Origin of the sequence: Halomonas sp. G15, from assembly GCF_021282295.1 — a bacterium.
Taxonomy (GTDB): domain Bacteria; phylum Pseudomonadota; class Gammaproteobacteria; order Pseudomonadales; family Halomonadaceae; genus Halomonas; species Halomonas alimentaria.
Map to the genome: position 1 here is coordinate 54179 of NZ_JAJSPA010000007.1, position 55145 is coordinate 109323.

A 55145-nucleotide genomic window follows, 5' to 3' on the forward strand; every position below is an offset into this window, starting at 1 on the left:
CCCGGGTTGCCGGTATCCACGGCGCAGAAGCGGCAGGCGCGGGTGCACACCGATCCCATCAGCATGATGGTGGCGGTACCGTTGCTCCAGCACTCGCCCATGTTGGGGCAGTGTGACTCGGCGCAGACCGTGCTCAGGCGATGCTCGCTGACGTTGCGCTTGACGGCCTCGAAGCGCTCGCCACCAGGGATCTGGGCGCGCAGCCATTTCGGCTTGCGGCCCGAGACGCCGCCGCCCTCGTCCTGCTGGGAACGCTGCTTGATACCGTCCTTGATGGCGGCGAAGCCGTGCTCCGTGCGAAACTTCTTGCCGCTGGCGATGGTGGTTTTCGGGGTGCTGTCGCTCATTGGGTGTGAGCCCCTCCGCTCGGCGTCGTTCGGGCCGGCATGGCCACACTGCCCGTTATGTAGGGCGTTGGCCTGGCCCGCCTTGGCGCTGTTGGGTTGCTGGTAACAGGCGCCAATCTACCATAGCTGCGCGCGCTCGGCATGGTATCGGAGGGCGCCTGGATCTGTGCCGGAGGCGTCCCGGGGGATCCGGGAAGCGAGATCGGACTCGTCGTGGCCAGCAAAGTGCGTTATATTGCAATGCAGCAAATGCCGGATTGACGACCCGAGTTCCCTTTCCCCTGATCGCCAACGCCAGGAGGTCACCATGATGACCCTTCCGATGCCGACACCCCCGGCCGATGCGCTTTCCCTTGTCGATCCCTTTGGCTTCGGGCGCGCCGCGGGCCGCTACTGGCTCGACGCCGTAGAGCGCAGCGTGCTCTATCTGGACGTGATGCGCCTGCGTGGCAACCAGTACCTGGAGCACATCGAGCAGACCAAGCCCAGTGTACTGGGATTCGACGCCGAAGTGCTGATGGACGGCCGTGATCTGCCGCGCCCGGTCAACTATGAGCTGCTGCGCATCGTGCCGCCGGCCGGCCAGCCTACCGATCTGCAGATGCGTCCCTTCGTCGTGGTCGACCCTCGGGCCGGCCACGGCCCGGGCATCGGCGGCTTCAAGCCCGACAGCGAGATCGGCGTGGCACTGCGTGCCGGACACCCCTGCTATTTCATCGGCTTTCTTCCCTACCCGGTGCCCGGCCAGCAGGTCGAGGACGTGGTCGAGGCCGAGGTGGCCTTCCTGCGTCATGTCAACGAGCGCCACACCGAGCTCTCCGAGAAGCCCATGGTGGTGGGCAATTGCCAGGCGGGCTGGCAGGTGATGATGGCTGCTTCCCTGGAGCCTGACCTGTTCGGGCCGATCCTGATCGCCGGTGCGCCGCTCTCCTACTGGGCGGGCGAGCGCGGCAACGCACCCATGCGCTACACCGGCGGGATGACCGGCGGCAGCTGGATGACCTCGCTGTTCAGCGACCTGGGTGACGGAACCTTCGACGGCGCCTGGCTGGTGCAGAACTTCGAGAACCTCAACCCGGCCAACACCTTCTGGACCAAGCAATATCGTCTCTACTCCAAGGTGGATACCGAGGCGGAGCGCTACCTCGAGTTCGAGCGCTGGTGGGGCGGCCATGTCGTGCTGGGTGGTGACGAGATCCAGTACATCGTCGACAACCTGTTCGTTGGCAACCGGCTATCCACCGCGCAGCTGGTGACCTCCGATGGGCGGCGCATCGACCTGCGTAACGTGCGCTCGCCGGTGGTGGTGTTCTGCTCCCAGGGCGACGACATTACTCCGCCCCCTCAGGCGCTGGGCTGGGTGCGCGACCTCTACGAAGGCAGTGACGACATCGTCGCCAACGAGCAGACCATCGTCTACTGCGTCCACGACACCACGGGCCACCTGGGCATCTTCGTCTCGGGCAGCGTGTCCCGCAAGGAGCACACCGAGTTCACCGCCAACATGGACTATATCGATGTGCTACCGCCCGGCCTCTACGAGACCACGATCTCGGAGGCCGAAGAGCATGACGACAGTGAGCTGATCGAGCGCGATTACCTGCTGGAGTTCACGCCGCGCAGCGTCGACGAACTCGACGAGGTAGTCCAGCACCGCGCTGACGACGATACCCGCTTCGCTACCGTGGCGCGTCTCTCCGAGATCAATCTGGGGCTCTATCGGCTCTTCGTGCAGCCCTGGGTGCGTGCCCTGGCCACCCCCGAGTCGGCCCACTGGATGCGCCGGATGCACCCCAATCGCCTGGGCTACCGGTTGCTCTCGGACCGCAACCCGCTGATGGCGTCGATCCCGGTGCTGGCCGAGCGCATCCGTGCCGATCGCCACCCGCTGGATGAGGACAACCTCTTCCGCGTGCTGGAGTCGATCGCCTCGGACCAGATCACCCGCAGCTTCAACGCCTGGCGCGATCTGCGTGACGGTGCCACGGAGCGTCTGTTCCTGGATGTCTACGGCCAGCCGTTGCTGCAGTCCCTGGTGGGGCTGGGTGGTGATGCCCACGTGCATCGTCGCCGTCCCGGTGCCGAACCCGAACATCGCCGCTTCATCGAGCGTCGCCGGGCCGAGCTTGGTGAGCGGGTCGCCGAGGGGGGCAGCCACGAGGCGGTCGTCCGGGCGCTGATCTTCGTTCTGGGTGGTGCCCCCTCCACCGACGAGCGCAACTTCAAGCGCCTGCGTGCCTTGCATGCCGAGCTAGAGCCGCAGCTCTCGCTGGCCGACTTCAAGTGCCTGATGCGCGAGCAGTTCTTTATCCTCAAGCTGGATCGCGAGGCGGCCGTCGAGGCACTGCCGGCGCTGCTCAAGGGGCAGACTGCCGAGCAGATTGCAGCACATCTTGAGCATATCGAGCATGTGCTGGCGGCCAGCGGCGAGCTCTCCGATAACTCCACCGAGCGTCTGGAGAGGGTGCGTGGGCTCTTCGAACGTGCCATCGACCATGCGCCGCGGATCGAGGCGGAGGCTCGCGCCGAGGCCGAGGAGTGGATCGGCAGCCAGGCCCAGGCGCAGCGCCAGGCCTACCACGAACTGGAGGGGCTGATGGAGGCCCGCGCGGCGTCTGGCGCCGATGTGAAGGCCGCGGCCGAGGATCGGCACCAGGAGACAGTCGAACCAGTGGCTGAGTCCGAGCCCACCAAGGCAGAGGCCGAGCCCTCCAAGGCAGAGCCCGAGCCCGCCAAGGCAGAGGCTGAGCCTGCCAAGGCAGAGGCCGAGCCCCAGGTTACTCAGGCGGCCAAGCCCAGGACCGCAAGGCGTCGCGGCACCGCCAACCGCCGCAAGCCGCGGGGCGGCAACAACTCGCGCTGATCGCTTACCCAGCGCTATCCGGCGCCCCCGTCGCTCCGTGCGGCGGGGGCGCTGTCGTATGTGATAGCCGCTTGCCCAGGCGGGATACGCGGTCTAGGGTCAGAAGGCCGGCCCGGGTACGCCACTGGCGTGACGCCTGGCGCTGGGGTAGGGTAAGCGCATTTTTCACCCGCCCGAGCAGGGCGGCAGGAATTCGCCAGGCACGGCACCGGGCTCGTGTCACCGACACTTAGTGGAGCACTATGGGCAAGTCACTGGTCATCGTCGAGTCGCCGGCCAAGGCGAAGACGATCAACAAGTATCTCGGCAGCGACTTCATCGTGAAGTCCAGCGTGGGTCATATCCGCGACCTGCCGACCAGCGGCTCGGGCAAGGCAGCCTCCGATCCCAAGGAGCGTGCCCGGCAGGCCGCGGCAACGCGCAAGATGTCGCCGGAAGAGAAAGCCGAGCATCGCCGGCAGAAGGCCCAGGATCAGCTGATCCGCCGCATGGGGATCGACCCCGAGCACGGCTGGAAGGCCAACTACGAGATCCTGCCCGGCAAGGAGAAGGTCGTTGCCGAGCTCAAGAAGCTCGCCGAGAAGGCCGATGCCGTCTATCTCGCCACCGACCTTGACCGCGAGGGGGAGGCCATCGCCTGGCACCTGCGCGAGACCATCGGTGGTGACGAGGCCCGCTACAAGCGCGTGGTGTTCAACGAGATCACCAAGAATGCCATCCAGGAGGCCTTCCAGGATCCCGGCAGCCTCAATATCCCGCGTGTCGAGGCCCAGCAGGCGAGGCGTTTCCTCGACCGGGTAGTGGGCTTCATGCTCTCGCCGCTGCTGTGGGCCAAGGTCGCCCGTGGGCTCTCGGCAGGGCGCGTGCAGTCGGTGGCGATGCGGCTGATCGTCGAGCGTGAGCGCGAGATCCGCGCCTTCGTCCCCGAGGAGTTCTGGGACGTCCACGCCGACCTGGTTGCCGACAGCGGCGAGCCGGTGCGCTTCGAATTGGTGCGCCACGACGGCAAGGCCTTCCGGCCCACCTCCGAGGCCGAGACCCTGGAGCGTATCGCCGCGCTGCGCAAGGCGAGCCTTGCGATCACCGCGCGGGAGGACAAGCCGACCCGCTCCAAGCCCAATGCCCCCTTCATCACCTCGACCCTGCAGCAGGCCGCCAGCGGCCGGCTGGGCTTCTCGGTGAAGAAGACCATGACCCTGGCCCAGCGCCTCTACGAGGCCGGCTATATCACCTACATGCGTACCGACTCCACCAACCTCTCGAAGGATGCGGTGGAGAGCGTGCGTGACTTCATCGGCGAAGAGTTCGGGGCGCGCTACCTGCCCGAATCGCCCCTGCGCTACTCCAGCAAGGAGGGCGCCCAGGAGGCCCACGAGGCGATCCGACCCTCCGACGTGGGCCGGCGAGCCACCGACCTGGCGGGCATGGAGCGTGACGCCGAGCGCCTCTATGAGTTGATCTGGCGTCAGTTCGTGGCCTGCCAGATGACCCCGGCCGAGTACCTCTCCACCGTCCTGACCGTCGAGGCCGATGGCTATGAGCTGCGTGCCAAGGGTCGGGTGTTGAAGTTCGACGGCTATACCCGGGTGATGAAGCCCATGGGCCGCAAGGACGAGGACCAGTCGTTGCCGGACCTCGCCGAGGGCACCGCCATGAGCCTGGAGGTGCTGGATCCCCGGCAGCACTTTACCAAGCCGCCGGCGCGCTACACCGAGGCGAGCCTGGTCAAGGAACTGGAGAAGCGCGGTATCGGCCGCCCCTCCACCTATGCGGCAATCATCTCCACCATCCAGGACCGCGGCTACGTCAAGCTGGAGAACCGCCGCTTCTATGCCGAAAAGCTCGGCGATATCGTCACCGAGCGCCTCAAGGAGTCCTTCCCCGACCTGATGGACTACTCCTTCACGGCGCGCATGGAGGACGGCCTCGACGAGGTGGCCGACGGCGAGCGCAACTGGCAGGCGCTGCTCGATGCCTTCTATGCCGAATTCAAGAAGGAGCTCGACGCGGCCCAGAGCGAGGAGGGCATGCGCCCCAACCAGCCGGTACCCACCGACATCGACTGTCCCACCTGCGGGCGCAAGATGCAGATCCGTACCGCCTCCACCGGGGTCTTCCTGGGCTGCTCCGGCTACAATCTGCCGCCCAAGGAGCGCTGCAAGACCACCATCGACCTGCTGCCCGGCGAAGAGGCCGTGGCCGCCGACGCCGACGAGGAGGCCGAGACCGATGCGCTGCGCGCCAAGCATCGCTGCCCGAAATGCGGCACCGCCATGGACAGCTACCTGATCGATGAGACGCGCAAGCTGCACATCTGCGGCAACAGCCCGGACTGCGATGGCTATGAGGTGGAACACGGCAAGTTCCGCATCAAGGGTTACGACGGTCCCACCATCGAGTGCGACAAGTGCGGTAGCGAGATGCAGCTCAAGAGCGGGCGCTTCGGCAAGTACTTCGGTTGCACCAACAGTGAGTGCAAGAACACCCGCAAGCTGCTGCGCAGTGGCGAGGTGGCGCCACCCAAGATGGATCCCATCGACATGCCGGAGCTGGCGTGCCAGAAGGTCGACGACCACTACGTGCTGCGTGACGGGGCCAGCGGCCTGTTCCTGGCGGCCAGCAAGTTCCCCAAGAACCGCGAGACCCGTCCGCCGCTGGTCAAGGAGCTCAAGGCCCACGCCGAGGAGCTGCCCGAGAAGTATCGCTACCTGCTCGACGCGCCCAGCGAGGACCCGGATGGGCGTCCCGCGCAGATCCGCTTCTCGCGCAAGGCCAAGGAGCAGTTCGTGATGAGCGACGAGAATGGCAAGGCCACCGGCTGGAAGGCCACCTATGATGGCAGCAGGTGGCAGGTGGAGGACAAGCGCAAGTGACGCCACGCTCCCGCACCAACCAGTTGTTCTACCAGGCCGAACTGCTGCTCGACATCTCACCGGGTGACGACGAGCACGCCGAGGCGCGGCGCATGGCGGCCGAGGAGGGCGCCTTGGCGCTCACCGAGCTGGCGCTCGAGTCGCTGTTGCGCGAGGTCACCGAGCATGCGCGCCTGCCCGGCCATGATTGGCGTGAGTTGCTGGGCCCTGAAGGGGCCGGCATCGCCGAACTGCACCGCCTGCGTGAGCTGGCTGCCCGGGAGGGCAGCTGGCTCCACTGGCTGATCGCCAGGCTCGAGGCGCTGCACGGCGACGATGGCGTCGCTCGACGGCGGGGTGGAGCCGCCGCCGGCCTGATCGCCGTGGGCGGCGGTGCCGAGCTGGGCAGTGAGCTTGGCGGCTGCCTGCGCCAGGCCAAAGCCGAGATCGCCGCCCTGCGCGAGACCAGTCAGGAGTGGTAGGCCACCTGCAGCGCCTTGCCATCTTCGTCGACGTCCAGAACGTCTACTACACCTCCCGCCAGGCCTTTGGCCGACATTTCGACTACCACGCCTTCTGGGCGCGCTTCGCGTCCGGCCGCGAAGTCGTGGTGGCCAATGCCTATGCCGTGGATCGCGGCGATCCTCGCCAGCGCCAATTCCAGGACATCCTGCGTGGCATCGGCTTCAGCGTGAAGCTCAAGCCCTTCATCCAGCGCCGCGATGGCTCCACCAAGGGCGACTGGGATGTCGGCATTACCCTGGACGCCATGGAGGCGGGTCCGCTGGTCGATCATGTGGTGCTGGTCTCCGGCGATGGTGATTTCGATCTGCTGGTGACCCGCCTGCGCGAGCGCTGCGGCGTCAAGGTCACCGTCGTCGGCGTGGAATCCCTTACCGCAGGCTCGCTGATCCGCGTGGCCAGCGATTTCGTTCCCATCGAGGGTTCGCTACTGCTCTAGCTCTATCGGCTCCGGCTGTATCGTCCTTGGTTGATACACATCAAGCGCTAGGCTGCCAGCTTGTCTACGCTGAAGGTACAGGCGCGCCGTCGGTCAGGCGAGATGATTGCCAGTCAGTGATATCAGAGAGAAGGGGACACGCCATGCGGTTTCATCAGGTGAAGGAACTGGTCGACTGGGCGGCCGGTTATCATCGGCGTCTCGCCGAGCAGTATGCGGCGCTGGCCGGTGGCGAGGTGGGCGAGCGGGTACAGATGGCCCTCGAGTATCTGGCCGAGCACGAGCGGAAGATGGAGCAGGAGCTCACCGAGTATCGCCAGGACGGAAGCGACCACGGCGCGGTGCTTGAGGCATGGTTCGATGACCCGGCCGATTTTCCGCACCCGCCGGTGCTCGAACGCCTGCCCGAGTGCATCGATTGCAGCAATGTGCAGTCCGTGCTCTCCACGGCGTTGACGGCACATCGCACCTTGCAGGACCTCTACGACCATCGTGCCGAGCGTGCCGCCGGCAGTGACGAACGCGAATTCTTCGAGGCCCTCTCCCGCGGGCACGAGGGAGAGGTGCGGCGTATAGCCCGTGACATGCAGCGACTCGAGGACTATTGAGGAGACCACCATGAACGACCAGATTCTCTCCCCCAAGATGCTGGGCTTCTGGAGCGATGCAGATATTGCCCAGGCCACCGATGAGCCAGGGATCTACTGCATCTACCGTGCAGCCAATGATCCTGAAACCGGTGTCATGGAGGCTCAGGAGCTGCTCTACGTCGGGGAGAGCGGCAGCGCTCGCCACGGCATACAGCACGACGAGCACCGCCCGCGCTGGGAGGCATGCCTGCAACCCGGCGAGGCGCTGTGGTACTCCATCGGTCCCTGTGGCAAGGCCAACCGTGAACGCCTCAAGGCGGCCATGATTTATGCCCACAAGCCCCGTCTGAACCAGGACAGCCCCTACCTGGAGCGCTTCCCCTTCGACCGCACCACCGTCCATCTCTACGGCAGGAAGGACAAGCTGCAGGCCATCTTCACCGTGGAGCGCCATGACTGAATGCGCCCCTTGGTTGGCGATAGGGGGTTCTTTGGGAGGGCTGCTTTGCCGCGCTAAGGCGACGATAGCTGCCTTGAAGCAGGGTTATCGCAGTTAGTAGCCATTCGGCGATAGCGACAGGCGCCGGGGACAGGGCGAAGAGGGGGTCCTATGCCAGGGATGGCATCGGTAGCGCCCAGGGAGGGGTTCACAGCGCCCCCTCGCAGGCCTGTCGCCGGTAAAGCCTGGAGCGGTTCTGCCATCTGCAATAGCCCTGTGCCTTGAAGCAGGGACGGTGTGAAGGGCGTCCATAACCGGTACAATCGCGCCCCCTTCCATGTACCCACCGGACCCTCTCCTTGATCTCCACCGCCAACATCACCATGCAGTTCGGGGCCAGACCCCTGTTCGAGAACGTCTCCATCAAGTTCGGCAACGGTCACCGCTACGGCCTGATCGGAGCCAACGGTTGCGGCAAGTCCACCTTCATGAAGATCCTCGGCGGTGACCTGGAGCCCTCCTCGGGTCAGGTGATGGTCGAGTCCGGTGCCCGCCTCGGCAAGCTGCGCCAGGACCAGTTCGCCTTCGAGGAGGAGCGGGTCATCGACACCGTGATCATGGGCAATACCGAACTGTGGCAGGTGGCCGCCGAGCGTGAGCGCATCTACTCGCTGCCCGAGATGAGCGAGGCGGACGGCATGGCCGTGGCCGACCTCGAGGTGCGCTTCGCCGAGCTCGACGGCTACACCGCCGAGTCCCGGGCCGGTGAACTGCTGCTGGGACTGGGTATCCCGCTGCACCAGCATGCGGGCCCCATGAGCGAGATCGCCCCGGGCTGGAAGCTGCGCGTGCTGCTCGCCCAGGCGCTGTTCGCCGACCCCGATGTGCTGCTCCTCGACGAGCCCACCAACCACCTGGATATCAACACCATCCGCTGGCTCGAGGGGATGCTCACGGCGCGCAACAGCACCATGATCATCATTTCCCACGACCGCCACTTCCTCAACAGCGTCTGCACCCATATGGCGGACCTGGACTATGGCGAGATCCGGCTCTTCCCGGGCAACTACGACGAGTACATGACTGCCGCCACCGCCGCCCGTGAACGCCAGCATGCCGACAACGCCAAGAAGAAGGCGCAGATCGCCGACCTGCAGGCCTTCGTCAGCCGGTTCTCGGCCAATGCTTCCAAGGCCAAGCAGGCGACCTCCCGGGCGCGCCAGATCGAGAAGATCAAGCTCGAGGAGATCAAGCCCTCGAGCCGGGTCAGCCCGTTCATCCGCTTCGAGCAGGCCCGGAAGATCCATCGCAACGCGGTCAACGTCGAGGGCCTCACCCAGGGCTTCGGCAGCGAGCCAGCGCTGTTCGAGGGGTTCGGCATGACCGTCGAGGCCGGCGAGCGTATCGCCATCATCGGCCCCAACGGTATCGGCAAGACCACCCTGCTGCGCACCCTGGCCGGTGAGCTGGCACCTCTGGCCGGCAGCGTAAAGTGGACCGACAGCGCCGATCTCGGTATCTTCGCCCAGGACCACGCCGATGACTTCGCCAATGAGGCCACCCTCTACGAGTGGATGGCCCAGTGGACCGACGGCGGTGAGCAGGAGGTGCGCGGCGCGCTCGGCAGGATGCTGTTCTCCAGCGACGATATCGGCAAGTCGGTCAGGGTGATCTCCGGCGGCGAGCAGGGTCGCATGCTGTTCGGCAAGCTGGCCCTGACCCGTCCCAATGTGCTGCTGATGGACGAGCCCACCAATCACCTGGACATGGAGTCCATCGAGGCGCTCAACCTGGCCCTGGAGAACTACCCCGGGACCCTGATCTTCGTCAGCCACGACCGCGAGTTCGTCTCCTCCCTGGCGACCCGGATCCTCGACATGAGCGCAGAGGGGATCACCGACTTCAGCGGCGGCTATGACGACTACCTGCGCAGCCAGGGCCTGTACGGCTGACCCTGCCGACAGCTCGGCTGTTGTGGGGCTGGCGATATTGCCGGTCGGACGGGCCTGACAGGTGGCCTGCCGATACGCTATAAATCCCCTAGCCGCGCCGTCGCGACGAATCGATGGCGCTCGATATCAGTGCTAAGAGTTCCCACACGATGCCTTCACTCTCACGCCGTCGCTTCAGTCGACTCGTCCTTGCCACCCCGCTGGCGCTGCTGGGCGTCGGCTCTGCCCGGGCCAACCTGGTCGAGACGCAGCTCTCCCGGGCGCACCTGCCGCGCCATGCGGACGAGGTCTGGGTGCTGGTGGACGACAGCCAGGCCACACTCACCGTCTACCGCGGTAACCGCGAGCTGGAGCGCTACGCGCCCATTTCGCTGGGTCGCGGTGGCGCCCGGCCCATGCGCCTGCAGGGTAGCGGTGCCACCCCCAAGGGCGAGTTTCGCGTCAATCGCTTCAACCACGAGAGCGACTGGCATCTGTTCGTCGGGCTCGATTACCCGACCCCGACCCATGCACGCGTCGCCCTGGACGAGGGGATCTTCAGCCAGCAGGACTATGACGACTATTTCCGCTACTACCGAACCCATGGCTATCCTCCCCAGGATACCGCCCTGGGTGGCTTCATCGGCCTGCACGGCGTGGGCAAGGGAGATCCCGAGATTCACCGCCAGTTTCACTGGACTCAGGGGTGCGTGGCGGTGACCGATGAGCAGATCGAGCGGTTGGCGGCGTTGATCGATATTGGCACACGCGTCGTGATCCGCTAGGCTGGTACATGCGCAAGGGACGTTGAAAGCGATGGACAAGCGCCGTTGCGTATAATAAAACAGCGTTTGACTCCTGTGCTTTGGCACAAGTCGCTGCAGACGCGCCTGCAGTCGCAGGCAAGACGCCTGACTTTCAGGCTTCTTTCAACGCAGTACCAAGGAAGACCCAAGGAGAACACCATGACTCTGAAGACCACCCTGAAGCTGACCGCCGCCGCTGCCTCTCTGGCCATCCTGGCTGGCTGTGCTTCCACCAGTGCCCTGGAAGAGGTTCGCATGACCGCTGAGTCTGCACAGGCCGACGCTGCAGAAGCTCGCAGCATCGCTGTTCAGGCGCAGAACACCGCCAACCAGGCCCAGCGTGATGCCCAGGCGGCTCTGCAGATGTCCGAGCAGAACCGCGACGAAATGAACCGCATGTTCAGCCGCTCCATGCAGAAGTAATTCTGCTGGAGTGCTGACATCGCCTCAGGGCGATGGCGGTTCTGCAGGAACAGAAGACCCCGCCTCGGCGGGGTCTTCTTGTTTCCGGATTGTGGTTCCGATGCTCAGCGCTCGGCGATGGCGATGGACTCATAGAGGTTGCGCGGTTCGGCCGGCTCCGGGGTCGGTTCTTCCTCGGCCGTCTTGAGCAGCGAGATGGCCTGGCCATCGGGGGCCTCCACCAGCTCGCGTAGGCGCTTGTAGTCCACCGGAGGCTGCTCCTCGCCGAAGACCTGGGCCACCTTGTCCATGGCGAACATCAGCGGCTCGAAGCCTTCGCGATTCTCTTCCAGTGCCGGATAGGACTGGGCCAGCAGCTCGCCATCCGCCGTCCAGCCGGCCTTGAACGGCTGGTCGATGATGTTGACCCGGGTGCCGCTGGGAACGCGCTCGTAGAGCGATTCGATATCCTCGGGGAACATGCGGATGCAGCCGCGACTCACGCGCATGCCGACCCCCTCGGGCTTGTTGGTACCGTGGATCAGGTAGCTGGGGATGCCCAGCAGGATGGCGTGGCGGCCCAGCGGATTGTCGGGGCCGGCAGGGACCACCGACGGCGCCGGCTCGCCACGGGCGGCGGCCTCACGGCGCATCGAGGCGGGCGGTGACCACGCCGGGTCCTTGACCTTGATGGTGGTCTTGGTCACCCCGACCGGCGTGGAGAACTCCTCGCGGCCCACGCTGATCGGGTAGGTCTCCACCACGCCGGGCTCCGAGAAGTAGTAGAGGCGCAGTTCTGAAAGGTTGATCACGATGCCATCCCGCTTGGTATCGGGCAGCACCCGGCGAGCCGGAATGGTGACCTCGGTATCGGCGAAGGGAGCCCAGATACTGACATCCGGATTGGCCATCCGGATCTCCTCGTAGCCGACGTTGTGCTCGCGGGCGATGTCGATCAGGGTGTCTCCCTCCTCGACGGTGACCGTATAGCTTTCGCCTATCACGCTGCCTTCCTCGGGCAACGCGTAATGGCCGCGCGGCAGCTCATGGATATCTTCATAGGCAGGAGTGGCAGCCTGCGCACCGGAGGCGAGCAGGGCACCGAATCCTATTGCCATGGCGCGGCAAAGGCCGCGAGGGGTCAGTGTCAGGATATTCATCAGGGTCGTTCAACTCCGGGAAGCTGTAGGGTCACCGGTTATTCCCTTGACCGGTGCCGGTGGTCGGTGCGATGAGACGTTTCTATAACCTTATAGAGTGCAGGGAAAGTCGGCGGTTCGCCAGTGGTCTCGATGTGAACCTCGGCATGGCGAGCCGCCGTACTCATGCTGCCTGGGCCTTGCGGTTCAGGAGTTCGAGTAGCTGCTCCACGGCCTGGAAGCGCGACTCCTCGTTCTCCATGGCGGCCTCGAAGCGCAGGGTGTCGGCGCCATCCAGGCGATAGCGGCCCGGCTCGCGCTGGATCAGCTCCACCAGGGTCAAGGGGTCGACGCTGGTGTGGGCGCCGAAGATGACGCGGCCGCGCTCGGGGCCCGCTTCGAGGCGGGTGATGCCAAGGCGCTCGGCACGCTGGCGCAGTCGGGTCTGGCGCAGCAGGGTCTTCACCGGACCCGGCAGCAGCCCGAAGCGGTCGATCATCTCCACCTGCAGCTCCTTGAGCTCGGCCTCGTCGGCGGCGCTGCTGATGCGCTTGTACATCACCAGGCGCTGCTGGACATCGTGCAGGTAGTCGTCCGGGATCAGGGCCGGCAGGTTGAGGCTGATCTCCACGCCCTCGTCGAGCGGTGCCTCGATATTGGGCGTCTTGCCGGCGCGGATGGCCGCCACGGCGCGGTCGAGCATCTCCATGTAGAGGCCATAGCCGATCGCCTCCATCTGCCCGCTCTGCTCGTCGCCGAGCAGCTCGCCGGCGCCGCGAATCTCCATGTCGTGACTCGCCAGGGTGAAGCCCGCACCGAGGTCCTCCGCCGCACCGATCGCCTCCAGGCGCTTGAGTGCGTCCCGGGTCATCGCCTTGGGCGGCGGAGTCAGCAGATAGGCATAGGCCTGGTGGTGGCTGCGCCCGACCCGGCCGCGCAGCTGGTGCAGCTGGGCCAGGCCGAACTTGTCGGCACGCTCGATGAGGATGGTGTTGGCGCTGGGCACGTCGATACCGGTCTCGATGATGGTGGAGCACACCAGCACATTGAAGCGCTTGTGGTAGAAGTCCGACATCACCCGCTCCAGCGCACGTTCGGGCAGCTGGCCGTGGGCCACCCCGACGCGTGCTTCGGGCACCAGTTCGCGCACCGTCTCGGCGGCGGTCTCGATGGTCTTGACCTCGTTGTGCAGGAAGTAGACCTGCCCGCCGCGCAGGATCTCGCGCAGGATCGCCTCCTTGAGCACAGCCTCCTCGCGGCGCTGCACGAAGGTCTTCACCGACAGTCGGCGCGCCGGCGGCGTGGCGATGATCGAGAGGTCGCGGATGCCGCTCATTGCCATGTTCAGCGTGCGGGGAATCGGCGTGGCGGTCATGGTGAGGATGTCCACCTCGGCGCGCAGGCTCTTGAGACGCTCCTTCTGGGCCACGCCGAAGCGGTGCTCCTCGTCGATGATCAGCAGGCCCATCTTGGGTAGCTGCATGGACTTCGACAGCAGCTTGTGGGTGCCGATGACGATGTCTGCCTGCCCCTCCGCTATACGCTTGAGGGAGGCGGCCTGTCCCTTGCCGGCGGTGAAGCGTGAGATCAGTTCGATATTGACCGCAGTGTCGGCGAAGCGGTCGCGGAAGTTCTCGTAGTGCTGGCGGGCCAACAGGGTAGTGGGTACCAGCACCACCACCTGGCGGCCGGAATGAACCGCCAGGAAGGCGGCGCGCATGGCCACCTCGGTCTTGCCGAAGCCCACATCGCCACACACCACCCGGTCCATGGGCCGCGGAGCGCTCATGTCGGCGATCACCGCCTCGATGGCGGCGCGCTGGTCGGGGGTCTCCTCGAAGGGGAAGGCGGCGGCGAAGCGTGAGTATTCGGCGTCCGGCGGTGCACAGGCGAACCCCTCGCGGGCCTCGCGGCGCGCATAGATGTCGAGCAGCTCGGCGGCAGTGTCACGGATCTTCTCGGCGGCCTTCTTCCTGGCCTTCTCCCACTGGTCGGAGCCCAGTCGGTGCAGCGGGGCGAGCTCGTCGTCGGCGCCGGCGTAGCGCGAGATCAGGTGCAGGTTCTCCACCGGCACGTAGAGCCGGGCGCCATTGGCGTACTCCAGGGTGACGAACTCGGCGGCCTGCCCTCCGGCCTCGAGTGTCTCGAGCCCCCTGTAGCGGCCCACGCCGTGGGCCTGGTGGACCACCGGGGCGCCGGGGCGCAGCTCGGAGAGGTGGCGCACGGCCAGCTCGTCGGCATCGGTGGCCTTCTCGCGCCGCCGGCTCTGGCGCACCACCTCACCGTAGAGTTCGGACTCGCTGATCACCGCCAGCCTGGGCTCGGTCAACCACAGCCCGGCCTCGATATCGCCCTCGGTAATGGCGATGGGGGCGTCGGCGGCGAGGAAGTCGGCAAAGTCCTCGACATGGGGCAGCTCCAGACGCAGCGGCGCCAGTGCTTCCTCCAGGGCTTCCCGGCGGCCGCGGGACTCGGCCACGAACAGCACCCGGGTGTCGCCGCGGGTCTCCAGGAAGTGTGACAGGGGGGCCAGAGGCTCCCTGGCACGCGCGTTGATGCCCACGCTCGGCGGCGCCTGGGTGGCCGGCTCCAGGGCGTGACGATGCTCGCTCGCCTCGGTCAGCTCGACCCGGGGATGGCGCTTGATGGCCGCGAACAGTTCGGCCACCGGCACGAAGGCGCGATGGGGCGGCAGCAGCGGTCGGGTGGGGTCGACCCCCAGGTTATCAAAGCGGCTCTCGATGGATGCCCAGTGGTGTTCGGCAGCGGCCAGGCACTCCGGCAACAGCGCTACCCGGGTTCCCTCGGCGAGGTGCTCGAAGAGGGTGGCCGTCTCCTCGAAGAACAGTGGCAGGTACTGCTCGAGGCCGGGGGAGGGGATGCCCTTGAGGGCGTCCACATAGAGCGGGCACTGCCGCGGGTCGACGTCGAACAGCGTCTCGAAGCCCTCGCGGAAGCAGGCGATGGCGCTTCGTGACAGGGAATACTCGTGGGCCGGCAGCAACTCGATCCGCTCGACCTTCTCGGCACTGCGCTGGGTGTCGGGGTCGAAGGTGCGCAGGGTGTCGATCTCGTCATCGAACAGGTCGATGCGCAACGGCGCCTCCACGCCCATCGGGAAGAGATCGATAAGGGCGCCGCGCAGGGCGTATTCGCCGGGTTCGTAGACCGTCTCCACGGCTCGGTAGCCGGCGCGGGAGAGGGCGTCGCGAAAGCCTTCGCGGTCCAGTGTCTGGCCCACCTCCAGGGTGAGCACCCGACCGGCGATGTACTCGACCGGTGCCAGGCGCTGCATCAGGGTGTTGATCGGCACCAGCACGATGCCGTGCTCGCCGTCCTGCAGTCGGCGCAGGGTGCGCAGCCGGGCGGAGACGATGTCCTGATGGGGGGAGAAGCTGTCGTAGGGCAGGGTCTCCCAGTCGGGGAAGGGCAGCACTGGTACCCGGCTGAAGAAACGCAGCTCGTTTTCCAGGCGCAGGGCCTGGGCAGTATCGGCGGTGATCACCAGCAGCGGGGCATCGCTGGCCAGGTGCGCCAGGGCCAGCGACGCGGCGCTGCCCTGGGGCATCTGCCAGTAGAGCGTCTCGCGCAGCCCCTGCGGGCGCGGTGGGTCGAGCGGAGAGAATGTCGGCATGGTCTCGTATTGGGCTGTCGACGGGCGCGGCCCGACGGATCCTGTGTGGCTCCTCGCGGTGGACCATCATACCAGCCCGTCGGATTCTTGTAGTCAAACGCCCGTTCCTGTAATCCACCTACAGCGGGTGCGACCAACCAGCGATTGCCGCCGCACCCCGGCCCCGGGATAATGTCCGGGAACCCTTTGATCCCACCAGTGAGGCCTCACGTGAGTCAGCAACCCTCCGATACCGTCTTCCAGGAATGGCATGACAACCAGGCGCTTGCCGAGCAGATGATCCCGATGATCGGTAGCCTCTACCGTCACAACAACGTGGTCACCACCCTCTACGGGCGCTCGCTGTTCAATCGCAGCGTGATCCGCATCCTGAAGGACCATCGCTTCGTGCGGAAGGTAGAGGGAACCGAACTCTCCGTGCAGGATACCTATCCGCTGGTCAAGGCGATGACCGAGCTCAACCTGGGGCCGGCCCATGTCGATGTGGGCAAGCTGGGCGTGGCCTTCAAGAAGCGCGGTGGCGGCGATGCGCTGGCCTTCCTGCGCGAGGAGCTCGCCGAGATCGTCGACGCTCACGACCCCAATGGCAGTAACGGCGAGCCCAAGGACGTGGTCCTCTATGGCTTCGGCCGCATCGGTCGCATCCTTGCCCGGGTGCTGGTGGAGAAGGCCGGTGGCGGCAACCTGCTTCGCCTGCGCGCCATCGTGGTGCGCGGCCGCGGTGATATCGCCAAGGATCTCGAGAAGCGGGCAAGCCTGTTGCGCCGCGACTCCGTGCACGGCCCCTTCGACGGCACCATCAGCGTCGATGCCGAGGCGCGCACCATCACCGCCAATGGTAACGTCATCCAGGTGATCTACGCCGACTCCCCGGCCGATGTCGACTACACCACCTATGGCATCAATAATGCCGTGGTGGTCGACAACACCGGCATCTGGCGCGATGAGGCCGGCCTCGGCCAGCACCTGCAGTGCAAGGGGGTGGCCAAGGCGCTGCTTACCGCACCGGGCAAGGGAGATATCAAGAACATCGTCTACGGCATCAACCATGATGACCTGAGCGATGATGACCGCATCATCTCCGCGGCCTCCTGTACCACCAATGCCATCGTGCCGGTACTCAAGGTGCTCAACGACGAGTTCGGCGTCGAGCATGGCCACGTCGAGACGGTGCACAGCTACACCAACGACCAGAACCTGATCGACAACTACCACAAGGGCGATCGTCGCGGACGCAGCGCCCCGCTCAACATGGTGTTGACCGAGACCGGTGCCGCCAAGGCCGTCGCCAAGGCGCTGCCGGAGTTTGCCGGCAAGCTGACCGGCAACGCCATCCGCGTGCCGACGCCCAATGTCTCCATGGCGATCCTCAACCTGCGCCTGGAGAAGGAGACCGACGCCGCGGCGCTGAATGACTTCCTGCGTCACATGTCGCTGGACTCCCCGTTCCAGAAGCAGATCGACTATGTCGACTCCCCGGAGGTGGTCTCCACCGACTTCGTGGGTAACCGCCATGCCGGCATCGTCGATGCCAAGGCAACCATCGCCAACGGCAAGAATGCCGTGCTCTACGTCTGGTACGACAACGAGTTCGGCTACAGCTGCCAGGTGATCCGCATCCTGCAGCACATGTCCAACGTCAGCTTCCTCAAGCTGCCGCGCGCCAGCGCCTAAGCCCTTCGGGCTGCGCCGAGCAGCCAAGCGCCGAGCCGCCAAGCGCTAAGGTGCGTGCAAAGGCTTGAGTAGAAAGGTGAAAGTAGCAAGTGGCATATCGCCGCTTGCTACTTTTTGCTTTTCCACTTTCCACTTTCCACTTTCCACTTTCCACTTTCCACTTTCCACTTTCCACTTTCCACTAACCGCTTGGCCGCTTGGCCGCTTGGCCGCTTGGCCGCTTGGCCGCTTGGCCGCTTGGCCGCTTGGCCGCTTGGCCGCTCTCCCCCCTGCGACAATCTTACCCTTGCTACAGGTCACCTCTTGCGACCTTCGCTCAGGTGGTCATCCCCTTGCCTTCTCTTTATAATCGGGTGGATCTTCAGGGTGGGCCGGGCGTGCCTCGTGGCCCTTTCCGTACCTTTTTCCGATCCATCAACTGGGCGAGACTATGATCGAAGTCAAGAAAGGCCTGGATCTCCCCATCACGGGAGCGCCCGAGCAGCGTATCGAGGATGCGCGGCCGGTGCGTCACGTGGCGGTCCTGGGCACCGACTACGTCGGCATGAAGCCGACCATGGAGGTCAAGGAGGGAGATACCGTCAAGCTTGGCCAGCTGCTGTTTACCGACAAGAAGATCGACGGTGTGCGCTTCACGGCGCCGGCCGCCGGTGAGGTGGTGGCCATCAATCGCGGGGAGAAGCGCCGCCTGCTCTCGGTGGTGATCCAGGTCGCCGAGACCGAGGAAGCCGTTGAGTTTACCGCCCACGGCCGCGACAAGCTGGCCGGACTCGAGCGCCAGGTGGTGGTCGACCAGTTGGTCGAATCGGGCCTGTGGACCGCCCTGCGTACCCGTCCCTATTCGCGCACCCCGGCCATCGACAGCGTGCCTGCCGATATTTTCGTCACTGCCATCGATACCCACCCGCTGGCCGCTGATCCCGCCAAGGTGATCAACGAGCAGACCCAGGCCTTCGAGGATGGTCTCAAGGTGCTGACCCGTCTGACCGAGGGCAAGGTCTACCTTTGCAGCGGTCCCGACAGCAGCATTCCCGGCGGCAACATCGACGGCGTGCAGGCCCAGACCTTCGCCGGACCGCATCCGGCCGGCCTGGTGGGTACTCATATCCATCACCTCTCGCCCGTCGCCCTGCACAAGCGCGTCTGGCACATCGGCTACCAGGACGTCATCGCTTTCGGCAAGCTGTTCGCCGAGGGTCGGCTGGACGTCAGCCGGGTGCTGGCCGTGGGTGGGCCCCGCGCCGAGAAGCCGCGTCTGCTGCGTACCCGGCTGGGTGCCAGCACCGAGGAGCTGCTCGCCGGTGAGGTGGTCGAGCCCGATGATACCCGCGTGATATCCGGCTCGGTCTTTTCCGGCTTTACCTGCGAGGGCAGCCTGCGCTACCTGGGCCGCTTCCATAATCAGGTCAGCCTGCTCGAGGAGGGCAACAAGCGTGCCTTCATGGGCTGGCTCTCCGCGGGCAAGAACCGCCACTCGGTGCTCGGCATCTACCTGTCGAAGTTCACCGGCCTCAAGGACTACGCCCCGACCACCTCCACCAACGGCTCCGAGCGCGCCATGGTGCCGGTGGGTGCCTACGAGCAGGTGATGCCCCTGGACATCCTGCCCACGCAGCTGCTGCGCTCGCTGATCGTCGGTGATATCGAGACCGCCATGCAGCTCGGCTGTCTGGAGCTGGACGAGGAGGACCTCGCGCTGTGCACCTACGTGTGCCCCGGCAAGTACGAGTACGGTCCCATCCTGCGTGACAACCTCACCACGATCGAGAAAGAGGCCTGATGATGGGTATTCGACAGACACTCGACAATCTCGAGCCGCACTTCCACAAGGGCGGCAAGTACGAGAAGTTCTACCCGCTCTATGAAGCGGTGGACACGATCTTCTATGCGCCCCCGGATGTCGCCAAGACCACCGCCCACGTGCGTGACGGCGTCGACCTCAAGCGCATCATGATCACCGTCTGGCTGTGCACCTTCCCGGCGATGTTCTTCGGCATGTGGAATGCCGGCTGGCAGGCCAACGCGGCCATCGCCGAGGGGTACGGCTCCATGGCCGGCTGGCGCGAAGCGATCATGATGCTGCTGGCTTCCGGCCACAACCCGGACAGCCTGTGGGCCAACATCGTGCTCGGCGCCACCTACTTCCTGCCCATCTACCTGGTGACCTTCGTGGTCGGTGGCTTCTGGGAAGTGCTGTTCGCCATCAAGCGTGGCCATGAGGTCAACGAGGGCTTCTTCGTTACCTCGGTCCTCTACGCGCTGATCCTGCCTGCGACCATCCCGCTGTGGCAGGTGGCACTGGGCATCACCTTCGGTGTGGTGATTGGCAAGGAGATCTTCGGTGGTACCGGCAAGAACTTCCTCAACCCGGCCCTGACCGGCCGTGCCTTCCTCTACTTCGCCTACCCGGCACAGATCTCGGGTGACGCGGTATGGGTGGCGGCCGATGGCTTCACCGGGGCCACCGCGCTCTCCATCGCCTTCCAGGACGGTATGGCCGCGCTCACCGAGCAGTTCAGCTGGTGGGATGCCTTCCTCGGCTTCATCCCCGGTTCGGTGGGTGAGACCTCGACCCTGGCGATACTGATCGGCGCCGCGGTGCTGCTGTGGACCGGCATCGCCTCCTGGCGAATCATGCTCGGTGTCTTCCTGGGCATGGTGGCCACCAGCGCGCTGTTCAACCTGATCGGCTCCGACAGCAACCCGATGTTCGCCATGTCCTGGTACTGGCATCTGGTGCTGGGCGGCTTCGCCTTCGGCATGGTGTTCATGGCCACCGATCCGGTCTCCGCCTCCATGACCAACCAGGGCCGGCTGATCTTCGGCGCCCTGATCGGTGTCATGACCGTGCTGATCCGCGTCGTGAACCCCGCCTTCCCCGAGGGCATCATGCTGGCGATCCTCTTCGCCAACCTGTTCGCGCCGCTCATCGACCATATCTTTGTTCAGGCCAACATCAAGCGCCGACTCAAGCGCACCGGTGTGCCGGCCGAGGAGACAGCCTGATGGCACAGAGCAACAACTCCATCAAGAAGATCCTGACGGTGGCGTTCGCACTCTGCATCGTGTGTTCGGTCATCGTCTCTACCGCCGCGGTGGCACTGCGCTCGAAGCAGCAGTTCAACCAGGAGCTGGATCGCAAGACCAACATCCTCAACGTCGCCGACCTCTATGAGTCCGGCATGGACGTGAACGAGACCTTCGAGTCCAGCATCACCCCGCGGGTGGTCAACCTGGAGACCGGTGAATACTCGGAAGAGCATGACCCGGCCACCTACAACGCCTTCGAGGCGCGCCGTGACCCGGCCGCTTCCCGGACCCTCTCGGGCGAGCAGGACCCGGCCGGGCTGACCCGTGTCGAGACCTACTCCACCGTCTACCTGGTGGGCGATCCGGATGATCCCGAGCAGATCATCCTGCCGATTCGTGGCCAGGGCCTGTGGGGCCTGATGCGTGGCTTCCTCGCGGTGGAGGGTGACGGCAATACCATCGTCGGCATCACCTACTACGAGCACGCCGAGACCCCCGGGCTGGGTGGCGAGGTCAACAACCCGCGCTGGCAAGCACAGTGGGCAGGCAAGGAGATCTTCGGCGGCGAGGATACACTCGCTCCGGCGATCCACCTGACCAAGGGCGGCGCCAGCGGCGAAAACGAGGTGGATGCCCTCTCCGGCGCGACCCTGACCAGCAACGGCGTCACCAATATGCTGCAGTTCTGGCTGAGCCCGGAAGGCTTCGGTGACTACCTGGCCAAGTTCCGCACCGGCGTGAGCCAGGACGAGGCCCAGGGTGCCGACGTCGAACTCGAAGCGGAAGGAGCCTGATCATGGCGGATGCAACTCCGAAAGGCGTCCTGACGACGCCGCTGTTCAAGAACAACCCCATCGCGCTGCAGGTGCTGGGCATCTGCTCGGCCCTGGCGGTGACCACCAGCATGAGCGTGTCGCTGGTCATGTCCCTCGCGGTGATTTTCGTGACGGCCTTCTCGAACCTGTTCGTGTCGCTGATCCGTCACCATATTCCGTCATCCATCCGTATCATCGTGCAGATGACCATCATCGCCTCGCTGGTAATCGTGGTGGACCAGATCCTCAAGGCCTATGCCTACGAGATGTCCAAGCAGCTCTCGGTATTCGTCGGTCTGATCATCACCAACTGTATCGTGATGGGGCGTGCCGAAGGCTTCGCCATGCAGAACAGCCCGAAGCTCTCCTTCCTGGACGGCATCGGCAACGGCCTGGGCTACGGCTTTATCCTGATGACCGTGGGCTTCTTCCGGGAACTGTTCGGCTCCGGCAGCGTGTTCGGCTTCACCGTGCTGGAGACCGTCCAGAACGGTGGTTGGTACGTGCCCAACGGCCTGCTGCTGCTGCCGCCGTCGGCGTTCTTCATCATCGGCCTGATCATCTGGGTGCTGCGCAGCCTCAACCCGGAGCAGGTCGAGGAGAACGAATTCAAGATAAAGGCCAATTCCGAACCGAAGGAGGCCGTGTAACATGGAACACTATATTAGCCTTTTCGTTGCCTCGGTCTTCGTCGAGAACCTGGCCCTGGCATTCTTCCTCGGCATGTGTACCTTCATCGCCGTGTCCAAGAAGGTCTCTGCGGCCTTCGGCCTGGGCATCGCGGTCATCGTGGTGCTCTCCATCTCCGTGCCGGTCAACAACCTCGTCTACAGCTTCCTGCTGGCGGAGGGGGCGCTCTCCTGGACCGGCATCAGCGGCGCCGAGAATATCGACCTCTCCTTCCTGGGCCTGCTCAGCTATATCGGCGTCATCGCCGCGCTGGTGCAGATCCTGGAGATGTTCCTCGACAAGTATGTGCCGGCACTCTACAACGCCCTTGGCGTGTTCCTGCCGCTGATCACCGTGAACTGCGCCATCCTCGGTGGCGTGCTGTTCATGGTCGAGCGTAACTACAACTTCGGTGAGTCGGTGGTCTACGGCTTCGGCTCCGGGGTTGGCTGGGCGCTGGCCATCACCGCCCTGGCGGGTATCCGCGAGAAGCTCAAGTACAGCGACGTTCCCGGCTCCCTGCAGGGCCTGGGCATCACCTTCATCACGGTGGGCCTGATGTCGCTGGGCTTCATGTCCTTCTCCGGCATCCAGCTCTGAAGCAGGTCGTCCTTGCCCGGCCCTGTCAGGGGCCGGGTACCAGGCAACGCAAGCAATAGGAAACCGACATGGTTGATACATCACTTATCTTGCTCGGCGTGGTCATGTTCACCCTGGTCGTCATCGGCCTGGTGCTGATCATCCTGGCCGCCCGCAGCAGGCTGGTCAGTACCGGTGACGTGCAGATCGAAGTCAACGGCGACCCCGAGCACACCCTCACCACCCAGGCCGGGGGCAAGCTGCTCAATACCCTGGCCGCCAACGGCATCTTCCTCTCCTCTGCCTGCGGCGGCGGTGGCTCCTGTGCGCAGTGCAAGTGTCGTGTGGAGGAGGGTGGCGGTGCCATCCTGCCCACCGAGGAGTCCCACTTCACCATGCGCGAGAAGAAGGAGGGCTGGCGTCTCTCCTGCCAGGTGCCGGTGAAGCAGGACATGAAGATCGAGGTCCCCGAGGAGGTCTTCGGCGTCAAGAAGTGGGAGTGCGAGGTCATCGAGAACCCCAACGTCGCCACCTTCATCAAGGAGCTCAACCTCAAGCTGCCCGAGGGTGAGGAAGTCGCCTTCCGCGCCGGTGGCTACGTGCAGCTGGTGGCGCCGCCCTACGACATCGCCTTCAAGGATTTCGACATCGAGGAGGAGTACCGGGGCGATTGGGAGAAGTTCGGCCTGTTCAACATCTCCCACAAGAACAACGAGGAGGTCATCCGCGCCTACTCCATGGCGAACTACCCGGAAGAGAAGGGCATCCTCAAGTTCAACATCCGTATCGCCACCCCGCCGCCCAACACCGATCACCCCCCGGGCCTGATGTCCACCTATGTCTTCAGCCTGAAGCCGGGTGACAAGGTCACCGTGATGGGGCCCTTCGGCGAATTCTTCGCCAAGGACACCGATGCCGAGATGGTCTTCGTGGGTGGCGGTGCCGGCATGGCACCGATGCGCAGCCACATCTTCGACCAGCTCAAGCGCCTCAACTCCAAGCGCAAGATCTCCTTCTGGTACGGTGCGCGCTCCTGGCGCGAGACCTTCTACAACGAGGAGTACGACAAGCTTGCCGAGGAGCACGACAACTTCGAGTGGCACCTGGCGCTCTCCGACCCGCAGCCCGAGGACAACTGGGAAGGCCCCACCGGCTTCATCCACAACGTCCTCTACGAGAACTACCTCAAGGACCACCCGGCCCCCGAGGACTGCGAGTACTACATGTGCGGGCCGCCCATGATGAACGCCTCCGTGATCAAGCTGTTGCTCGATCTCGGGGTGGAGCCCGAGAACATCCTGCTGGACGACTTCGGCGGATGATCCCAGGCGCCGTCAGGCGACAAGGAGGGCCGGCCAGAAGGTCGGCCCTCGTTGTATCTGTTCCTGTATCGGTATCGGTCGTCCATCTCCCGGAACACGCGGTGTCCTGCACTGTCTGCAGGGGATGAATAGGAACCATTCGGCCATCACTGTCCGCCTCCTGCAGGGCGGGCACGCCCAGGCCAACAAGGAGAACTACACATGACTATCTGGCTTATCGCCTTCGCCTTCATGCTGCTGATCATGGCCGCCATGGCCGTCGGCGTGATCATGGGTCGCAAGCCCATCGCCGGCTCCTGCGGCGGCCTCAACCAGCTCGGCCTCAAGGATGGCTGCGAGATCTGTGGCGGCAAGGACGAGGTCTGCGAGGAAGAGAATCGCAAGGCCGGCAGCGCCCGTCGCCGCAGCGACGAGAGTCGCGGCGCCGACCTGGGATATGACGCCAGCCGTCGCTGATCATGTAGGCCGTCTTGCCCAGTTGCTTGGCCCCCGGTTGCGAAAGCCACCGGGGGCCTTCTCGTCTGAATGCTACGGGTTGCGATTGTCCCGCAGCTCGTGAGCGAAGCAGGGCGGTGAAGCGGGTTCGATGTCCGCAGCGTCCTCCTCGCGCAGTACGAAGAGCAGCCAGTCGCGCAGGATGGGCAGGGGGGAGGTGTCGATATCGCGCTCCGCGGTCAGCAGGGTCAGCGGGCCGCGGCGGGCGAGGCGCATCAGCGGCACCAGCCGTTCGGGATGGTCGCGCAGTTCGCCGCGGTAGCGCACGGCGAAAACACCTTCGCTGATCTCGCCCTGGCGGTACTGGCGATGCAGCGCGGTACTGGGGGAGGCGTCCCGGTACCACTCATCGAGGGCCAGCGCCTCGCGGCGGCGTCCGCGGGGCCATAGGCGGTCGACCAGCAAACGCGCACCATCCTCCTCTGCTACCGACTGATAGACTCGTTTTAGTCCGATCCGGTAGCTCATGATGACCTCTCGCTCACGCGTGCCAGCGCCTCGCGGCTGCGTTCCTGCCAGCGCCCGGGCAGCGCCGCGGCACGCTCGAGAGCTTCCAGGGCCTCGTCTCTGCGTTCCGCCGATTCGAGGGCGAGACCCAGGTTGAGCCAGGCCGGGGCGAGGCTGGCATCCGCCGCTACTGCCTCCCGGAAGGCGCCGATGGCGCCCTCGAGATCCGCGGCGGCGTGGCGCGCGTTACCCAGTGCGAAGTGGGCCATGGCGTGGTCGGGGAAACGGCTGGAGAGTGCCTCCCAGGCGGGCAGCGCCGCCTCGGCCCCGCGGACTCCCTCGAAGTCGCCGATGGCCTGCAGGGCGGCCTGGGGGGAGATGGTGGCCGGTAGTTCCCCCGGTGACAGCGCCACGAAGGCCCAGCGGTCGCTGCGCGCCCAAGTGGCGTCGAAGGGGCGGAAGGACTCCACCCGCTGGGCCTCCATGCCGCTATGCAGGATCATCTCCCGGGCCTCCAGGTCGTAGCCGATGGCCACGGCATAGTGCCACACGGGCCAGGCGGGCAGTGACAGGTTCTGCATCACCACCACCGGGTGGCCGGCATCGAGTTCGGTCAACAGGGTATCCATGCGGCCTTCGATCACGAAGGGAATCCGCCCGTGACGGCGCACCGTGGCCAGCATCTCGGGCTGTACGCTGCCTTCGCGACCGGGGGTGAAGACCTGGGGAATCAGGGTGTCGACGTCGGTCTCGACACCGTCGTGCTGCAGTGCCATGGCAAGCGAGGCCGGCCCGCACTGGTAGTCGCGCTGGCCATGGAAGGGGACATCATCGAGCAGCACCCGGGGTGCTATGGCCTGTCGGGTGGTGTCATCGAGGCGGGGTGCCGAGGCACAGCCGGCGAGCATCAGCAGCATCAGCACCAACGCAAGAACGCCCGCTGGGCGGGCGTTCCTGACGCTGGTCGGCTGCCGTTCAAGGCAGTCGATCATGCTGGCACCCATTCAGCGAGTGAAGGGGAAGACGTTGGTCAGGCCGAGGATATCGGTCACCAGCAGGATCACGAAGACGGCGAACAGTGCGCCTACCACGCTGGCACCGGCGGGCATCTGGTCGAGACGCTCGGCCATCTGGGCGGCTTCGGCGTCGGAGAGGGCGGCGACACGGGCCTCGACTTCGGCGGGGTCCACACCCTGGGCGACCAGCTGGTCGCGAACGTCATCCCGTGCGAGTACGGCGTGAATCCGCTCGCGATCGGACTGGGCGCGCTCGGCGGAGAGGGCGTCCTGGGTGGTGATCATGCCGCCGGCGGGTGCGGGGGCGGCGGCGACCGGCAGGCTGCCCAGCACCAGGGCGGCGATCAGCAGCGGGCTGAGGAAACGGCAGATCTTCTTCATCATGTCGGTGTTCCTTCTTCTTCGAGTGGGCTTCCGGCTCCAGGATGATCCACGCGTCGCGTCCGGCGAGTGTGTGGCGTCACGATGATGCTTGCCCAGTATAGGACGAAATGGCGTTCGATTTCATACCCTTGTCATCACGATTCAAGGCTATTGCAGATAGCTGGCATTGCTCGGGGCTGTTCCGTCGACAAGCCTGCGGGGAGCCGCTGTGAATACTTCCCTGTACGCTACCGACGCCCTGCTTCGCTCTCGCGTCCCGCTCCGCTTGCAGGTCCGGTGCTGGCCATCCATGGCCAGCCCGTTCGGAGCAGTGCTCCTCACCCCTGGCGTAGGACCTCCCCTTCGGCTTGTCCCCGGCGCCCCTCGCTCCTGATAGTAGCCATAGTAACAATCAGGCATCAGCCAATGCGGTAGGAGGAGGGCAGTTCGGCGAGCAAGCCGCGGCCGCCGGCGAGTGTCAGCGCCAGGTCGTGGAGGCCGTCCTGCAGCGGCAGGGCGGCGGCACCCTTGATGGAGAGGTCAAGGCGCTGGGCGAACAGCAGCAGCTTGTGCAGGCGCTTCACCGGAAGGCGGCCGAGGGCCTGCTGGTAGGCGGGGCGGCGTTTCTCGAAGATGCTGGGTTTCTGGGCCTTGCAGGCGTGGTCAAAGCTCTGGCCCTGGTCGAGATGCTGATGCAGTGAGAGCAGGGTACGCAGCTCCCGAGTCAGGGCCCACAGCACGATGGGGGGCTCCACGCCTTCGCCGGCGAGGCCGGCCATGATGCGAGCGACCCGCGAGCGTTCGCCCTTGAGGCAGGCATCCACCAGGGTGAAGACGTCGAAGCGGGCGCTGTCCTCCACGCCGCCGGCGACATCCCGCGGCCCGACCCGGCTGCCCTGGGGCAGCAGCAGGGCCAGCTTCTGCAGCTCCTGGTCGGCGGCCAGCAGGTTCCCTTCGGTGCGTTCACCCAGCAGGCGTGCGGCGTCGAGATCGAGGTTGAGGCCGTGGCGAGTGGCCCGGTCGCGCAGCCAGAACCCCAGCCGCGAGACGTCCACCGGCCACACCGGCACGAAGAGTCCCGCCTTGTCGAGGGCCTGGAACCAGGCGCTCTTCTGCTGGCGGAAGTCGAGCTTGCCCATGGCCAGCAGCAGCACGTTGTCGCTGCCCTTCATCTCCTCGGCGTAGGCCCTGAGGGCCTTGGCGCCCTCCTGGCCCAGGTTGCTGCCGGACAGGCGCAGCTCGATCAGCTTGGCACTGGTGAACAGCGACAGGCTGGCCGACGCCTCGTGCAGGCGCCCCCAGGCGAAATTGCCCTCCACGTGCAGGATCTCGCGCTCCTCGATGCCGCGCTCGCGGGCAGCGGCGCGCACGGCGTCGCAGGCTTCCATATGCTGCAACGGTTCTTCGCCGGCGACGATCACCACCGGTGGCAGCTTCTTCGCCAGGGCATCGGCCAGTTTGTCTGGGAAGACTTTCAACGAGTGTATCCTTTGCCAACGGGGCTGATCCGGGGACAGGTCTGCGAGGAGGCGCTGTGAACCCCTCCCTGGGCGCTACCGATGCCATCCCTGGCATAGGACCTCCTCTCCGACCTGTCCCCGGCGCCCCTTTCCCGGTATCTCAAGCTTTGGAATCTATAGTGAGCGCAGCTGCTCGATCAGCTGGCGCACGGCTTCCTCGAGCAGCGCCTCCTTGGCTTCGTCGCGGCGCTGCTCGCGGCCCAGGAGGTCGCCATCATCCACGCTGTAGCCGCGGCTGACCTCGAGGCGCTGCTGGTCGAGCAGGTAGGCACCATCGGCGCGCTGCACCGAGAAGGGGGCGACGAGGTGCATCTCCTCGTCGCGGGGGCCTGAGTCCAGCACGCTCAGCCGCCGCTGGCGGAACTCGGGTTGGCCCAGGTTGAGAATCAGCCCGGCGCCGTCGTGCACCCGGGTACCGGCAGCCGTCAGGCGCCGTTCGGCGAGCCGCGCCAGGTCGCTGTCGGGCCCCGCCAGGGCGAGCTCCCTCAGCGGTGCCGAGGGGCTGTCGAGGCCGCGCAGGCGAAAACCGCAGCCGGCGAGGGCCAGCCCGGCACCGCCGGCCAGGCTCAGGGTGAGGAAGGTGCGTCGCTGCATGGGTCGCTCCCTGTGTCGTGGCGGGGTCAGCCCACCACGATATTGACCAGCTTGCCCGGCACCACGATCACCTTGCGCACTGTTTTGCCTTCGGTGTGGCGCTGGACGTTCTCGGCGGCGAAGGCCTCGGCCTCGGCCGCGGCCTTGTCGGCATCGGCGGGTACCTCGATGCGTGCCCGCAGCTTGCCGTTGACCTGCACCACCAGCTCGATGGTGTCGCGGGTCAGGGCACTCTCGTCGACCTCCGGCCAGCGGGCGTCGATCGCCGGTTCCGCGTGGCCCAGCGCCGACCACAGCGCATGGCAGGCATGCGGTGTGATGGGGGCGAGCAGCAGCACGCAGGCTTCCACTGCCTCGCGTGCCACGGCGAGGTCCAGGGGCGAGGGCGTGGCGCTCTGCTTGTGGAATTGCCCGATGGCGTTGGTCAGCTCCATCACCGCGGCGATGGCGGTATTGAAGGTGGTGCGCCGGCCGATGTCGTCGCCGGCCTTCTTGATGGTCTCGTGGGTCTTGCGGCGCAGTTCGCGCTGGGCGTCGTCGAGGGCATCGACCTCGAGCCGGCCGGGCTCGCCCGCCTCGAGGTGCTCGTTTACCAGACGCCACAGGCGCTTGAGGAAGCGGTGAGCGCCCTCGACGCCGGCGTCGGACCACTCCAGTGACTGCTCCGGCGGGGCGGCGAACATCATGAATAGGCGCACGGTGTCGGCGCCGAAACGGTCGATCATCGACTGCGGGTCGACCCCGTTGTTCTTCGACTTGGACATCTTCTCGATGCCGCCCATCTCCACCGGCTGGCCATCCTCGATGAGCACGGCGCTCACCGGCCGCCCCTTGTCGTCGCGCTTGACCTCGACGTCGGCGGGGTTGAACCACTGCTTGGCGCCGTTGGGCGCCTCCCGGTAGAAGGTCTCGGCGATCACCATGCCCTGGGTGAGCAGGCGCTGGAAGGGCTCATCGACGTTGACCAGGCCCAGGTCGCGCATCAGCTTGGTGAAGAAGCGTGCGTAGAGCAGGTGCAGGATGGCGTGCTCGATGCCGCCGATATAGAGGTCCACCGGGAGCCAGTAGTCGGCGCGCTCGTCGAGCATCGCCTCCTGGTTGTCGGCGCAGCAGAAGCGGGCGAAGTACCAGGAGGACTCCATGAAGGTGTCGAAGGTGTCGGTCTCGCGTACCCAGCCGTCGCCCAGTTCGGAGAACTCCGGCATGCGCTTGAGCGGCGAACCGGTGGCATCCACGGTGACCTCCATGGGCAGAGCCACCGGAAGTTCCGCGTCGGAGAGCGGTGCGGTCTGCCCCTCGGGGCCATACTTCACCGGGATCGGTGCTCCCCAGTAGCGCTGGCGAGCCACGCCCCAGTCGCGCAGGCGGTAGTTGGTCTTGACCTCGCCGCGGCCGAGCTCGGCGAGCCGGGTGGCGATGGCATCGAAGGCCGCCTCGAAGCCCAGGCCGTCGAACTCGCCGGAGTTGATCAGGATGCCGTACTCGTCATGGGCGCCCGCGGAGAGGTCCGGTACCTGGCCGCTGCCATCGGCGATCACCGGTTCGATGGGGATGCCGTACCTGGTGGCGAACTCCCAGTCGCGCTGGTCGTGGGCGGGCACCGCCATCACCGCACCGGTACCGAACTCCATCAGCACGAAGTTGGCCACATACACCGGCACCTCGCGGCCACTGAGCGGGTGCACCGCCACATGCCCGGTGGGCATGCCCTTCTTCTCGCGGGTGGCCAGTTCGGCCTCGGTGGTGCCGCCCTGGGCGCACTCCTCGCGGAAGGCAGAAAGCGCCGAGTTGCTCTCCGCGGCCTGTTTCGCCAGCGGGTGGTCCGCGGCCACGGCCACATAGGTGACCCCCATCAGGGTGTCGGGGCGGGTGGTGTAGACCGAGAGGGGCTCGCAGGCGGTGCCGTCGGCGGTCTTGATGTCGAACGAAAGCTCCACGCCGCGGGACTTGCCGATCCAGTTACGCTGCATGGTCTTGACCTGCTCGGGCCACTCGATGTTCTCGAGGTCGGCCAGCAGTTCCTCGGCGTAGTCGGTGATGCGCAGGAACCACAACGGGATCTCCTTGCGCTCCACCAGGGCGCCGGAGCGCCAGCCGCGACCGTCGATCACCTGCTCGTTGGCGAGCACCGTCTGGTCCACGGGGTCCCAGTTGACCGTGGACATCTTCTTGTAGACCAGCCCCTTCTCGACCAGCTTGGCGAAGAACCACTGCTCCCAGCGATAGTAGTCCAGGTCGCAGGTGGCGAACTCGCGGCTCCAGTCATAGGCGAAGCCCAGCGCCTTGAGCTGGTTGCGCATGTAGTCGATGTTGGCGTAGGTCCACTCGGCGGGCGGCACCCGGTTCTGGATCGCCGCGTTCTCGGCCGGCATGCCGAAGGCGTCCCAGCCCATGGGCTGCAGCACGTTCCTGCCCTGCATGCGCTGGTAGCGGGAGACCACGTCACCGATGGTGTAGTTGCGCACATGCCCCATGTGCAGCTTGCCGCTGGGGTAGGGGAACATCGACAGGCAGTAGAACTTCTCGCGGCTGGCATCCTCCACCGCCTTGAAGCACTGGTTCTTGTCCCAGAACTGCTGGGCGTCGCGTTCGATCTCTTGGGGCTTGTACTGTGCGTCCATCGCTGTCAACGGGTACCTTGGCTGTCGGTTCGGCGCGCCGGAGGCGCACGCTCGAATGGCTTGTCCGGCGTCATGTTCCCTGTGCATGCTGGCGACAAGGCGTTGAACTGACGGCGGGAAGTCGTCTAAATGGTAGGCAGAGGATACCCCAGCACGGCCTTGCCCGGCTATGGCCGGCAGATGCGCCCTATCCGCACACGAGGAGAGCAACATGAGTGAGACAGACCCCAAGGATCCCCAGGAGCATCGCCTGCGGGACGGCTATGAGCGCATGCTGGACCGCCTTCGCGAGGGTGCCCATGAGCTGACCTGGGAGAACCTGCAGAAGGAGCTGGACGACGCCGTGGAGTTCGAGTCCGAGCTCGAGGAGTTCACCAGGGATGAGCTTGCCCTGCTGCGCGCCTGGGTGGAGCGTGACCTCAAGGACATGCGGCGTTACCTGAGCGCCGGTGGTGAGGGCGTGGCCGCCTGGCTGGGCATCGATCTTTCGGCGCTGTCGCGCAAGGTCAGCGAGTCGCTGCTCTCCATCGCCGACCGCAGCGTGGTGGAGCGGGAGCGCTTCGAGGAAGATCTCGAGGCCGCACGCGCCGACTACTGTGAGGGCGAGATGGCGGTGCCCGGCCGACTGGCCTGCGTGCACTGTGATGCCGAGGTGGAACTGCCCGAGATGACCCGCATCGAACCCTGCCACCAGTGCGGACATCGCTACTTCCGGCGGGTGTCCCGCTAACGCCGCGGTGGTCCCAAGGGGATGGGCTGTCAGCGTCGGCAGTCCATCCTCATGCAAAAGTCGCTATGTACCTGTCGCAGGGCCGTCTGGGTTAGGCGGCCGAAGTGCTTGGCGACAAGTGATTCGTTCAGCGTGTAGACCTTGCCAGTGCGAACCCAGCTCGGTTTTGGCAGTTGACCTTGCTGCATGTGTGACGGGTCGAGAGCGACGGCTTGGGTATGCTGCTGGCGGGAAGTGATGGCAAGGCATGGGAAGTCGCCTCTCTCGTCCGGCGCGCCTAACAGCACCACGGGCCGTCGTTTATGACTGGTAAGGTCCGTGTAGGGAAACGGGATCAGGACGATATCGCCCGGCTCAAGCGTCATTCCATACCTCGTCTTCGGTGCTGTCCCAGTCGTTCGCGAGGCTGGTCTGCTGAGCCGCCATGAAGTTCTTCTGCTGCTCATTCTCCAGACGCTCGCGCAGGAAGTGCGCGAAGTCGAGGACCTCCTGCTGGCGGTCTTGAGGAAGGAGTCGTAGCTCTTCGATGATCTTCTCGGCAGTATCCATTTGGTATCTCTCCCCAGGCGTCGCAGATACTTTTTTAGTATATCACCTGGTGTGCGGGCCACTTTCCTAGAGCCACGCATCCAGCAGCAAGATGCCTCCCACTACCAGCGCGGAGAGGGCGGCGGCGTAGCCCAGGTTGTGGCGCATCATGCGTGTGCCGCTGACGCCGTAGCGGCCCTGCAGGGAAAGGTTGATGCCGGAGAGCGGCCCCACTGAGGTGCCTACCGCCCAGGCGGCCAGAGCGATGAAGGCGAACAGTGTCTGGCGGTCGCCCGAAAGCTCCAGCATCGAGGCCAGTACCGAGACGCCGATGATCGGATGCAACCCGACGACGGCGCTGACCACGATGGCCAGGAAGCTGGCGACGGCCTGGGGGGCGGCGAAGTGCTCGAACAGTTGCCATTCGCTGCCCGTGGCGGCGGTGATGTAGGCCGATAGCCCCTGGGTGAGCAACCCGGCGCAGAGGAACAGCGAGATCTCGCCGCGCATCGCCGGTAGCCGCTCCAGGGCATGGCCACGCACCCGCTGCAGGGTCCAGCGTGGGCCACGGGGCAGGTTGCTGGCCAGCGCCACGCCGGGCAGCAGGAAGGTGATGATGCTGACGATGGAGAGCCACGGGGTCAGTCCGTAGTGGAACAGCATCACCAGGCTCGCCATGGCCACCGGCATCAGCAGGCTCCTTGGCGACAGCGAGTAGCCTGCCACCGTGTCCAGATCGAAGCGTCGTGACAGATCGAGCAGCGACAGGGTGCCGGCGGCCAGCCCGAGGGGCAGGCCGAAGGCGAGGATGGTGGCATAGTTCATCTGCGGCGCCAGGGTCATCACCACACCCATGGAGGCGAAGAAGGGCGACCACAATGCGGCGCTGGAGAGGCCGCGATTGAGGGCCAGCAGCTGTGGCAGGCTCATCTCGCCATGGCGACGCAGGCGGTCGCCGACCATGAACACCGTGGAGAGGTTGAGGATCGCGCCGAGCAGGTGGACCCCGAGCCAGGTGCTGCCAGTACCGCGTCGGCCGGTCAATGCGCTGCCCGGGGGCGGTGCATGCCCCTGGCGGGTGCCGATCAGGCCGATGAAGCTTACTCCGACCAGCATGGCGACCACGTAGCTGTTGCCATCCAGCAGATGTATCCAGGCGATCTCGGCGTCGTGGAACAGTGCCGCGGCAAGCAGCAGCGTTACCCCCAGTCCTGCCAGGATGGTCGCCTGGCGACGATTGCCGCGCTTCAAGTCGGGCCACAACAGGCCCACCGCCAGCCAGAAGGCGACGCTGACCACCGGCAGCGCCACGGGCAGCCCGGCCAGTCGCATGACCTGCAGCACCAGGCCGGCCAGGATCAGGCCTCCGGCGAAGGCATGGCGCAGGGGTGTCGGTGTGGCGTCCATGGTGGGCAAGGGCTGCGGTCTCCTGAAGGGAAATAAGCAGTCTAACCAACTTCACCCGGAATCGTCTTCGCCGCGGGCTCGCGCGCCGCCTCGAGCTGCTCGAGCATGGCCCGGGTCGCGTTGGAGAGCGTCCTGTTGCGGTGCACCAGATAGCCCAGCGGCCGGTAGATCGGCGGCTGCTCGACCTCGAGTTCATGCAGCTCGTCCGCCACCAGCCGCTCGGGCAGCAGGCTCCAGCCCAGGCCGATGGCGGTCATCATCTTCAGGGTCTCCAGGTAGTTGGTGGAGAGCGCCACCGGCAGGTGCAGGCCGGCGGCTTGGAATCGCGCCTCGATCAGACCACGGGTGAAGGTCATGGGGCCGGGGAGCACGGCATCGAAGTCGCACAGCTCATCGAGTCCCAGCCGCATCCGGCGTGCCAGCGGGTGGTCGTGGGCACACACGAAGCACAGGCGGTCGATCCACACCGGCACCACCTCCAGCTGGGCGTGCGGATGTGGCGCCAGGGTCACCACGGCGATCTCCAGCGAGCCATCCAGCACCCCCTGGTAGGCTTCCTCGGAGTCGAGGAAGTGCAGGTCGAGGCGCACGTCGGGATGGGCTCGGGTGTAGGCCTTGAGCAGCGGAGGCAGTCGGTGCAGGCCGATATGATGGCTTGTGGCCAGGGTCAGGCTGCCCGCCACGCTGCCTTCGAGGTTGCCCAGCGCCCGGCGGCTGTCATTCACCATCATCAGGATCTCGCGGGCACGGGGCAGCAGCACGCGTCCGGCCTCGGTGAGGGTGACGCGCCGGCCTATGCGGTCGAACAATCGGGCGTCGACCTGGCCCTCGAGCACGGCGATGCGCTTGCTCACCGCTGGCTGGGTCAGATGCAGCTGCTCGGCGGCACGCGAGAAGCTGCTGCACTCTGCCACGGCGAGGAAGGCCTGCAGGCTCTGGGTATCCACGGCGCCTCCGTAATGGATTCCATATGGGAATGAATTACATAAATAACATGAATTGATTTTATGGACGAGGGGCGGGAAACTGCTGCCATAGCGCCAACGCCGAGCCCCGCACGGTGCTTTACGCAGCAGCGGCGCCGGGGGCAGACCGCAAAGGAGGTCCTATGCCAGGGATGGCATCGGTAGCGTACAGGGATGTATTCACAGCGCCTCCTTGGAGGTCTGCCGCCGGGAAAGCCGCGCCGGTGGCGCAACTCCAAGACCGGAAATGACAGCAGGGCCCAGGGCCCGGGAGAACGATATGGCAGGCCAGACACTCTACGACAAGCTGTGGTCGCAGCATCTCGTCAAGGAGCGCGATGACGGCACCGCGCTGATCTACATCGACCGCCAGCTGCTCCACGAGGTGACCTCGCCCCAGGCCTTCGAGGGGCTGCGGCTGGCGGGTCGCAAGCCGTGGCGCATCGATGCCAACCTGGCTACGCCGGACCATAACGTGCCCACCACCCTCAAGGAGCGTGCCGAGGGCAATGCCGGCATCAAGGACCCGGTGTCGCTGATCCAGGTGCAGACCCTGGACGACAACTGCGGCGAGTTCGGCATCGAGGAGTTCAAGATCAACGACCCGCGCCAGGGTATCGTCCATGTGGTGGGTCCTGAGCAGGGCGCCACCCTGCCGGGCATGACCGTGGTCTGCGGTGACTCCCATACCGCCACTCATGGCGCCTTCGGCGCCCTGGCCCATGGTATCGGCACCTCCGAGGTGGAGCACGTACTGGCCACCCAGTGCCTGCTGGCCCAGAAGATGAAGAACATGCAGGTGCGCGTCGAGGGCCAGCTCGGCACCGGCGTCACCGCCAAGGATGTGGTGCTGGCCATCATCGGCCGCATCGGCACCGCCGGCGGCACTGGCTACGCCATCGAGTTCGCCGGCAGCGCCATCCAGGGCCTCTCCATGGAGGGCCGCATGACGGTGTGCAACATGGCCATCGAGGCCGGCGCCCGGGTCGGCCTGATCGCCGTGGATGACACCACCATCGACTACCTGCGCGACCGCCACTACGCTCCCAGGGGCGAGCAGTGGGAGGCCGCCGTGGCCGACTGGCGCGGCCTGGTCTCGGATGCGGACGCCGAGTTCGACAAGGTGGTGGTGCTGGATGCCGCCGAGATCGAGCCGCAGGTCAGCTGGGGCACCAGCCCCGAGATGGTGACCGGCGTTTCCGGCGAGGTCCCCGATCCCGCCGAGCAGGATGATGACACCGTGCGCAACGGCTATACCCGTGCGCTCCAGTACATGGGGCTCTCGCCTCGTCAGAAGATCACCGACATCCGCCTCGACAAGGTGTTCATCGGCTCCTGCACCAACTCGCGCATCGAGGATCTGCGCGAGGCGGCCAAGGTAGCACGAGGCAAGAAGGTCGCCGACTCCATCAAGCTGGCCATGGTGGTGCCGGGCTCCGGCCTGGTGAAGCGCCAGGCCGAGGCCGAGGGGCTCGACAAGGTGTTTATCGAGGCGGGCTTCGAGTGGCGCGAGCCGGGCTGCTCTATGTGCCTGGCCATGAATGCTGACAAGCTGGGGGCCGGCGAGCACTGCGCCTCCACCTCCAACCGCAACTTCGAGGGGCGCCAGGGCTATGGCGGTCGCACCCACCTGGTCAGCCCGGCCATGGCTGCCGCCGCCGCTATCGCCGGTCATTTCGTGGATGTGAGGCAGCTTGCCGCCAACGACGACGCCCAGGCGCAGGAGGCCTGAATCATGAAGAAGTTCGAACGTAGCGAAGGTCTCGTCGCCCCTCTCGACCGGGCCAATGTCGACACCGACCTGATCATTCCCAAGCAGTTCCTCAAGTCGATCAAGCGCACCGGCTTCGGCGTCAACCTGTTCGATGAACTGCGCTATCTGGACGAGGGCTACCCGGGTCAGGACTGCTCTCAGCGGCCGATCAACCCCGACTTCGTGCTCAACCAGCCGCGCTACCAGGGTGCCAGCGTGCTGCTGGCACGGCGCAACTTTGGCTGCGGCAGCTCCCGTGAGCACGCCCCCTGGGCGCTGGAGGACTTCGGCTTCCGGGTGGTGATCGCGCCGAGCTTCGCCGACATCTTCTACAACAACGCCTTCAAGAACGGTCTGCTGCTGGTGACCCTGCCCGAGGAGACGGTAGAGCGCCTGTTCCAGGAAGTCGCGGCCAACGAGGGCTACGCCCTGGACGTGGACCTCGAGAATCAGCGCATCACCACGCCCTCCGGCGAGGTCATCGAGTTCGAGGTGGACCCGTTCCGCAAGCACTGTCTGCTCGAGGGACTCGACGACATCGGCATCACCCTGCAGGACGAGGACGCCATCCGTACCTTCGAGGCGAAGCATCGCGCCGCTCGGCCCTGGCTGTTCCGCGATAGCGCCCAGGCCTGACCCACTCACGCTCTTGCCGCCTGGATGCGGGGCTGATCCGGCGGCAGGCCTGCGAGGAGGCGCTGTGAACCCATCCCTGGGCGCTACCGACGCCATCCCTGGCGTAGGACCTCCTCTTCGGCCTGCCCCCGGCGCCCCGCTGCAAGTCCGGCGGTAACCCGACAAGGAAGACGCAATGACACAGAAGATTCTGGTACTGCCGGGCGACGGCATCGGTCCCGAGATCACCGTCCAGGCCAGCCGCATCCTGGCCGCCTGCCAGGCCCGTGGCCTGGATGTGGAGGTCGAGGAGGGGCTGCTGGGTGGCGCCGCCTACGACGTGCACGGTGAGCCGCTGCCCGCCGAGACCCTCGAGAAGGCCAAGGCCGCCCGTGCCATCCTGTTGGGTGCCGTGGGTGGCCCCAAGTGGGACAGGATCGAGGATCTCGCCAAGCGGCCGGAGAAGGGGCTGCTTGGCGTGCGCAAGCAGTTGGGCCTGTTCGGCAACCTGCGCCCGGCCATCACCTATCCGCAACTGGCCGAGGCCTCCAGCCTCAAGCGTGAGCTGGTCGCCGGCCTCGATATCATGATCGTGCGCGAGCTCACCGGCGGCATCTACTTCGGCCAGCCCCGCGGCATCGAGGAGCGTGACGGCGAGCGCGTCGGCTTCAACACCTACGTCTACTCCGAAAGCGAGATCGAGCGCATCGGTCGCGTCGCCTTCGAGATGGCCCGGAAGCGCAACAAGAAGCTGTGCAGCGTGGACAAGGCCAACGTGCTCGAGGTCACCATCCTGTGGCGCGAGGTGATGGAGCGGCTGGCGCCGGAGTACCCCGACGTCGAGCTCTCCCACATGTACGTCGACAACGCTGCCATGCAGCTGGTACGCGCCCCCAAGCAGTTCGACGTGGTGGTCACCGGCAACATGTTCGGTGACATCCTCTCCGACGCCGCCGCCATGCTCACCGGCTCCATCGGCATGCTGCCCTCCGCCTCACTCAACGAGAGCGGGCAGGGCATGTACGAGCCCTGCCACGGCAGCGCCCCGGATATCGCCGGCCAGGGCATCGCCAACCCGCTGGCCACCATCCTCTCGGTGGCGATGATGCTGCGCTACTCCCTGGACGAGCCAGCGCTGGCGGAGCGCATCGAGGCGGCCGTGGGCAAGGTGCTGGACGACGGCCTGAGAACCGCCGATATTGCCTCCGAGGGCACGCGCACCGTCTCCACCAGCGAGATGGGAGATGCGGTGCTGGCAGCCTTCGAGGCGCTCTGATCTCGATTATTGTGGGAGCCCGATTATTGTGGGAGCCCGATATTGTGGGAGCCCGATATTGTGGGAGCCCGATTTATCGGCGATTGCGGTGGTACAAGGGCGTCTGCCGGCGCCATCGCGCAGAATCTGCGCTCCCACGAAGAGCGATAGCCCTGAGTCGTTACCGGGCCCGCCTGCGAGGCGGGCCCGGTTTCTGTATAATATGTCCCACATTCGATTTCTGGAGGACTTCACATGTTGAAAGTCGGTTTCGTCGGTTGGCGCGGCATGGTGGGCTCGGTACTCATGCAGCGCATGGTGGAGGATGGAGACTTCAAGGGCATCGAGCCGGTCTTCTTCACCACCTCCCAGGTCGGTCAGGCCGGCCCGGATGTGGGAGTGGACGTGCCAGCACTCAAGGACGCCTTCGACCTTGACGCGCTAAGGGCGCTCGACGTGATCGTCACCTGCCAGGGCGGCGACTATACCAAGAAGGTCTACGCTGACCTGCGCCAGGCAGGCTGGAAGGGCTACTGGATCGATGCCGCCAGCACCCTGCGCATGGAAGATGACGCCACCATCGTGCTCGACCCGGTCAACCGCCATGTGATCGATGCCCAGCTGGCCCGTGGCGCCAGGACCTTTGTCGGCGGCAACTGCACCGTCAGCCTGATGCTGATGGGCCTTGGTGGACTGTTCGAGGCGGACCTGATCGAGTGGATGACCTCCATGACCTATCAGGCGGCCTCCGGCTCCGGCGCCAAGCACATGCGCGAGCTTCTCAACCAGATGGGTGGCCTGCGTGACAGCGTGGCCGACGAACTGGCCGATCCGGCCAGCGCCATCCTCGATATCGACCGCAAGGTCACCGCGGCGATGCGCTCGGGTGACTTCCCCACCGATAACTTCGGCGCGCCGCTGGCAGGTAGCCTGCTGCCGTGGATCGACACCAAGCTCGACAACGGCCAGAGCCGCGAGGAGTGGAAGGGCTCCGTGGAGACCAACAAGATCCTCGGTCTCCAGGACAACCCCATCCCCATCGATGGCCTCTGCGTACGGATCGGTGCCATGCGCTCCCATAGCCAGGCCTTCACCATCAAGCTCAAGAAGGATGTGCCTCTGGACGAGATCGAGGATCGTCTGGCCAAGCACAACGATTGGGTCAAGGTGGTGCCGAACGACAAGGAGGCGACCATCCGCGACCTGACGCCCTCCGCCGTGACCGGTACCCTCGGCGTCCCGGTGGGTCGCCTGCGCAAGCTGGCTATGGGTGGCGAGTACCTCTCCGCCTTCAGTGTCGGCGACCAGCTCCTCTGGGGTGCCGCCGAGCCGCTCAAGCGCATGATCGCGATCCTCAAGCAACAGTAATCGCGCCGCTGTGCCAGCGGCCGTTCGACAACGGGGCGTCTCCTTGGGGAGACGCCCCGTTGTCTGTTCGTGAGCGATGCGTGTGTCGCGTCAAGCATCAATGGCTTACGTTGAAGGGCAGTGGGCTCGAGATGACGTTCATGGGCGCAGAGGTAGCAGATTTATGATACATAGGCCGTAAGAAATATATGACATAACGGCCTCGCTTCGGCTGACGTGATGCGTCAGGCTCGCCGACGTCTGCAAGGGAATCTCATGAAACGCAAGCTGACACTCGCCATGCTGCTCTCGCTCTCCGCTGCCAGCCCCATGGCACTGGCCCTTGGGCTCGGAGAGGCGGAGGTGCGTTCCACGCTCAATGCGCCACTGCGCGCCTCGGTTCCCCTGGTTGATGCCGCCGGCATCCAGCCCGGCCTGCTCAACGTCTCGGTGGCCGACGAGCGTGCCTATGCCGCCGCTGGCCTCACGCGCACCCCGCTTGCCGCCAGCGTGAGGCTGTCGGTGGAACGTCGTCAGGGGCGCCTGTTCGTCGATCTCACCAGCGAGCGGCCGGTGCGCGAGCCCTGGCTCGACCTGATGTTGCGCTTCGACTGGCCCACCGGCCAGCAGGTGCGCGAGGTGACGCTGCTTCTTGATCCCCCCAACTACGACGAGATGCCGGCGCTGGTGACCGGCAACCGGCGCGTCGTGGCTTCACCCACGACGACCTCTCCCGCGTCGGCGCAGATGGACCGGCAGCCGGCCGCAGCGCCGTCGCCCCGTCCGGCCGCCACCACGAACCGGGATCCCGCCTGGGTACGCAGCGGCGACACCCTCTGGGGAGTGGCCGGCCGCCTGAGACCGGACAGTGGCATCAGCATGAACCAGATGATGGTGGCGCTGGTGGCGGCCAACCCCGAAGCCTTTCCATCGGGCAACGTCAACGCCATGCGTGCCGGCGTCACGCTGGCGGTCCCCGATCGCGCGACCATCGCCGCACGCTCCGAGGCGGATGCCGACCGCGTCGTCAGCGCCATGAACCAGGCCTGGGCCAATCGCGGCAGTGGTGCCCCTGCCCGTGTTCCGTTGGGTGGCTCGGAGACTTCTCCGGCGAGTGCGGTGGCCAGCGCATCGGAGGCGTCCCCGGCATCCCGGGAGGCCCAGGCTCCCTCCCCCGATGAGGCAGAGGCAGTGGCGTCCACTGAGGACGCCACTGACGAAGAGGCGACGGGTGATGAAGCTGTCCAGGGCGAACCCCAGGCAGCCGATGAAGCCGCTCCCGCACCCCGCTTGACGCTGCTGACAGATGCCCAGTTGGCGGCGGAGCAGGTGCTGGCCGCCGATGCCGAGGGTGTCGATGGTGACAGCTCCGTTGAAGGCGATGTGGATGTGGCTGACCAGGGTGAGGGCGACAGCGAGGTGGTGGCTCGTGTCGAGATCGACCCCGAGTTGCTCGAGGCGCTCTACGGCGAGGGAGAGCTCAGCGAGGACCAGCGCCTGCTGCGCCTGGAAAACCGCTGGCAGCAGAGCCAGGCTCAGCTGGAGGCGGTGCAGGAGGAGCGCGACGAGCTGCAGCAGGAGCTTGGCGATATGCGTGACGAGCTGGCGGCGTTGCGTGACCAGCTGGCTGCCCTGACGGCCGGCGGCAGCGGCGTCGATGCTCCCGGCGGCGGTGGACTCGATGCCACCTCCGGTGAGGATCAGGAGGCCCCCTGGTGGGGCAGTCTCTATCCGGGGGAGCTGGACCGTAACCTGATGCTGGGGGGCGCCGGCCTCGCCGCGCTGCTCGCGCTTTGGCTGGCGGTGCGTCGGCGTCGTGGCAGGGAGGAGGGCGCCTCGCCTGAGGGTGGTGGGGTGCGCGTCGCCATTCCGGGGGCAGCCTCGCCGGTACGCCCATCCACCACGACCGCTGACGATGGCCCGTCTGCCGCCGACGCCTCGCCTGACGATACCGATACCTCGGTACGTGCCAGCCTGCCCCAGGCGGAGGCCATCAACGAGGCCGATATCTTTATCGCCTACGGTCGCTACGACCAGGCACGCGAACTGCTTGAAGCGAACCTGGCCCGGGAGCCCGAGCGGGACGACCTGCGCCTCAAGCTGCTGGGCGTCCACCTGGAGCAGGGCAGTCGCGAGGCCGCCGAGCGCGAGCTGGCCAACCTGCGCGAGGGGGGTAGCCCGGCGGTGATCGAGGAGGCCGAGGGGCTGATGGCACGTCACGGCCTCTCCACCGAGCTGCCTGGGCGCGTCGCCCCCGAACCGCGCGGTGAGCGTGCCGACTTCGGCGAAGCGGCGGCCTTCCCGCCGAGACGCTTCGACCAGCCGGCCGACGCCGATACGGACGAGCCGGAAGCGGAGTCAGGAGCCGAGTCGGGAATCGAGCGCCAGGGCGATCAGGAGCCATCGGCGTCGGCCGCCGAGCCGTCGCCTTACCGACGCCCGGAGGTCGCCGATGATATTGGCGCGATGCCCGATCGCGAGGCCGAGTCAGTGCCAGAGCCAGCGCCCCAGCATGAGCCGGGCCTGGCGCAGGAATCCAGCGATGAAACGGAGCCCGAGCGCAAGCCAGCAGCGGAGTCCGAGGCGGAGCCGGAAGAGGCCTCGCCGTTGCCCGAGGTGGCCACCCGCAGCCTCGACGACGGCCGTGAGGTGATCGACTATCGTCCGCCCAGCCTCGATGCCTCTTCTCCTTCACGGGAGGAGACGCCCATGCAGCCCAGCGTCGATTTTACCCCCGGGGGCCTGGGCGTGGCCGAGAAGGGGGCCGGCTTCGACGAGGGAGAGAGTTTGTCGCGTGGCGATGCCGGCAAGGCGTCCGAGGGGCCGCTCGGTAGTGACTGGGAAGTCGAGGAGGTTTCCTTCCCGCCCCTTCATGCGGATAATGAACGGCTTTCCGTCAGCGCTGCCGAGCGCCTGGCCGAGACCCGTCGCCTGGTCGAGGCCGGCGAAGCCGGCCAGGCCCGAGAACTGCTCGATGAGTTGAGTCGCAGCGACGACCCGGCGATTCGCGACGAGGCCCTGGCGCTGCTCAGACGACTGGATGCCTGATCACCGCATGACCCTCTTTCAACACCTCGATGAACGCACCCCCATGACCGGACGCCTGGCCATGGGGGTCGAGTATGACGGCAGCGGCTACTGCGGCTGGCAGTTCCTCAAGCATGCCCCCTCCGTGCAGGCCTCTCTCGAGGAGGCCCTGGCCAAAGTGGCCAGCACACCGATACGCATTCACGCCAGCGGCCGCACCGACTCCGGTGTCCATGCCACGCGCCAGATCATCCACTTCGATGCCCCGGTGCCGCGTTCCCAGAAGGCCTGGGTGTTCGGCACCAATGCCAACCTGCCGCGCGACATCGCCGTGCGCTGGGTCACCGAGGTGTCCGATGACTTCCATTCGCGTTTCAAGGCCCTGGCACGCCGCTATCGCTACGTGCTGCTCAACCAGCCGAGTCGACCGGTGCTGGAGCGCGCCAACGTGACCTGGTGCCGTGACCCCCTGGACGCCGATGCCATGCACCGCGCCGCCCAGGCGCTGGTGGGCGAGCATGACTTCTCCAGCTTTCGTGCCGCCGGCTGCCAGTCGAAGACTCCCTGGCGCCACCTGCACTTCATCGAGGTGCATCGTCACGGCCCGCTGGTGGTGGTTGACGTCCAGGGCAATGCCTTCCTGCACCACATGATCCGCAATATCGTCGGCGCCCTGGTCACGGTGGGGCGCGGCGAGCGTGGCGACGACTACCTGAGCGAGCTGATGGCGCTGAAGAACCGGCGGCTTGCCGACGTCACCGCCCCGGCCTGCGGCCTGCACTTCGTCGACTCCCTCTACGACGAGAAGTGGGGGCTGCCTCGCGAGCCGCTGGGGCCCAACCTGCTAGCCTTCCTGGGGGAGTGGACCGGCGAGCGAGCCTTGCCGGACTGCCCCATGGTCGAGTTCCGTCGCGGGCGACCGCTGGCCGCCAGCCAGGAGGCCACATGAGCGGACGCACTCGCGTGAAGTTCTGCGGCCTGACCCGTGCCGAGGACGTGGATGCCGCGGTGGCCGCGGGTGTCGACGCCCTGGGCTTCGTGCTCTGGCCCGGCAGCAAGCGTGCCATCGATGAGCAACGGCTCGAGGAGCTCGCCGCCCGGGTGCCGGCCTTCGTCACCCGGGTGGGCCTGTTCGTCGACGCCGACCCCGCGTGGATCGACTGCTGTATGCCCCATCTCGACCTGATGCAGTTCCACGGCAACGAGACGCCGGCCGAGTGTGCCCGCTTCGAGCGTGCCTGGATCAAGGCGCTGCGCATGCGCGACGACCTCGACCTTGGGGCGGCCGCGGAGGAGTATGCCGGGGCTCGGGGGCTGCTGCTCGATGCCTATCGCCCCGGCGTGCCGGGGGGCACCGGCGAGACCTTCGACTGGTCGCGGATCCCCGCAAGCCTGGCAAAACCTGTTATTCTCGCCGGAGGATTGAGCGCGGCCAATGCGGCCGAGGCCATCGCGTCGGTCGCACCCTTCGCGCTTGATGTCTCGGGTGGCATCGAGGCCGCGCCGGGCATCAAGGATGCCACGCGCATGGCGGCCTTCATGGCGGCGGTGCGTGACGGCGACCGGCGCCGCCCCTGAGCGCTGCGCGCCGACTCCGGCACATAGCAAAAGCCCCTGTAACCCCCAAGCCCTTTCCCAATGGCGACCTGTGAGGTGTCTTTCGTGAGCAAGTTCAGTGACCTGACCCGACTGCCGGATGCCCGCGGCCACTTTGGCCCCTATGGCGGCCGGTTCGTCTCGGAGACCCTGAGCTTCGCCCTGGACGAGCTGGAGAAGACCTACCTGAGTCTTCGCGATGATCCGGTATTCCAGGCGGAATTCGACTATGACCTGGCCCACTATGTGGGTCGGCCTTCTCCGCTCTATCATGCCGAGCGGTGGTCGAAGCGGCTCGGTGGGGCGCAGATCTGGCTCAAGCGCGAGGACCTCAACCACACCGGCGCCCACAAGGTGAACAACACCATCGGCCAGGCGCTGCTTGCCAAGAAGAGCGGCAAGCCGCGGGTGATCGCCGAGACCGGTGCCGGCCAGCACGGCGTCGCCACCGCTACCGTGGCGGCACGGCTGGGCCTCGAGTGCGAGGTCTATATGGGCGCCGAGGACATCCAGCGTCAGAAGCTCAACGTCTATCGCATGCGCCTGCTGGGAGCCAACGTGATCTCGGTGGAGTCCGGCACCCGCACCCTCAAGGACGCCATGAACGAGGCGCTGCGCGACTGGGTCACCAATGTCGACAACACCTTCTACATCATTGGTACCGTGGCCGGCCCGCACCCCTATCCGATGCTGGTTCGCGACTTCAACGCCGTGGTGGGTCGCGAGGCACGCCGCCAGTCCTTCGAGGAGTTCGGCAAGCTGCCCGATGCGCTGGTCGCCTGCGTGGGCGGCGGCTCCAACGCCATGGGGCTGTTCTACCCCTTCGTCGAGGATGACGAGGTCGTGATGTACGGCGTCGAGGCCGGCGGCGACGGCGTCGAGACCGGTCGCCACGCGGCGCCGCTCTCCTCAGGCGCGCCGCGCGGCGTGCTGCACGGCAATCGCACCTACCTGATGTCCGACGAGGGCGGCCAGGTCTCCGACACCCACTCGGTGTCCGCGGGCCTCGACTACCCGGGCGTGGGTCCTGAGCATGCGCTCTGGAAGGATGTCGGCCGCGTCAACTACGTGGCCGCCAACGACACCGAGGTGCTCGAGGCGTTTCGCGAGCTGACCCGCGTCGAGGGCATCATGCCGGCCCTGGAGTCTGCCCATGCCCTGGCCTATGCCAAGGTGCTGGCACCGACCATGCGCCCCGACCAGAACATCGTCGTCAACCTCTCCGGTCGCGGCGACAAGGACATCATGACCGTCGCCAAGATCGACGGGATCGAATTCTAGATGACGGGCCAGACCATGAATCGTATCGACCAACGCTTCGCCGAACTCAAGTCCCAGGGACGCCGTGCACTGATTCCCTACATCACTGCCGGCGACCCGTCGCCCGAGCACACCGTGGGGTTCATGCATGCTCTGGTGGAGGCGGGGGCCGACGTCATCGAGCTGGGGGTGCCGTTCTCCGACCCCATGGCCGACGGTCCGGTAATCCAGAAGGCGTGCGAGCGTGCGCTCAAGCATGGCGTGCGGCTCAGCCACCTGTTCGAGATGGTGCGCGAGTTCCGCCAGACCGACACCACCACCCCGGTGGTGCTGATGGGCTACCTCAACCCCATGGAGCGCATCGGCCTGGCTGCCTTCTCCGAGCAGGCCGCGGCGGCCGGCGTGGACGGCGTGCTGGCGGTGGACATGCCTCCGGAGGAGGCCGAGGAGCTCGGGCCGCTGCTCAAGTCCCACGGGCTTGCCTCGATCTTCCTCGTCGCGCCTACCACTTCCGAGGAGCGGGCCGCTACAATATGCGCCCATGGCGAGGGCTATCTCTACTACGTCTCGCTCAAGGGCGTCACCGGCTCCGCCATCCTCAATGCGGCGGATGTGGCCGAGCACCTGGCGCCGCTGCGGCGCATGACCGATCTGCCGCTGTGCGTGGGCTTCGGTATCCGCGACGGCGCCTCCGCCGCCGAGGTGGGCAAGGTGGCCGACGGCGTCATCGTCGGCTCGGCGCTGGTCAGCCGTATTGCCGCCAATGCCGAGACGCCCGAGGCGATTCCCGCCGAGCTCAAGGCGGTATTGGGCGAGATGCGTCAGGCCCTGGACGCCCTGGGCGCTTGAGCCTCGCCACACGAATCGATCCATGCATCCGGGCCCTTCCCGGGTGCCGACACGAACACGGACCCTTTCTGACATGAGCTGGCTAGACAAGATCGTGCCCTCCATCGGGCGTATCCAGCGCCACGACCGCCGCGCAAGCGTACCCGACGGCCTGTGGCGCAAGTGTCCCAAGTGCGAGGCGGTGCTCTACCTGCCCGAACTCGAGAAGCAGCACAACGTCTGCCCCAAGTGCGATCACCACCTGCGCTTGACCGCCCGCAAGCGCCTCGACTGGTTCCTCGACCGTGAGGGCCGCGAGGAGATCGCCGCCGAGGTCGAGCCCGTCGACCGCCTCAAGTTCCGTGACTCGAAGAAGTACAAGGACCGCCTGGCCGCGGCCCAGAAGGAGACCGGCGAGAAGGACGCGCTGATCGCCATGCGCGGCACCCTGGATGGCCTGCCGGTGGTCACGGTGGCCTTCGAGTTCTCCTTCATGGGTGGCTCCATGGGTGCGGTGGTGGGCGAGAAGTTCGTGCGCGCCGCTACCGTGGCCCTGGAGGAGGGCATTCCGCTGATCTGCTTTTCCGCCTCCGGCGGGGCGCGCATGCAGGAGGCGCTCTTCTCGCTGATGCAGATGGCCAAGACCTCGGCGGCGCTGGAGAAACTGAAGCAGGCCGGGGTGCCTTACATCTCGGTACTGACCGATCCCGTCTTCGGCGGGGTCTCGGCGTCGCTGGCCATGCTCGGGGATCTCAACGTGGCCGAGCCCAACGCCCTGATCGGCTTCGCCGGCCCGCGCGTCATCGAGCAGACGGTGCGCGAGAAGCTCCCCGAGGGCTTCCAGCGCAGCGAATTCCTGCTCGAGCACGGCACCGTGGACATGATCGTCCATCGCCGCGATATCCGTCACCGCCTGGGGCGCGTGCTGCGCAAGCTCACTCACCAGCCCGCCATCGGTGAGCCCGAAGCGCCGACACCGGATCTGGTCGATGCGGCCGAGCAGGCACAGGGCCCCGCAACACCCGAGCCCGAAGTCGACGCTCCCGCGGCCGAGGTGCCGGATACCGGCACCGAGGGCGAGGCATCACCGGGTGAGGCGTCATCGGGCGATGATGCGTCCGGTGAACAGCGGCGCTGACGCCTCCATGAACGAGGCGCTGCCCACCACGCTGGACGCCTGGCTGTCCCGTCTCGAGGCCGCCCATCCCGTGGGGATCGACCTCGGCCTCGAGCGCGTGGCCGAGGTCGCCCGGCGCATGGGACTGCTGGCTGACCGCCTGGCCGGGCGGGTGATCACCGTGGCCGGCACCAACGGCAAGGGCTCCACGGTGGCCCTGCTGGAGGCACTTGCCCGCGCTCATGGCCTGACCACGGCGACCTACACCTCTCCTCACCTGATCCGCTACAACGAGCGGCTGCGCCTCGATGGCGCCGAGGCCGACGATGCGACGCTGATCGCCGGTTTCGAGGCGGTTGAGACGGCACGCCTGGCCGGCGATCCGGTAAGCCTGACCTACTTCGAGGTGGGCACCCTGGGGGCGCTGTGGGCGATCTCGCAGCGACCTCCCGACCTCGCCATCCTCGAGGTGGGGCTCGGTGGTCGGCTCGACGCGGTGAACGTGATCGATCCCGACGTGGCGGTAGTGACCACCGTGGCCCAGGATCACGCCGCCTTCCTGGGGACCGACCTCGAGCAGATCGGCCGCGAGAAGGCTGGCATCCTGCGCCCCGGACGCCCCGCGGTGCTGGGCAGCACCACGTTGCCTGCCAGCGTGCGGGAGGTCGCCGAGGCGCTGGGTGCCCCCGTCTACGCCCTGGGCGAGGCCTACGCCTGGGATCCCACTCTTCCCGACCCTGGCCTGCCCCTGGATAATGCCGCGACGGCGCTCCAGGCCTTGAGCCTGGCCGGAGTGTCGCTGGAGGCTGAGGCGTGCCGGCGGGCGCTCTCCGAGGTGCGCCTGCCGGGGCGCATGCAGTGGTGGGGCCAGTGGTGCCTGGATGTCGGCCATAACCCCCACGCGGCCGGCTATCTGGCCGACCGGTTGCGGGCCCGCCCCGGCCGCGGGCGTACCCTGGCGCTGCTGGCCATGCTCGGCGACAAGGACGCTCCCGGCGTGATCGCCGCCCTGGCGCCGGTCGTTGATGGCTGGGTAACCGCGAGCCTGACCGGTGAGCGGGCGCGCAGCGCCGATGAGCTGGCCGAACACCTCGAGGAACAGGGCGAGCGCGTCCTGCATCGCGCCGCTTCGCCCGGCGAGGCGGCGGCCTGGCTGGCCAGCCGGCTGGAAGCCGAGGACCGGGTGCTGGTGTGCGGCTCCTTCTTCACGGTGGGTGAGGTGCTGCAATGGCTGGCGAGTCACGCCCGACCGGGTCAGACTGACACGGACGAGAGCTCCAGGGAGGTAGCCCCGTGAAGTACGGTATGCGAGAGCGTCTCAGCGGCGCCGTGATCCTGATCGCCCTGGCGGTGATCTTCGTGCCCATGCTGTTCGATGAGCCGGCACCCCGGGACGATCGCCCCGAGCCGGTACTGAGTATCGACACTCCCATCGAGGTCGAGCGCCACGATGTTCCCGAGCCGGTGCCGCCGGCCAGCCTGGCGGAGTCGGGCCCGTCCGACGAGATTCCCGAGCCCGATACCCGGCTCACGCCCGACGACGAGGCGAACCCTGCCCCGCTGGCCACGGCGGACGAGGGGCAGTCACCCGAGGAGTCACCCGTCGAGGAAACGGCCACCGCCGAGCCTGCCGTCGACCCCATCGCCGAGCTGGCGCGGGCCGCCGACCAGCGCCTGGCGGAAAGCGCCTCCGCCTCCGGCCAGGGCGACGCCGAGGCGGTGGAGAGTGCCGTGTCAGGAGGCGAGTGGGCCGTTCAGGTGGGCAGCTTCGGGCAGCAGGCCAACGTCGAGCGGTTGCTGAATCAGCTGCGCGACGAGGGCTTCAGCGCCTACAGCCGTCCGCGCGGCAACGACCTCACCACCGTCTACGTGGGACCCTTCGCCAGCTCCGAGGCCGGCGAGCGGGCGGTCGGCGAGGTCAAGACTCGCGTCAACCTGCAGGGACTGCTGGTGCGGGTGAGAGAGTGACATGACCCTGACCTGGCTCGACTGGACCTTCATCGCGCTGCTCGCGGTCACCGGGATCACCGGCCTGCTGCGTGGCCTGGTGCGTGAGGCCCTGGGCCTGGCGGCCTGGATCGTCGCCCTGCTGGCGGCACGTGTGCTGGCGCAGCCGGTGGCCGACCTGCTGGCCGGGGTCATCGACAGCGCCGATGGCCGCCTGGTGCTGGCCTTCGTGTTGGTGATACTGGGCGTGGTACTGGCTTGCGGCATCATCATTCGCCTGCTGCAGGCCGCCGTGGAGTGGGTCGGCATGGGGCTGGTCAACCGGTTGCTGGGGGCCGCCTTCGGGGTGGCCAAGGGGGCGGCGATCCTGGTGCTGGTGACCATCGTGATCGGCCTGACACCCCTCGCCCGGCTCGAGGCCTGGCAGGGCGCGATGCTGCGTCCGCATCTCGAGGAGCTGCGTGACTGGGCGGTGAGCCACTTCGAGGCCTGGGATGGCCGGATTCCCGAGGCGCCAGCGTCGCTCGGCGAGCTCTCCCTGCCGGGCGCCAAGCCGGCCGAGGACGCCACGACCGACAGCGAGACGACGCCCCCCGACAGATGAATTCCGGGCGCCGCCCCTGCGGGGCGCGGCGTCTCTACAAGCAAGTTCCAGTCAGGACTAGCGCAGTTACACAAAGCAAGGGGCGCTGGGGGTAAGCCGAAGAGGAGGTCCTACGCCATGGATGGCGTCGGTAGCGCCCAGGGAAGGGTTCACAGCGCCTCCTCGCAGGCTTGCCGCCACACCAGCCCCGAGCTACCTGCGATAGCCTGGCTACCAGTCAAGGCAAGTAAGTACCAGCAAAGCGAGGTAAGGTGGAATGTGCGGTATCGTGGGCCTGATGGCCAAGCAGGCGGTGAACCAGGGCATCTATGACGCCCTGACGGTGCTCCAGCATCGCGGACAGGACGCCGCCGGCATGATGACCTGGCATGAGGGCCGCTTCCTGCTGCGCAAGAGCAACGGGCTGGTGAGGGATGTCTTCCACACCCGACACATGGCGCGCCTCAAGGGCAGCCTGGGTATCGGCCACGTCCGCTATCCCACCGCCGGCTCCTCCAGCGAGGCGGAATCACAGCCGTTCTACGTCAACTCCCCCTACGGCATCGCCCTGGCTCACAACGGCAACCTGACCAACTCCGATCAGCTCAAGCAGGAGCTGTTCTCCTCCGACCTGCGGCATATCAACACCAGCTCCGACTCCGAGGTGCTACTCAACGTCTTCGCCCACGAGCTGGGCAAGCAGGGGCTGCACCTGGGGCCGGGTGACGTCTTCGACGCGGTGCGACGCGTGCACCGGCGCTGCAAGGGCGGCTACGCCTCGGTGGCGATCATCAACGGCGTGGGCCTGGTGGCCTTCCGCGACCCTCACGGCATCCGCCCGGTGGTGTTCGGCACCCGAGACGAGGGCGCCGGCCAGGAGGTGATGATCGCCTCCGAATCGGTGGCACTCGACGTCGGTGGCTTCGAGCTGCATCGCGACCTGGCCCCGGGCGAGGCGATCTTCGTCGACATGGACGGCGAGATTCACACCCAGCAGTGCGCCGATGCCCCGCAGCTGACCTCCTGCATCTTCGAGCACGTCTACCTGGCGCGCCCCGACTCGATCCTCGATGGCGCCTACGTCTACGGCACCCGCATGCAGATGGGCCGCAAGCTGGGCGATCGCATCCAGAGCGAGTGGCCGGATCACGATATCGATGTGGTGATCCCGATCCCCGACACCTCGCGCACCTCGGCGCTGGAGCTCGCCCAGCACCTCGGCGTGACCTACCGCGAGGGCTTCATGAAGAACCGCTACATCGGGCGGACCTTCATCATGCCGGGCCAGACCCAGCGCCGGAAATCGGTGCGCCAGAAGCTCAATGCCATCGGCATCGAGTTCAAGGGCAAGAACGTGCTGCTGGTCGACGACTCCATCGTGCGCGGCACCACCTGCCGGCAGATCATCCAGATGGCCCGCGAGGCCGGGGCGCGCAAGGTCTATTTCGCCTCCGCTGCGCCGCCGGTGCGCTACCCCAATGTCTACGGCATCGACATGCCGGCGGCCGGCGAGCTGATCGCCCACGGGCGCAGCGAGGCCGAGGTGGGCGAGCTGATCGGCGCCGACCGCATCTTCTATCAGGATCTCGAGGACCTGAAGGCGGCCTGTCGCGAGGTCAATCCCAATCTCGAGGCCTTCGACTGCTCGGTGTTCGATGGCAACTACGTGACCGGTGATATCGACGACGCCTACCTGGCGGCGCTGGAGGCCTCGCGCAATGACGACGCCAAGCAGCAGAGTGCCGGTGACCATGCGCTGGTCGGCACCCACAATCTCGAAGACGATATCGACGACTGAGGGCGACCCGCATGCATGATGAACACGATTCCGCGTCGTCCTGGGCACTCGAGACGCTGGCGATCCGTGCCGGTCACGACCGTACCGGCGAGCAGGAGCATGGCGAACCGATCTTCCCCACCTCGAGCTTCGTCTACGGCAGTGCTGCCGAGGCGGCACGCAAGTTCAGCGGCGAGGAGCCCGGCAACATCTACTCGCGCTTCACCAATCCCACGGTGCGCACCTTCGAGCGTCGCCTGGCGGCGCTGGAGGGGGGAGAGCGCTGCGTGGCCACCAGTTCAGGGATGGCGGCGATCCTCTCCACGGCGCTGGCGCTGCTCAAGGCGGGTGACGAGATCGTCGCCTCGCGCTCGCTGTTTGGCTCCACGGTAAGCCTGTTCGACAAGTACCTGGGCAAGCTGGGCATCACCACTCGCTATGTGGAGCTCTCGGACCTCGCGGCCTGGGAGGCGGCGATCACGCCGGCGACGAAGCTGCTGTTCGCCGAGACGCCCTCCAACCCGCTCTCCGAGGTGGTGGATATCGCCGCCCTGGCCGAGATCGCCCATCGCCACGACGCCTGGCTTGCCATCGACAACTGCTTCCTGACCCCGGCGCTGCAGCGCCCCCTGGCCCTGGGGGCCGACCTGGTGATCCACTCCGCCACCAAGTACCTGGACGGGCAGGGCAGGGCGATCGGCGGTGCCGTGGTGGGGCGCGAAGCCGAGCTGGAGGAGGTGTTCGGGGTGGTGCGCACCTGCGGCCCCTGCCTGAGCCCCTTCAACGCCTGGATCTTCACCAAGGGCCTCGAGACCCTCGAGCTGCGCATGCGCGCCCACTGCGCCAACGCCCAGGCCCTGGCCGAGTGGCTCGAGGCGCATCCCGCGGTGGCCCGGGTCCACTACAGCGGCCTCGCGAGCCACCCCCAGCATGACCTGGCCGCTCGCCAGCAGCGCGGCTTCGGCGCGGTGCTGGGGTTCGAGGTGAAGGGCAGCGAGGCCGAGGGCAGCCGCGCGGCGGCCTGGTCGGTGATCGATGCCACCCGACTGCTCTCGATCACCGGCAACCTGGGCGACGTGAAGAGCACCATCACGCATCCCGCCACCACCACCCACGGGCGCCTCTCCCACGCCCAGAAGTCGGCTGCCGGTATCACCGAGGGGCTGATTCGCGTGGCGGTGGGGCTCGAGGCCCTCGACGATATTCGCAGCGACCTCGCCCGCGGACTCGACGCCCTGGTCTGACCCGACCCTCTCCGTGTCCGCCTGACGCCCGTGCCGCGACTCCCGGCACGGGCGTCGTTGTCTCCAGCGCGGTGTCCCGCAACCAGCGGTTTTTCCGAATGCAGCATTCGGCATTATTCAGCGGACTCGAACGGTCGGCTCGGGTAGGCTGTCCTGCATCGAGAACGGCCCGGGAGGGACCATGTGGCGTAATACCAACCAAGGCTGGGGACTGATCAGCATCCTGCTGCACTGGATCCTGGCGGTCGTCATCATCGGCCTGTTCATCCTGGGCTGGTGGATGACCGACCTGGGCTACTACGACCCCTGGTACAACCTGGGGCCCTGGTGGCATCGATCGCTGGGCATGCTGGTTCTCTTCGCCACCCTGCTGCGGCTGGTCTGGCGCCTGGTCAACCCGACACCACGGGCCCTGGGGCACCCGCTCGAGCGGGCCGCGGCCCATCTGGGGCATCTCGCGCTCTACGTGCTGATGCTGGTGGTGCTGGTCAGCGGTTACCTGATCTCCACCGCCGACGGCAAGGGCATCGCGGTCTTCGATTGGTTCACGGTGCCTGCGCTGATCAGTGACCTGCCCAACCAGGCCAGCCTGGCCGGCGAGGTGCACTGGTACTCTGCCCTGGTCCTGATGATACTGGCCGCGGGCCACGCTGCCGCGGCCCTCAAGCACCATGTCATCGATCGCCACCCGGTACTCAAGCGAATGATCGACCCGCGAGTGAGCCGGCGCTGACCGGTTGCTCAGCAACTATTCCATACTTCCCCGCACCATAAGGAGTCTACGTATGTTCAAGAAGACCGCTATCGCCGCCGCCCTGAGCGCCACCGCCCTGGTGGGTGTCAGCCAGGCCCAGGCCGCCGACTATGCCATCGATATCGACGGCCAGCATGCCTTCGTGCAGTTCAAGATCAGCCACCTGGGCTTCTCCTACCTCCTCGGCAGCTTCGAGAAGTTCGACGGCAGCTTCCAGTATGATCCGGAGAACCTCGAGGACGCCGGTGCCCAGCTCGAGGTCCAGGTCGACAGCCTCAACTCCAACCACGCCGAGCGCGACAAGCACATCCTCAGCGATGATTTCCTGGACGCGGGCGAGTACCCCACTGCCACCTTCGAGTCCACCGGATTCGAGCCGACCGGCGAAGGTGAAGGCGTGCTGACCGGTGAGCTGACCCTGCACGGCGAGACCAACCAGGTCGAGATGCCGGTCACCCTGCTGGGCGAGGGCGAGGACCCCTGGGGCAACTACCGTGCCGGCTTCGAGGGCAGCACCACTCTGGAGCTTGCCGATTATGGCATCGACATGAGCGCCTTCCCCGAAGCGATGCACGAGCTTGAGCTCTATGTCACCTTCGAGGGCATCCGCCAGTAAGGCGTGATCCTTCCGGGCCACGGCCCGTGTCCGCGAGCACCCTCGGTACGCCGGGGGTGCTCGCGTTTGTCATGGAAGCTAGAATAGCCCGCCCTTCCCTCGCCCCGGAGTGATCGTGACCCAACCCAGAGACGACAGTGTGCCCCTCGGTGTGACCCTGTGGCGCCAGACCTGGCCCATGGCCATCGGCGTGCTGGCGCTGCTCGGCTTCCAGCTGGTGGACAGTGCCTTCATCGCCCGGCTGGGTACCTCGCAGCTGGCTGCCCAGTCCTTCACCTTCCCGCTGAGCTTCCTGATCATCGGCGTGCAGGTGGGCATGGGGATCGCCATCGCCGCGCTGATCTCCCGCTCCCTGGGTGCCGGCGAGGCCGCCCGCGCAAGGCGCCTGGGCAGCCTGGTGCTGTTGCTGGGAGCCGTGGTCATCGGCTTGCTGTCGCTGGCGCTGTGGGCCCTGCAGGCGCCGATATTCGCCAGTCTGGGTGCCGATGCGTCGGCTCTCGAGCTGATCCGCGGCTACTGGGCACCCCAGCTGCTTGCCGCCTGGCTGGGGGCGGCCCTCTATTTCGGTTACAGCCTGTTCCGGGCCCATGGCAATACCCGGCTGCCGGGCACCATGATGGTGGTGACCAGCCTGGTGAACCTGGTGCTCGACCCGCTGCTGATCTTCGGGGTGGGGTCCTGGGAGGG

Annotated in this window: 49 protein-coding genes (1 of these 49 cut by a window edge); 36 read left to right on the top strand and 13 right to left on the bottom strand. The window is 66.4% G+C overall.

The annotated features are described in order from the left end of the window. On the bottom strand, window positions 1-347 hold the 5' end (the start) of the coding sequence (gene lipA / locus LWH48_RS05430) for a lipoyl synthase (RefSeq protein ID WP_232911756.1). The gene continues 712 nt to the left of window position 1, outside the view; only the first 347 of its 1059 coding nucleotides appear in the window; it begins with the start codon at window positions 345-347; the stop codon falls past the left edge of the window. Window positions 348-654: 307 nt separating this feature from the next. On the opposite strand from lipA, the gene LWH48_RS05435 reads away from it, so the two are divergent. The 9 genes from LWH48_RS05435 to LWH48_RS05475 all read left to right on the top strand — a co-directional run bounded on the left by LWH48_RS05435 (window position 655) and on the right by LWH48_RS05475 (window position 11212). Next, window positions 655-3210, top strand: a complete 2556-nt coding sequence (locus LWH48_RS05435; protein ID WP_442908296.1) for a DUF3141 domain-containing protein — start codon at window positions 655-657, stop codon at window positions 3208-3210. A 242-nt stretch (window positions 3211-3452) separates the two neighbouring features. After that, window positions 3453-6083: a type I DNA topoisomerase gene (gene topA / locus LWH48_RS05440; protein ID WP_232911757.1), complete on the top strand. Its 2631-nt coding sequence runs from the start codon at window positions 3453-3455 to the stop codon at window positions 6081-6083. After that, complete coding sequence (locus tag LWH48_RS05445; RefSeq protein WP_232911758.1) at window positions 6080-6544, top strand: DUF6586 family protein; 465 nt, start codon at window positions 6080-6082, stop codon at window positions 6542-6544. Before topA ends, LWH48_RS05445 begins: the two co-directional genes overlap by 4 nt. 5 nt (window positions 6545-6549) lie before the next feature. Then, entirely contained in the window at window positions 6550-7023 is a 474-nt protein-coding gene (locus tag LWH48_RS05450) for an NYN domain-containing protein (protein ID WP_232911790.1), read from the top strand. Window positions 7024-7166: 143 nt separating this feature from the next. Continuing rightward, on the top strand, window positions 7167-7631 hold the full coding sequence (locus tag LWH48_RS05455) for a 2-hydroxyacyl-CoA dehydratase (protein WP_161432775.1): 465 nt from the start codon (window positions 7167-7169) through the stop codon (window positions 7629-7631). A 10-nt stretch (window positions 7632-7641) separates the two neighbouring features. Continuing rightward, complete coding sequence (locus tag LWH48_RS05460; protein ID WP_232911759.1) at window positions 7642-8073, top strand: hypothetical protein; 432 nt, start codon at window positions 7642-7644, stop codon at window positions 8071-8073. 338 nt (window positions 8074-8411) lie between these two features. After that, window positions 8412-10004: an ABC-F family ATPase gene (locus LWH48_RS05465; protein WP_232911760.1), complete on the top strand. Its 1593-nt coding sequence runs from the start codon at window positions 8412-8414 to the stop codon at window positions 10002-10004. A 149-nt stretch (window positions 10005-10153) separates the two neighbouring features. Next, window positions 10154-10768, top strand: coding sequence for a L,D-transpeptidase family protein (locus tag LWH48_RS05470; protein WP_232911761.1), 615 nt, complete (start codon window positions 10154-10156; stop codon window positions 10766-10768). Between the two features lie 180 nt (window positions 10769-10948). Next, window positions 10949-11212, top strand: coding sequence for an Lpp/OprI family alanine-zipper lipoprotein (locus LWH48_RS05475; protein ID WP_161432779.1), 264 nt, complete (start codon window positions 10949-10951; stop codon window positions 11210-11212). A 104-nt stretch (window positions 11213-11316) separates the two neighbouring features. On the opposite strand, the gene LWH48_RS05480 is transcribed toward LWH48_RS05475, so the two are convergent. Both LWH48_RS05480 and mfd read right to left on the bottom strand, forming a co-directional pair. Further along, the gene (locus LWH48_RS05480; RefSeq protein WP_232911762.1) at window positions 11317-12351 is read right to left on the bottom strand and encodes a L,D-transpeptidase family protein; all 1035 of its coding nucleotides are present in this window, start codon (window positions 12349-12351) and stop codon (window positions 11317-11319) included. 163 nt (window positions 12352-12514) lie between these two features. Then, on the bottom strand, window positions 12515-15964 hold the full coding sequence (gene mfd, locus LWH48_RS05485; RefSeq protein WP_232911763.1) for a transcription-repair coupling factor: 3450 nt from the start codon (window positions 15962-15964) through the stop codon (window positions 12515-12517). A gap of 210 nt (window positions 15965-16174) precedes the next feature. On the opposite strand from mfd, the gene LWH48_RS05490 reads away from it, so the two are divergent. From LWH48_RS05490 to nqrM, 8 genes are all read left to right on the top strand, one after another. After that, window positions 16175-17638 carry a glyceraldehyde-3-phosphate dehydrogenase gene (locus tag LWH48_RS05490; protein ID WP_232911764.1) on the top strand — a complete coding sequence of 488 codons (1464 nt, stop codon included), beginning with the start codon at window positions 16175-16177 and terminating at the stop codon, window positions 17636-17638. Window positions 17639-18068: 430 nt separating this feature from the next. Beyond that, the gene (locus LWH48_RS05495; protein ID WP_232911765.1) at window positions 18069-19418 is read left to right on the top strand and encodes a Na(+)-translocating NADH-quinone reductase subunit A; all 1350 of its coding nucleotides are present in this window, start codon (window positions 18069-18071) and stop codon (window positions 19416-19418) included. After that, entirely contained in the window at window positions 19418-20644 is a 1227-nt protein-coding gene (locus LWH48_RS05500) for an NADH:ubiquinone reductase (Na(+)-transporting) subunit B (RefSeq protein WP_232911766.1), read from the top strand. The genes LWH48_RS05495 and LWH48_RS05500 overlap by 1 nt, the downstream gene beginning before the upstream one ends. Then, window positions 20644-21462 (top strand): Na(+)-translocating NADH-quinone reductase subunit C, encoded by an 819-nt coding sequence (locus LWH48_RS05505; protein WP_232911767.1) that lies wholly within the window; start codon window positions 20644-20646, stop codon window positions 21460-21462. The genes LWH48_RS05500 and LWH48_RS05505 overlap by 1 nt, the downstream gene beginning before the upstream one ends. Before the next feature lie 2 nt (window positions 21463-21464). Then, a complete protein-coding gene (locus LWH48_RS05510; protein ID WP_161432786.1) occupies window positions 21465-22133 on the top strand; it encodes an NADH:ubiquinone reductase (Na(+)-transporting) subunit D in 669 nt (222 codons plus the stop codon). Between the two features lies 1 nt (window position 22134). Beyond that, a complete protein-coding gene (gene nqrE, locus LWH48_RS05515; RefSeq protein WP_161432787.1) occupies window positions 22135-22752 on the top strand; it encodes an NADH:ubiquinone reductase (Na(+)-transporting) subunit E in 618 nt (205 codons plus the stop codon). A gap of 68 nt (window positions 22753-22820) precedes the next feature. Next, window positions 22821-24053 carry an NADH:ubiquinone reductase (Na(+)-transporting) subunit F gene (gene nqrF, locus LWH48_RS05520; protein WP_232911768.1) on the top strand — a complete coding sequence of 411 codons (1233 nt, stop codon included), beginning with the start codon at window positions 22821-22823 and terminating at the stop codon, window positions 24051-24053. 201 nt (window positions 24054-24254) lie between these two features. Then, the gene (gene nqrM / locus LWH48_RS05525; protein WP_161432789.1) at window positions 24255-24509 is read left to right on the top strand and encodes a (Na+)-NQR maturation NqrM; all 255 of its coding nucleotides are present in this window, start codon (window positions 24255-24257) and stop codon (window positions 24507-24509) included. A 72-nt stretch (window positions 24510-24581) separates the two neighbouring features. Here nqrM and LWH48_RS05530 read toward each other — a convergent pair whose 3' ends face one another. The 6 genes from LWH48_RS05530 to leuS form a co-directional block, all read right to left on the bottom strand. Further along, entirely contained in the window at window positions 24582-25016 is a 435-nt protein-coding gene (locus LWH48_RS05530) for a DUF488 domain-containing protein (protein ID WP_232911769.1), read from the bottom strand. Continuing rightward, window positions 25013-25987: a PA2778 family cysteine peptidase gene (locus tag LWH48_RS05535; protein WP_232911770.1), complete on the bottom strand. Its 975-nt coding sequence runs from the start codon at window positions 25985-25987 to the stop codon at window positions 25013-25015. Before LWH48_RS05535 ends, LWH48_RS05530 begins: the two co-directional genes overlap by 4 nt. A gap of 12 nt (window positions 25988-25999) precedes the next feature. Beyond that, a complete protein-coding gene (locus LWH48_RS05540) occupies window positions 26000-26392 on the bottom strand; it encodes a PA2779 family protein (protein ID WP_161433153.1) in 393 nt (130 codons plus the stop codon). 401 nt (window positions 26393-26793) lie between these two features. Continuing rightward, window positions 26794-27852, bottom strand: a complete 1059-nt coding sequence (gene holA / locus LWH48_RS05545; RefSeq protein WP_232911771.1) for a DNA polymerase III subunit delta — start codon at window positions 27850-27852, stop codon at window positions 26794-26796. Between the two features lie 156 nt (window positions 27853-28008). Further along, window positions 28009-28488 (bottom strand): LPS-assembly lipoprotein LptE, encoded by a 480-nt coding sequence (locus LWH48_RS05550; RefSeq protein WP_232911772.1) that lies wholly within the window; start codon window positions 28486-28488, stop codon window positions 28009-28011. Between the two features lie 26 nt (window positions 28489-28514). Next, window positions 28515-31109: a leucine--tRNA ligase gene (gene leuS / locus LWH48_RS05555; protein WP_232911773.1), complete on the bottom strand. Its 2595-nt coding sequence runs from the start codon at window positions 31107-31109 to the stop codon at window positions 28515-28517. Window positions 31110-31320: 211 nt separating this feature from the next. On the opposite strand from leuS, the gene LWH48_RS05560 reads away from it, so the two are divergent. Beyond that, window positions 31321-31839 carry a zinc ribbon-containing protein gene (locus tag LWH48_RS05560; RefSeq protein ID WP_161432795.1) on the top strand — a complete coding sequence of 173 codons (519 nt, stop codon included), beginning with the start codon at window positions 31321-31323 and terminating at the stop codon, window positions 31837-31839. A 29-nt stretch (window positions 31840-31868) separates the two neighbouring features. Here the strand turns inward: LWH48_RS05560 and LWH48_RS18425 are convergent, their stop codons facing one another. From LWH48_RS18425 to LWH48_RS05575, 4 genes are all read right to left on the bottom strand, one after another. Next, window positions 31869-32285 (bottom strand): type II toxin-antitoxin system PemK/MazF family toxin, encoded by a 417-nt coding sequence (locus LWH48_RS18425; protein WP_420841759.1) that lies wholly within the window; start codon window positions 32283-32285, stop codon window positions 31869-31871. Beyond that, the gene (locus LWH48_RS05565) at window positions 32194-32388 is read right to left on the bottom strand and encodes a DUF2281 domain-containing protein (protein ID WP_161432797.1); all 195 of its coding nucleotides are present in this window, start codon (window positions 32386-32388) and stop codon (window positions 32194-32196) included. The genes LWH48_RS18425 and LWH48_RS05565 overlap by 92 nt, the downstream gene beginning before the upstream one ends. 66 nt (window positions 32389-32454) lie before the next feature. Then, window positions 32455-33774: a hypothetical protein gene (locus tag LWH48_RS05570; protein WP_232911791.1), complete on the bottom strand. Its 1320-nt coding sequence runs from the start codon at window positions 33772-33774 to the stop codon at window positions 32455-32457. A gap of 41 nt (window positions 33775-33815) precedes the next feature. Beyond that, window positions 33816-34721 (bottom strand): LysR family transcriptional regulator, encoded by a 906-nt coding sequence (locus tag LWH48_RS05575; protein ID WP_232911774.1) that lies wholly within the window; start codon window positions 34719-34721, stop codon window positions 33816-33818. 298 nt (window positions 34722-35019) lie between these two features. Between LWH48_RS05575 and leuC the strand changes: the two genes are divergently transcribed. From leuC to LWH48_RS05665, 18 genes are all read left to right on the top strand, one after another. Beyond that, on the top strand, window positions 35020-36471 hold the full coding sequence (leuC, locus tag LWH48_RS05580; protein ID WP_232911775.1) for a 3-isopropylmalate dehydratase large subunit: 1452 nt from the start codon (window positions 35020-35022) through the stop codon (window positions 36469-36471). A 3-nt stretch (window positions 36472-36474) separates the two neighbouring features. After that, window positions 36475-37128, top strand: a complete 654-nt coding sequence (gene leuD, locus LWH48_RS05585; protein WP_232911776.1) for a 3-isopropylmalate dehydratase small subunit — start codon at window positions 36475-36477, stop codon at window positions 37126-37128. A gap of 175 nt (window positions 37129-37303) precedes the next feature. After that, complete coding sequence (leuB, locus tag LWH48_RS05590) at window positions 37304-38383, top strand: 3-isopropylmalate dehydrogenase (protein WP_232911777.1); 1080 nt, start codon at window positions 37304-37306, stop codon at window positions 38381-38383. A gap of 234 nt (window positions 38384-38617) precedes the next feature. Next, a complete protein-coding gene (gene asd, locus LWH48_RS05595) occupies window positions 38618-39730 on the top strand; it encodes an aspartate-semialdehyde dehydrogenase (protein ID WP_232911778.1) in 1113 nt (370 codons plus the stop codon). Between the two features lie 255 nt (window positions 39731-39985). Further along, entirely contained in the window at window positions 39986-42757 is a 2772-nt protein-coding gene (locus LWH48_RS05600; protein ID WP_232911779.1) for a FimV/HubP family polar landmark protein, read from the top strand. A 7-nt stretch (window positions 42758-42764) separates the two neighbouring features. Then, the gene (gene truA, locus LWH48_RS05605) at window positions 42765-43685 is read left to right on the top strand and encodes a tRNA pseudouridine(38-40) synthase TruA (RefSeq protein ID WP_232911780.1); all 921 of its coding nucleotides are present in this window, start codon (window positions 42765-42767) and stop codon (window positions 43683-43685) included. Beyond that, window positions 43682-44314 carry a phosphoribosylanthranilate isomerase gene (locus tag LWH48_RS05610; protein ID WP_232911781.1) on the top strand — a complete coding sequence of 211 codons (633 nt, stop codon included), beginning with the start codon at window positions 43682-43684 and terminating at the stop codon, window positions 44312-44314. The genes truA and LWH48_RS05610 overlap by 4 nt, the downstream gene beginning before the upstream one ends. 60 nt (window positions 44315-44374) lie before the next feature. Then, window positions 44375-45613 (top strand): tryptophan synthase subunit beta, encoded by a 1239-nt coding sequence (trpB, locus tag LWH48_RS05615; RefSeq protein WP_161432806.1) that lies wholly within the window; start codon window positions 44375-44377, stop codon window positions 45611-45613. A gap of 15 nt (window positions 45614-45628) precedes the next feature. Then, entirely contained in the window at window positions 45629-46441 is an 813-nt protein-coding gene (trpA, locus tag LWH48_RS05620; RefSeq protein ID WP_161432807.1) for a tryptophan synthase subunit alpha, read from the top strand. 73 nt (window positions 46442-46514) lie between these two features. Further along, the gene (accD, locus tag LWH48_RS05625; protein ID WP_232911782.1) at window positions 46515-47558 is read left to right on the top strand and encodes an acetyl-CoA carboxylase, carboxyltransferase subunit beta; all 1044 of its coding nucleotides are present in this window, start codon (window positions 46515-46517) and stop codon (window positions 47556-47558) included. Then, a complete protein-coding gene (gene folC / locus LWH48_RS05630; RefSeq protein ID WP_442908297.1) occupies window positions 47530-48834 on the top strand; it encodes a bifunctional tetrahydrofolate synthase/dihydrofolate synthase in 1305 nt (434 codons plus the stop codon). The genes accD and folC overlap by 29 nt, the downstream gene beginning before the upstream one ends. Next, window positions 48831-49505: an SPOR domain-containing protein gene (locus tag LWH48_RS05635; RefSeq protein WP_232911783.1), complete on the top strand. Its 675-nt coding sequence runs from the start codon at window positions 48831-48833 to the stop codon at window positions 49503-49505. Before folC ends, LWH48_RS05635 begins: the two co-directional genes overlap by 4 nt. A 1-nt stretch (window position 49506) precedes the next feature. Then, window positions 49507-50088: a CvpA family protein gene (locus LWH48_RS05640; RefSeq protein WP_232911784.1), complete on the top strand. Its 582-nt coding sequence runs from the start codon at window positions 49507-49509 to the stop codon at window positions 50086-50088. A 256-nt stretch (window positions 50089-50344) separates the two neighbouring features. Continuing rightward, entirely contained in the window at window positions 50345-51865 is a 1521-nt protein-coding gene (gene purF / locus LWH48_RS05645) for an amidophosphoribosyltransferase (RefSeq protein ID WP_161432811.1), read from the top strand. An 11-nt stretch (window positions 51866-51876) separates the two neighbouring features. Next, the gene (locus LWH48_RS05650) at window positions 51877-53088 is read left to right on the top strand and encodes an O-succinylhomoserine sulfhydrylase (RefSeq protein WP_232911785.1); all 1212 of its coding nucleotides are present in this window, start codon (window positions 51877-51879) and stop codon (window positions 53086-53088) included. Between the two features lie 181 nt (window positions 53089-53269). After that, complete coding sequence (locus LWH48_RS05655; protein WP_232911786.1) at window positions 53270-53821, top strand: cytochrome b; 552 nt, start codon at window positions 53270-53272, stop codon at window positions 53819-53821. 52 nt (window positions 53822-53873) lie between these two features. Beyond that, a complete protein-coding gene (locus LWH48_RS05660; RefSeq protein ID WP_161432814.1) occupies window positions 53874-54458 on the top strand; it encodes a YceI family protein in 585 nt (194 codons plus the stop codon). 178 nt (window positions 54459-54636) lie between these two features. Beyond that, the coding region (locus LWH48_RS05665) for an MATE family efflux transporter (protein ID WP_269816115.1) at window positions 54637-55145 on the top strand (509 nt) is incomplete at its 3' end.

What these genes read in the sequence shown, in the direction of transcription:
- LWH48_RS05435 (WP_442908296.1), top strand. Translation starts at nt 655, where the DNA reads ATGATGACCCTTCCGATGCCGACACCCCCGGCCGATGCGCTTTCCCTT.
- topA (WP_232911757.1), top strand. Translation starts at nt 3,453, where the DNA reads ATGGGCAAGTCACTGGTCATCGTCGAGTCGCCGGCCAAGGCGAAGACG.
- LWH48_RS05455 (WP_161432775.1), top strand. Translation starts at nt 7,167, where the DNA reads ATGCGGTTTCATCAGGTGAAGGAACTGGTCGACTGGGCGGCCGGTTAT.
- LWH48_RS05460 (WP_232911759.1), top strand. Translation starts at nt 7,642, where the DNA reads ATGAACGACCAGATTCTCTCCCCCAAGATGCTGGGCTTCTGGAGCGAT.
- LWH48_RS05470 (WP_232911761.1), top strand. Translation starts at nt 10,154, where the DNA reads ATGCCTTCACTCTCACGCCGTCGCTTCAGTCGACTCGTCCTTGCCACC.
- LWH48_RS05475 (WP_161432779.1), top strand. Translation starts at nt 10,949, where the DNA reads ATGACTCTGAAGACCACCCTGAAGCTGACCGCCGCCGCTGCCTCTCTG.
- LWH48_RS05480 (WP_232911762.1), bottom strand. Translation starts at nt 12,351, where the DNA reads ATGAATATCCTGACACTGACCCCTCGCGGCCTTTGCCGCGCCATGGCA.
- mfd (WP_232911763.1), bottom strand. Translation starts at nt 15,964, where the DNA reads ATGCCGACATTCTCTCCGCTCGACCCACCGCGCCCGCAGGGGCTGCGC.
- LWH48_RS05495 (WP_232911765.1), top strand. Translation starts at nt 18,069, where the DNA reads ATGATCGAAGTCAAGAAAGGCCTGGATCTCCCCATCACGGGAGCGCCC.
- LWH48_RS05500 (WP_232911766.1), top strand. Translation starts at nt 19,418, where the DNA reads ATGATGGGTATTCGACAGACACTCGACAATCTCGAGCCGCACTTCCAC.
- LWH48_RS05505 (WP_232911767.1), top strand. Translation starts at nt 20,644, where the DNA reads ATGGCACAGAGCAACAACTCCATCAAGAAGATCCTGACGGTGGCGTTC.
- LWH48_RS05510 (WP_161432786.1), top strand. Translation starts at nt 21,465, where the DNA reads ATGGCGGATGCAACTCCGAAAGGCGTCCTGACGACGCCGCTGTTCAAG.
- nqrE (WP_161432787.1), top strand. Translation starts at nt 22,135, where the DNA reads ATGGAACACTATATTAGCCTTTTCGTTGCCTCGGTCTTCGTCGAGAAC.
- nqrF (WP_232911768.1), top strand. Translation starts at nt 22,821, where the DNA reads ATGGTTGATACATCACTTATCTTGCTCGGCGTGGTCATGTTCACCCTG.
- nqrM (WP_161432789.1), top strand. Translation starts at nt 24,255, where the DNA reads ATGACTATCTGGCTTATCGCCTTCGCCTTCATGCTGCTGATCATGGCC.
- LWH48_RS05530 (WP_232911769.1), bottom strand. Translation starts at nt 25,016, where the DNA reads ATGAGCTACCGGATCGGACTAAAACGAGTCTATCAGTCGGTAGCAGAG.
- LWH48_RS05535 (WP_232911770.1), bottom strand. Translation starts at nt 25,987, where the DNA reads ATGATCGACTGCCTTGAACGGCAGCCGACCAGCGTCAGGAACGCCCGC.
- LWH48_RS05540 (WP_161433153.1), bottom strand. Translation starts at nt 26,392, where the DNA reads ATGAAGAAGATCTGCCGTTTCCTCAGCCCGCTGCTGATCGCCGCCCTG.
- LWH48_RS05550 (WP_232911772.1), bottom strand. Translation starts at nt 28,488, where the DNA reads ATGCAGCGACGCACCTTCCTCACCCTGAGCCTGGCCGGCGGTGCCGGG.
- leuS (WP_232911773.1), bottom strand. Translation starts at nt 31,109, where the DNA reads ATGGACGCACAGTACAAGCCCCAAGAGATCGAACGCGACGCCCAGCAG.
- LWH48_RS05560 (WP_161432795.1), top strand. Translation starts at nt 31,321, where the DNA reads ATGAGTGAGACAGACCCCAAGGATCCCCAGGAGCATCGCCTGCGGGAC.
- LWH48_RS18425 (WP_420841759.1), bottom strand. Translation starts at nt 32,285, where the DNA reads ATGAGCAGCAGAAGAACTTCATGGCGGCTCAGCAGACCAGCCTCGCGA.
- LWH48_RS05565 (WP_161432797.1), bottom strand. Translation starts at nt 32,388, where the DNA reads ATGGATACTGCCGAGAAGATCATCGAAGAGCTACGACTCCTTCCTCAA.
- LWH48_RS05570 (WP_232911791.1), bottom strand. Translation starts at nt 33,774, where the DNA reads ATGGACGCCACACCGACACCCCTGCGCCATGCCTTCGCCGGAGGCCTG.
- leuC (WP_232911775.1), top strand. Translation starts at nt 35,020, where the DNA reads ATGGCAGGCCAGACACTCTACGACAAGCTGTGGTCGCAGCATCTCGTC.
- leuD (WP_232911776.1), top strand. Translation starts at nt 36,475, where the DNA reads ATGAAGAAGTTCGAACGTAGCGAAGGTCTCGTCGCCCCTCTCGACCGG.
- leuB (WP_232911777.1), top strand. Translation starts at nt 37,304, where the DNA reads ATGACACAGAAGATTCTGGTACTGCCGGGCGACGGCATCGGTCCCGAG.
- asd (WP_232911778.1), top strand. Translation starts at nt 38,618, where the DNA reads ATGTTGAAAGTCGGTTTCGTCGGTTGGCGCGGCATGGTGGGCTCGGTA.
- LWH48_RS05600 (WP_232911779.1), top strand. Translation starts at nt 39,986, where the DNA reads ATGAAACGCAAGCTGACACTCGCCATGCTGCTCTCGCTCTCCGCTGCC.
- truA (WP_232911780.1), top strand. Translation starts at nt 42,765, where the DNA reads ATGACCCTCTTTCAACACCTCGATGAACGCACCCCCATGACCGGACGC.
- LWH48_RS05610 (WP_232911781.1), top strand. Translation starts at nt 43,682, where the DNA reads ATGAGCGGACGCACTCGCGTGAAGTTCTGCGGCCTGACCCGTGCCGAG.
- trpB (WP_161432806.1), top strand. Translation starts at nt 44,375, where the DNA reads ATGGCGACCTGTGAGGTGTCTTTCGTGAGCAAGTTCAGTGACCTGACC.
- trpA (WP_161432807.1), top strand. Translation starts at nt 45,629, where the DNA reads ATGAATCGTATCGACCAACGCTTCGCCGAACTCAAGTCCCAGGGACGC.
- accD (WP_232911782.1), top strand. Translation starts at nt 46,515, where the DNA reads ATGAGCTGGCTAGACAAGATCGTGCCCTCCATCGGGCGTATCCAGCGC.
- folC (WP_442908297.1), top strand. Translation starts at nt 47,530, where the DNA reads ATGATGCGTCCGGTGAACAGCGGCGCTGACGCCTCCATGAACGAGGCG.
- LWH48_RS05640 (WP_232911784.1), top strand. Translation starts at nt 49,507, where the DNA reads ATGACCCTGACCTGGCTCGACTGGACCTTCATCGCGCTGCTCGCGGTC.
- purF (WP_161432811.1), top strand. Translation starts at nt 50,345, where the DNA reads ATGTGCGGTATCGTGGGCCTGATGGCCAAGCAGGCGGTGAACCAGGGC.
- LWH48_RS05650 (WP_232911785.1), top strand. Translation starts at nt 51,877, where the DNA reads ATGCATGATGAACACGATTCCGCGTCGTCCTGGGCACTCGAGACGCTG.
- LWH48_RS05655 (WP_232911786.1), top strand. Translation starts at nt 53,270, where the DNA reads ATGTGGCGTAATACCAACCAAGGCTGGGGACTGATCAGCATCCTGCTG.
- LWH48_RS05660 (WP_161432814.1), top strand. Translation starts at nt 53,874, where the DNA reads ATGTTCAAGAAGACCGCTATCGCCGCCGCCCTGAGCGCCACCGCCCTG.